The 57671-nt window shown below is 43.6% G+C and carries 57 protein-coding genes (2 of these 57 cut by a window edge); 40 read left to right on the top strand and 17 right to left on the bottom strand.

The features are described from left to right. The 4 genes in view from DN068_RS02050 to DN068_RS02065 are tightly spaced (at most 16 nt apart) and all read right to left on the bottom strand, a layout consistent with a single transcriptional unit that may run on beyond the window. Positions 1 to 258, bottom strand: the 5' end (the start) of a protein-coding gene (locus DN068_RS02050) for a catalase family protein (protein ID WP_110997222.1). 732 nt of this gene lie to the left of the window's left edge; the window shows 258 of its 990 coding nt (coding positions 1-258); the start codon lies at positions 256 to 258; its stop codon lies beyond the left edge, outside the window. Positions 259 to 261: 3 nt separating this feature from the next. Further along, positions 262 to 1683 carry a Dyp-type peroxidase gene (locus DN068_RS02055; protein ID WP_110997223.1) on the bottom strand — a complete coding sequence of 474 codons (1422 nt, stop codon included), beginning with the start codon at positions 1681 to 1683 and terminating at the stop codon, positions 262 to 264. A gap of 11 nt (positions 1684 to 1694) precedes the next feature. Continuing rightward, entirely contained in the window at positions 1695 to 2972 is a 1278-nt protein-coding gene (locus tag DN068_RS02060; RefSeq protein ID WP_110997224.1) for a hypothetical protein, read from the bottom strand. Between the two features lie 16 nt (positions 2973 to 2988). Then, complete coding sequence (locus DN068_RS02065; RefSeq protein WP_110997225.1) at positions 2989 to 5334, bottom strand: GMC family oxidoreductase N-terminal domain-containing protein; 2346 nt, start codon at positions 5332 to 5334, stop codon at positions 2989 to 2991. 443 nt (positions 5335 to 5777) lie between these two features. On the opposite strand from DN068_RS02065, the gene DN068_RS02070 reads away from it, so the two are divergent. Next, on the top strand, positions 5778 to 6677 hold the full coding sequence (locus tag DN068_RS02070; RefSeq protein WP_110997226.1) for a DUF4349 domain-containing protein: 900 nt from the start codon (positions 5778 to 5780) through the stop codon (positions 6675 to 6677). A gap of 88 nt (positions 6678 to 6765) precedes the next feature. Here the strand turns inward: DN068_RS02070 and DN068_RS02075 are convergent, their stop codons facing one another. Beyond that, positions 6766 to 10278 (bottom strand): hypothetical protein, encoded by a 3513-nt coding sequence (locus DN068_RS02075; protein WP_110997227.1) that lies wholly within the window; start codon positions 10276 to 10278, stop codon positions 6766 to 6768. Between the two features lie 151 nt (positions 10279 to 10429). Here DN068_RS02075 and DN068_RS02080 point away from each other — a divergent pair, with 151 nt between their 5' ends. From DN068_RS02080 to DN068_RS02100, 5 genes are all read left to right on the top strand, one after another. Further along, entirely contained in the window at positions 10430 to 10939 is a 510-nt protein-coding gene (locus tag DN068_RS02080) for a hypothetical protein (RefSeq protein ID WP_110997228.1), read from the top strand. A 19-nt stretch (positions 10940 to 10958) separates the two neighbouring features. Continuing rightward, complete coding sequence (locus DN068_RS02085) at positions 10959 to 11558, top strand: hypothetical protein (protein WP_110997229.1); 600 nt, start codon at positions 10959 to 10961, stop codon at positions 11556 to 11558. Between the two features lie 25 nt (positions 11559 to 11583). After that, positions 11584 to 12165: an RNA polymerase sigma factor gene (locus DN068_RS02090; RefSeq protein ID WP_110997230.1), complete on the top strand. Its 582-nt coding sequence runs from the start codon at positions 11584 to 11586 to the stop codon at positions 12163 to 12165. Then, the gene (locus tag DN068_RS02095; RefSeq protein ID WP_110997231.1) at positions 12146 to 13300 is read left to right on the top strand and encodes a hypothetical protein; all 1155 of its coding nucleotides are present in this window, start codon (positions 12146 to 12148) and stop codon (positions 13298 to 13300) included. The genes DN068_RS02090 and DN068_RS02095 overlap by 20 nt, the downstream gene beginning before the upstream one ends. Before the next feature lie 204 nt (positions 13301 to 13504). Next, complete coding sequence (locus tag DN068_RS02100) at positions 13505 to 14170, top strand: hypothetical protein (protein WP_110997232.1); 666 nt, start codon at positions 13505 to 13507, stop codon at positions 14168 to 14170. A 125-nt stretch (positions 14171 to 14295) separates the two neighbouring features. Here DN068_RS02100 and DN068_RS02105 read toward each other — a convergent pair whose 3' ends face one another. Next, positions 14296 to 15924: an acyl-CoA carboxylase subunit beta gene (locus tag DN068_RS02105; RefSeq protein WP_110997233.1), complete on the bottom strand. Its 1629-nt coding sequence runs from the start codon at positions 15922 to 15924 to the stop codon at positions 14296 to 14298. A gap of 98 nt (positions 15925 to 16022) precedes the next feature. Here DN068_RS02105 and DN068_RS02110 point away from each other — a divergent pair, with 98 nt between their 5' ends. Beyond that, on the top strand, positions 16023 to 17174 hold the full coding sequence (locus tag DN068_RS02110) for a BamA/TamA family outer membrane protein (RefSeq protein ID WP_123985204.1): 1152 nt from the start codon (positions 16023 to 16025) through the stop codon (positions 17172 to 17174). A 165-nt stretch (positions 17175 to 17339) separates the two neighbouring features. Here the strand turns inward: DN068_RS02110 and DN068_RS02115 are convergent, their stop codons facing one another. The 6 genes from DN068_RS02115 to DN068_RS02145 form a co-directional block, all read right to left on the bottom strand. Next, on the bottom strand, positions 17340 to 18284 hold the full coding sequence (locus tag DN068_RS02115) for a T9SS type A sorting domain-containing protein (RefSeq protein ID WP_165836253.1): 945 nt from the start codon (positions 18282 to 18284) through the stop codon (positions 17340 to 17342). A 437-nt stretch (positions 18285 to 18721) separates the two neighbouring features. Further along, a complete protein-coding gene (locus tag DN068_RS02125; protein ID WP_123985205.1) occupies positions 18722 to 19108 on the bottom strand; it encodes a hypothetical protein in 387 nt (128 codons plus the stop codon). Between the two features lie 231 nt (positions 19109 to 19339). Next, positions 19340 to 19735, bottom strand: a complete 396-nt coding sequence (locus DN068_RS02130) for a T9SS type A sorting domain-containing protein (protein WP_110997238.1) — start codon at positions 19733 to 19735, stop codon at positions 19340 to 19342. A gap of 208 nt (positions 19736 to 19943) precedes the next feature. Continuing rightward, a complete protein-coding gene (locus DN068_RS02135) occupies positions 19944 to 20612 on the bottom strand; it encodes a lipoprotein (protein ID WP_110997239.1) in 669 nt (222 codons plus the stop codon). A 159-nt stretch (positions 20613 to 20771) separates the two neighbouring features. After that, on the bottom strand, positions 20772 to 21053 hold the full coding sequence (locus tag DN068_RS02140; protein WP_110997240.1) for a hypothetical protein: 282 nt from the start codon (positions 21051 to 21053) through the stop codon (positions 20772 to 20774). A gap of 61 nt (positions 21054 to 21114) precedes the next feature. Then, a complete protein-coding gene (locus tag DN068_RS02145; RefSeq protein ID WP_110997241.1) occupies positions 21115 to 21594 on the bottom strand; it encodes a hypothetical protein in 480 nt (159 codons plus the stop codon). 162 nt (positions 21595 to 21756) lie between these two features. Here DN068_RS02145 and DN068_RS02150 point away from each other — a divergent pair, with 162 nt between their 5' ends. From DN068_RS02150 to DN068_RS02185, 8 genes are all read left to right on the top strand, one after another. Then, complete coding sequence (locus DN068_RS02150; protein WP_110997242.1) at positions 21757 to 22149, top strand: VOC family protein; 393 nt, start codon at positions 21757 to 21759, stop codon at positions 22147 to 22149. Between the two features lie 168 nt (positions 22150 to 22317). Continuing rightward, a complete protein-coding gene (locus tag DN068_RS02155; RefSeq protein WP_110997243.1) occupies positions 22318 to 25044 on the top strand; it encodes a gliding motility-associated C-terminal domain-containing protein in 2727 nt (908 codons plus the stop codon). Between the two features lie 88 nt (positions 25045 to 25132). Further along, positions 25133 to 25603, top strand: a complete 471-nt coding sequence (locus tag DN068_RS02160; protein WP_110997499.1) for an OsmC family protein — start codon at positions 25133 to 25135, stop codon at positions 25601 to 25603. A gap of 131 nt (positions 25604 to 25734) precedes the next feature. After that, positions 25735 to 26520, top strand: a complete 786-nt coding sequence (locus DN068_RS02165) for an ABC transporter ATP-binding protein (RefSeq protein WP_110997244.1) — start codon at positions 25735 to 25737, stop codon at positions 26518 to 26520. Positions 26521 to 26549: 29 nt separating this feature from the next. Further along, positions 26550 to 26765 carry a hypothetical protein gene (locus DN068_RS02170; RefSeq protein WP_110997245.1) on the top strand — a complete coding sequence of 72 codons (216 nt, stop codon included), beginning with the start codon at positions 26550 to 26552 and terminating at the stop codon, positions 26763 to 26765. Between the two features lie 226 nt (positions 26766 to 26991). Next, complete coding sequence (locus tag DN068_RS02175; protein WP_110997246.1) at positions 26992 to 27570, top strand: DUF1579 domain-containing protein; 579 nt, start codon at positions 26992 to 26994, stop codon at positions 27568 to 27570. 463 nt (positions 27571 to 28033) lie between these two features. Then, the gene (gene sucD / locus DN068_RS02180; protein ID WP_110997500.1) at positions 28034 to 28921 is read left to right on the top strand and encodes a succinate--CoA ligase subunit alpha; all 888 of its coding nucleotides are present in this window, start codon (positions 28034 to 28036) and stop codon (positions 28919 to 28921) included. 250 nt (positions 28922 to 29171) lie between these two features. Continuing rightward, positions 29172 to 30260, top strand: coding sequence for an anhydro-N-acetylmuramic acid kinase (locus DN068_RS02185; protein ID WP_110997247.1), 1089 nt, complete (start codon positions 29172 to 29174; stop codon positions 30258 to 30260). Between the two features lie 205 nt (positions 30261 to 30465). On the opposite strand, the gene DN068_RS02190 is transcribed toward DN068_RS02185, so the two are convergent. From DN068_RS02190 to DN068_RS02200, 3 genes are read right to left on the bottom strand one after another with little or no spacing between them, the layout of a single operon-like run. Continuing rightward, positions 30466 to 31203 (bottom strand): hypothetical protein, encoded by a 738-nt coding sequence (locus DN068_RS02190; RefSeq protein ID WP_110997248.1) that lies wholly within the window; start codon positions 31201 to 31203, stop codon positions 30466 to 30468. Positions 31204 to 31208: 5 nt separating this feature from the next. Continuing rightward, positions 31209 to 31631, bottom strand: coding sequence for a transthyretin-like family protein (locus DN068_RS02195; RefSeq protein WP_110997249.1), 423 nt, complete (start codon positions 31629 to 31631; stop codon positions 31209 to 31211). Further along, positions 31632 to 32393, bottom strand: a complete 762-nt coding sequence (locus DN068_RS02200) for a carboxypeptidase-like regulatory domain-containing protein (RefSeq protein ID WP_123985206.1) — start codon at positions 32391 to 32393, stop codon at positions 31632 to 31634. Between the two features lie 401 nt (positions 32394 to 32794). On the opposite strand from DN068_RS02200, the gene DN068_RS02205 reads away from it, so the two are divergent. From DN068_RS02205 to DN068_RS02215, 3 genes are read left to right on the top strand one after another with little or no spacing between them, the layout of a single operon-like run. Then, complete coding sequence (locus tag DN068_RS02205; RefSeq protein WP_110997251.1) at positions 32795 to 33001, top strand: hypothetical protein; 207 nt, start codon at positions 32795 to 32797, stop codon at positions 32999 to 33001. Between the two features lie 29 nt (positions 33002 to 33030). Continuing rightward, positions 33031 to 33414, top strand: coding sequence for a GreA/GreB family elongation factor (locus tag DN068_RS02210; protein ID WP_110997252.1), 384 nt, complete (start codon positions 33031 to 33033; stop codon positions 33412 to 33414). Positions 33415 to 33432: 18 nt separating this feature from the next. Next, positions 33433 to 33900, top strand: a complete 468-nt coding sequence (locus tag DN068_RS02215; protein ID WP_123985207.1) for a hypothetical protein — start codon at positions 33433 to 33435, stop codon at positions 33898 to 33900. A 190-nt stretch (positions 33901 to 34090) separates the two neighbouring features. On the opposite strand, the gene DN068_RS02220 is transcribed toward DN068_RS02215, so the two are convergent. Next, positions 34091 to 34456: a CoA-binding protein gene (locus DN068_RS02220; protein WP_110997254.1), complete on the bottom strand. Its 366-nt coding sequence runs from the start codon at positions 34454 to 34456 to the stop codon at positions 34091 to 34093. A 155-nt stretch (positions 34457 to 34611) separates the two neighbouring features. Here DN068_RS02220 and DN068_RS02225 point away from each other — a divergent pair, with 155 nt between their 5' ends. Next, a complete protein-coding gene (locus DN068_RS02225; protein ID WP_110997255.1) occupies positions 34612 to 35790 on the top strand; it encodes a thiolase family protein in 1179 nt (392 codons plus the stop codon). Positions 35791 to 36028: 238 nt separating this feature from the next. Here the strand turns inward: DN068_RS02225 and DN068_RS02230 are convergent, their stop codons facing one another. Then, positions 36029 to 36796, bottom strand: a complete 768-nt coding sequence (locus tag DN068_RS02230; protein WP_165836254.1) for a DUF2490 domain-containing protein — start codon at positions 36794 to 36796, stop codon at positions 36029 to 36031. 34 nt (positions 36797 to 36830) lie between these two features. Between DN068_RS02230 and DN068_RS02235 the strand changes: the two genes are divergently transcribed. From DN068_RS02235 to DN068_RS02335, 21 genes are all read left to right on the top strand, one after another. After that, the gene (locus DN068_RS02235) at positions 36831 to 37184 is read left to right on the top strand and encodes a hypothetical protein (protein WP_165836255.1); all 354 of its coding nucleotides are present in this window, start codon (positions 36831 to 36833) and stop codon (positions 37182 to 37184) included. 77 nt (positions 37185 to 37261) lie between these two features. Continuing rightward, positions 37262 to 39712 (top strand): TonB-dependent receptor, encoded by a 2451-nt coding sequence (locus DN068_RS02240; RefSeq protein ID WP_207798833.1) that lies wholly within the window; start codon positions 37262 to 37264, stop codon positions 39710 to 39712. 122 nt (positions 39713 to 39834) lie between these two features. Then, positions 39835 to 40098: a hypothetical protein gene (locus DN068_RS02245; protein ID WP_207798834.1), complete on the top strand. Its 264-nt coding sequence runs from the start codon at positions 39835 to 39837 to the stop codon at positions 40096 to 40098. Positions 40099 to 40338: 240 nt separating this feature from the next. Continuing rightward, positions 40339 to 41016 (top strand): sensor histidine kinase, encoded by a 678-nt coding sequence (locus tag DN068_RS02250; protein WP_110997259.1) that lies wholly within the window; start codon positions 40339 to 40341, stop codon positions 41014 to 41016. Between the two features lie 4 nt (positions 41017 to 41020). Further along, a complete protein-coding gene (locus DN068_RS02255) occupies positions 41021 to 41740 on the top strand; it encodes a LytR/AlgR family response regulator transcription factor (protein WP_110997260.1) in 720 nt (239 codons plus the stop codon). 307 nt (positions 41741 to 42047) lie between these two features. Then, a complete protein-coding gene (locus tag DN068_RS02260) occupies positions 42048 to 42257 on the top strand; it encodes a class I lanthipeptide (protein WP_110997261.1) in 210 nt (69 codons plus the stop codon). Positions 42258 to 42388: 131 nt separating this feature from the next. Beyond that, complete coding sequence (locus DN068_RS02265; RefSeq protein WP_110997262.1) at positions 42389 to 42757, top strand: class I lanthipeptide; 369 nt, start codon at positions 42389 to 42391, stop codon at positions 42755 to 42757. 121 nt (positions 42758 to 42878) lie between these two features. Beyond that, entirely contained in the window at positions 42879 to 44132 is a 1254-nt protein-coding gene (locus tag DN068_RS02270) for an erythromycin esterase family protein (RefSeq protein ID WP_110997263.1), read from the top strand. A 64-nt stretch (positions 44133 to 44196) separates the two neighbouring features. Beyond that, positions 44197 to 45501 carry an erythromycin esterase family protein gene (locus DN068_RS02275; protein WP_165836256.1) on the top strand — a complete coding sequence of 435 codons (1305 nt, stop codon included), beginning with the start codon at positions 44197 to 44199 and terminating at the stop codon, positions 45499 to 45501. Between the two features lie 254 nt (positions 45502 to 45755). Beyond that, positions 45756 to 46043 carry a class I lanthipeptide gene (locus DN068_RS02280; protein WP_110997265.1) on the top strand — a complete coding sequence of 96 codons (288 nt, stop codon included), beginning with the start codon at positions 45756 to 45758 and terminating at the stop codon, positions 46041 to 46043. Between the two features lie 101 nt (positions 46044 to 46144). Continuing rightward, a complete protein-coding gene (locus DN068_RS02285) occupies positions 46145 to 47305 on the top strand; it encodes a lanthionine synthetase LanC family protein (protein WP_110997266.1) in 1161 nt (386 codons plus the stop codon). Positions 47306 to 47318: 13 nt separating this feature from the next. Then, entirely contained in the window at positions 47319 to 50408 is a 3090-nt protein-coding gene (locus tag DN068_RS02290) for a lantibiotic dehydratase (protein WP_165836257.1), read from the top strand. A 26-nt stretch (positions 50409 to 50434) separates the two neighbouring features. Continuing rightward, positions 50435 to 52696 carry a peptidase domain-containing ABC transporter gene (locus DN068_RS02295; RefSeq protein ID WP_110997268.1) on the top strand — a complete coding sequence of 754 codons (2262 nt, stop codon included), beginning with the start codon at positions 50435 to 50437 and terminating at the stop codon, positions 52694 to 52696. A 6-nt stretch (positions 52697 to 52702) separates the two neighbouring features. Next, the gene (locus DN068_RS02300) at positions 52703 to 54067 is read left to right on the top strand and encodes an HlyD family secretion protein (protein ID WP_110997269.1); all 1365 of its coding nucleotides are present in this window, start codon (positions 52703 to 52705) and stop codon (positions 54065 to 54067) included. A 237-nt stretch (positions 54068 to 54304) separates the two neighbouring features. Next, complete coding sequence (locus DN068_RS02305; RefSeq protein ID WP_110997270.1) at positions 54305 to 54559, top strand: acyl carrier protein; 255 nt, start codon at positions 54305 to 54307, stop codon at positions 54557 to 54559. Continuing rightward, positions 54552 to 55451 carry an LpxL/LpxP family acyltransferase gene (locus DN068_RS02310; protein ID WP_110997271.1) on the top strand — a complete coding sequence of 300 codons (900 nt, stop codon included), beginning with the start codon at positions 54552 to 54554 and terminating at the stop codon, positions 55449 to 55451. The genes DN068_RS02305 and DN068_RS02310 overlap by 8 nt, the downstream gene beginning before the upstream one ends. Continuing rightward, positions 55438 to 55851, top strand: coding sequence for a 3-hydroxyacyl-ACP dehydratase (locus DN068_RS02315; protein WP_110997272.1), 414 nt, complete (start codon positions 55438 to 55440; stop codon positions 55849 to 55851). Before DN068_RS02310 ends, DN068_RS02315 begins: the two co-directional genes overlap by 14 nt. 14 nt (positions 55852 to 55865) lie before the next feature. Next, on the top strand, positions 55866 to 56498 hold the full coding sequence (locus tag DN068_RS02320) for a hypothetical protein (protein ID WP_110997273.1): 633 nt from the start codon (positions 55866 to 55868) through the stop codon (positions 56496 to 56498). 73 nt (positions 56499 to 56571) lie between these two features. Further along, the gene (locus DN068_RS02325; RefSeq protein WP_110997274.1) at positions 56572 to 56991 is read left to right on the top strand and encodes a hypothetical protein; all 420 of its coding nucleotides are present in this window, start codon (positions 56572 to 56574) and stop codon (positions 56989 to 56991) included. Positions 56992 to 57158: 167 nt separating this feature from the next. Continuing rightward, positions 57159 to 57587: an acyl-CoA thioesterase gene (locus tag DN068_RS02330; RefSeq protein ID WP_110997275.1), complete on the top strand. Its 429-nt coding sequence runs from the start codon at positions 57159 to 57161 to the stop codon at positions 57585 to 57587. Further along, positions 57569 to 57671 carry the 5' portion of a beta-ketoacyl-[acyl-carrier-protein] synthase family protein gene (locus DN068_RS02335; protein WP_165836258.1) on the top strand. Its footprint extends 1046 nt past the window's final position, so only the first 103 of its 1149 coding nucleotides appear in the window; it begins with the start codon at positions 57569 to 57571; the stop codon falls past the right edge of the window. Before DN068_RS02330 ends, DN068_RS02335 begins: the two co-directional genes overlap by 19 nt.

Raw genomic sequence — 57671 nt, forward strand, 5'->3', positions numbered from 1 at the left:
GCCGTTAGAAAAACGGATCCATGCTTTATAACTTTTGCCCGGTTGTAGTATGCCATATTGCAAGTGCTGCGGCAAGTCTGCGTTTACGGTAAACGTTGCTTCCACTAGTCCGTGCGCTTTAGCATGAAACTGACGCTTTGTTTTTCCCGGAGCGTACACACGTTTCAGATGATTAATGATGGTGTCGATAATTTCCTGTGTGTCGCGTGCTTCGTTGGGCTGCGGATATTCAGTACCTAATGTGGGTTTTGGAGCCATCGTCTACAAACTTGATAAATACTGAAGTGCTTTTATGCCCGGCATAAAGAAATAAGCTCCGCCACGTATGGTTACAAATTCCGGAATGTCGGTATGTCGTACACGAAGACCCGGGTGTTGCACTGCGAAAACGCCTGTGGTACGTGGATCCTGCGGATTGTGATGATTGCCGGTAATGGCATCACGTTCTTCATACAGACCGTTGAATTTTGGATTATTGATCCAGGCATTCTGCACAAATTCAAACTGGCGGCCGATATCGGCACCCAGGCAAATAAAGTGCAGACCACGATCATCATCGCATTTCGTGGCGTTGAGACAATCGACCGGTTTTAATGTCTCGGCCAGCGGAGGCCCATAAGAGCGGCCTCTGCGAAGAATGCGATGTTTATTGGAAACAGAGATTGATGTTTTTCGATCTGTATCTAAAGAATCTTTTGGATTGGAACGGCGTATATGCGAAGCAAACGGACATTTCAATCCGTGTGGATCACTGTTGCGGAAATCGAAATTATTATCTTCCTGCATATGCGGCATTTCACCATCCGGACAAACTACAATCGGTGTGCCGTTTGGCCAGCGGCCCACCATCTGCGCAGCGAGTTTTATCATCGCCGGTTCATTGTTGGTACCGTCTGTATTTTGGGTGGCCTTGTCCATATATTTCCAGAAAAGAGAAACATCTTGTTTCATTTGGCGGAACACCAGGTATGTGCCGTTTTTGCCCAGGTCATGCATGCCGTTTACAGAAGATTGCGGCAGCAGGTTTTTATGATCCATTGCGGCGGCAACATACGGACTTGGTGTAAACTGATTATAACCATTTGGATAGCCAAGAATAAATTCACCCGGTTCAATACAGTTTTCATTGGTATCTGTGCGGCTCAAACCTTTGATGGTTGGTTGTGAAATGCCGTCACGAAATCCGAAATGTTCTTTGCGTTCATACAAAACGGTGGTGCCTAGATGTTGCAATAGTTTTAATCCGTTTTGAGAAAAGCCCGCCATATACGTTTGGGTGCATGCGTTCAGCGTTTCGGCATCTTTGGCATAGATCATGAGTAGCATATGCACCGGTTCGTTTGCACGGCCGCCCCATTCCCAGTTATCGGGTGCGCTGTTGCCAAAGTCGCCGAGGAATTGTTGCTTGTGCCTTGTCGTCATGCCGTCTTCCAGCTCCATCGGGAAGCTGTCGAGTGCTTTGCGATCGAGGCCCAGCTGTTTCAGGCCTTCAAAGCTAAATGCGATATGTATCGCGGTTTCTTTTGGTTTGTGATGACCTGGGGTAATATCTTTCTGAATATCAGCCAGCCATTTTTTTGCAGCGGCTCCGTCTGTAATGGACAGTATGAGAAAGTCTGCCGCAGGCAGATTGGAATATCCACGAATGACCAGACCTTGTATATCGTTTATTTCGAGTTGCATGGTGTGCTATTTTAAATACTGCGGAGCCATTCGCTCGCTTCTGTTTCCGACATAGTGCCGTAAAGGCCGTTGCGGATTTTACTGTTGGAGTAAACGTTGTCGACTGAAACTTCTTTATTTGCCGAATACCAGACGTTCGTAATAATCTGTTTGGCACGTGCCCATTCCATAAAACCTTCTGCATCCTTAGCGCCGCCAAACATCATCAGTCTTGTTTTCGGATAACCTTCAGTATGGCAAAACATCAGTGTTAATTGCTTCGCTGCAATATGAATGAAATCGCGCAGGTAGTTTTCTGAATTACCATCGTAGTTGCTCAGGAATAACATCTGACGACCTTCATTGATAATGAGCCAACGCGCGAAATGCACTGTAGGTATGCCGGAGAGCTTGCCTTTGCTGAACAGATATGGTGCCAGGAAATTGGTCATGCGCAGCAAAAACATCATAGTAGCCAGACGAACTTTGCCGGGCTTTACATTGCCCAAAGCAGAGAACTGCGCCTGTACGAGTTGCGTCTCGCGGTTAACCAGTTCGCGGATATGATCTTTGGTAAGATCGTTGGGTACTTGCTTTTCCCGGATCTCAATGGATAGAACGATGAGCATCCATACAATTACAAACGGAATAATGATCGGGAGCAAAACGATGAATAAGATTGCAAGGCCAATCAGTTTGCCATAAAAGGAGACATTCCATTTTTCTGAGGCATTAGGTACTGGTGTTCTGGCGAATGCTAAATCGGCATTACTATGAACGTAGTCAATGATCTGCTGTCGTGTAGTATTTGCCGGCTGTTGCTGAATGCTTTGTCTGTTGCGGTCTGCGAAATCATTGATGGCATTGCGTAATACATGTTCCTCATGAATTTGTTGCACCGAACGGTAACCGACACCGACGTAAAATGTATCAGCCTCTAAGCTTTGATTTTGAAGATAAAGTTCCAGCATGGAAGCGTTATAAGCACCTTGCGGAAATTTTTCACACATCGAAAATATCTGCCACAAGCCTCTACCCGCAACAGAAATCATCTGTTGCATATGGTTATTGAGCGGCAGATCATAGTTGGTGGTAAATGCCAGTTGCGCCGGAATATCCTTTCCATAAGCGTCTTTGCACGCATCGAGAATAACGAAGCGTGCAAAGTGTATGGTAGTTATTTTCTTAAACGGAATAATATCGTTGTCTTCGACACCACTGTCGTCGATTTTTTGCAACAGGTCATACAGCGGTTGCTGCATGCCGCTTTTTATATCGACAACAATAGAATAAGCTCCGTGTTGCGTCATAATTGGTGGTGATAGATTAAAAATGTGGTTTGATATAGATATCGTACAATGAGCCGGAGAAGTATTTTCCGAAATCTGTCATCACACGCAGCTCCTGCATTTTAGATGCGGCATTGAGCACCTTCATCGTGGTAAGCTGTTTCGCGAAGTCTGCTGTCTCAATCACCAGAATACCTTTTCCGAGTACCGGACTGGCTTCGTCGGTGCCTTCGTGTACGGTGATGTACAGTGTGCAGGTATCTTTCCAGAGATCAAAACCTTTATCATCACGTATTTGTTTGAAGCCGTAGAAATAATAATCCTTGCCTTCTTCTGAATGAATGTTCATACGGTAATTCATCAGTTTGGTTGGGATTTCGGTATCAGCGTTGACAAACAAATTGAAGATGCCGTTGGTAATCGTCAGCGGGCTTTGCGATAATACCGGCGCCTTTACAATGCCAGCCAACGTAGCCTGATGCTGGGGATCTTTCAACATTGTCTCCACATCATTGGATGTTACCGTCAATGTAAAATCAAACAGGGAACCAGCGCTTCTGCCAAGATCTTTACCTTTTTCGAAATCACTTTTCTCTGCGGTAGAGAAATAGCCCTTCATGGTTTCGGTAAACTGAATGCCCGGTTTCAATGTTTCGCCCTGAACCGCAAAATCTTTATAATCGTAGTTGATCGTCAGTCCATAATCCTGAGCGATAATTTCGCAGCAACGTTCTGCCAACGCAGAAATTGTAATCAATGGATTTACGCCCAGAGGAAGCGGTACAATAGAGCCATCACATACATACAGGCCTTTGTGGACATCAGTTCCGGTAGTGCCGGAGAATACCTCGCCTTTGTGATTGACAGCTCCTTTGGTTGCATCATCACCCATAATACAGCCGCCCAGCGGGTGTACGGTAATGAGATCATAGTCCATCACTTTGGTCCAGGTCGGATTGACTACATATTCACCACCGATTGCTTCTGTGGCAGCGCGCAGATTTTTATCCACTTTCTGGAAGATGCCTTCTTTACCAACGCCCGGCCAGAGGATTTTTAAACGGTCTTTTTCCAGTACCATTTTACCTTTACCGTCGTCATGTGTCATTACCAGGAAAGCCTGCGTGTTATTCATTGCGCCATGATATGGGCCCCGGATAAGACTTTCGGCTTCGCGCAGTTTGCGCTGCATTTTTTCGGATAATGATTCTGCCGGTTCGGAGCCAAAGATCTTGGATATCGTGGCCATCGATGCAGTGATGGTACTCGCCAGTGGTCCCGGAACATTACCATCTTCAATCACCATGCCGTCTTCCAGCGTTGGTTGCTCGCGCAGATCAATTACAGAAGTGATGCATGGACCAACCGGGGGAATTTCACCTACTTTATGATGACCGAAACCGACTGTGTTTACTTGTACATCGCAGTTGTAACCAAAGCCGAGTACGTCTCCGTTGCCTGTAAAACGTTCGCCCACCATATCAGAAGCCGTCAGACCTTTTTCTTTGGAGCGCAGCATGATTTCGGTACTGCCGAGTGCACCTGCGCCTATTATGACCATATCCGCAGTTACGAAAAGGTCAGGAGCATCGAATTTGTTACTTTCTGCATTCTCAATGAGATAATGCACTACCCATTTTCCATCTGCGTTTTTGCTGATGTATTGTATGCCGACGCCTGTATAAATTTCCGCGCCGTGGTTGCGGGCGTCGGGCAGGTAGTTCATCAGCGTTGTATTTTTTGCTCCGTAATTGCAGCCGGTCATACAGTCGCCGCAGAGCTCACATTTATATTGGTCAACGCCGGCGTTATTGCGGCGGTTTTCAAACGTTACATTGATATCGAGATAGCGGAAATCTTTGCCCATGCCCTTTGCAGACAGCTTCATCGCTTCCGATTTCGGCAGTTTCGGGTAGCCGTTTTTGCCTTCCGGATACTGGTTGGGCTGTAGCATATGTCTTGCACGGTCTACGTTTCTCCAGTAAGAATCCGGGTCTTTGCGTATCGCTTCGGGCCAGTTGTCTTTTTCGAGTACGCGTGGTTCGGGAATGAGCGATACATTGGCATTTACCAGAGAAGTGCCGCCGAGGCCGCAACCTTTGTAAACGCTCATATCGTTGTTGAGATGGAATTCAAACAGGCCGTTATTCGGTCCGATACGGCCGTCTGGGGTGTTAAACTGCATTTCTTTCATGGCGTCGCCCGTGGTGCTGGGGTATTCGCCGGGCAGAAACTCTTTTCCTTTTTCCAGGAGACATACTTTTTTGCCTGCGCGTGAAAGGCGTGATGCCGCAATGCCGGCTCCATATCCTGAACCAATAACGATGACTTCGTAATGGTTTTGCATATTGGCGACTGGTGACGATAATCGCTGGAAATTCATAAGAAATGATTGATGGTGAGCAAGAATCTTTTGTTGGTGAAATTGAGTCGTTATTAATATTGCCTTAAAGATAATTTTTGATTTTTAAAATGTAAACTGTTTTCATAATGATTTTTATACACGTTAATTTCTTGGTTAAGTGGCGGAAATGTTAAAAGCTGAAATGGGTAATGTGGTGAATGCGATTAATGTAGAAAATGTGTTTGGTCCACGGAATGGAAATTGTTTTCGGCGGAACCGAAATTATTACGCGCGTCACTTGTAAAGAATGAAGTAGCCGCACAAAATATGAGTCACAGAATAAGTGCAGTTTGCTTCGTGCAAAGATGCGAGCGTGCCACGCCTTATTTAACCCTTTAACTAGTTAACGTTTTAACGAATCTCCAACATTTGGAGATGGGTTACTTTCTTTGGATTCGAGGATCAATAAAAAACTCCCTTTTATGAAATCCTTTCGTCTTCTCTTTCCAGTTCTATTGTTGACTATTATAATTGCTTCTTGTGGCCGGAGTGAATCTCATCGTGAAGCAGCGGAGGTTGTGAGCACTGATACCACTTCGGTTGCCGGTACTGATGTAGCGTCTGCAGCGCTGGCAGGTAATCTTACTGATCCATCACGGAAAATTGTACATACTGCCGATTTTAATTGCCGCGTAAAAGATGTTTTTCAGACCACGGATAAGCTGGAAAAAATGGTGCGTTCTGTTGGTGGTATCGTTAGTGAAAGCACGCTGGAGAATCAGAAATCTGAATTACACACGCAGCCTTATACGGAAGATTCATTGAGACAAGTGCAGGAATACAGAACTGTAGCACATTTGACGTTGCGCGTGCCTGTAAAAATGGTGGATAGTCTGCTGGATGCGATTCCGCAATATGTGGATTTTATGGAACGCAGACAACTTCGTTTGCAGGATGTTACCTATCAGTATATGGCCAATCAATGGCAGCAGGAAGGGCGCGGAAGCTGGGATGATAAGGCGCTTCAGCATGCGAAAAGTACGAAGGATGTAATAGCAGCAGCGGATCGTTCGCAATCGGATAAAATGCAGGATATCAGCAACCGGATTGATAACATGCATATTGATGATAACACTCGATTTGCCACGATCACACTCGATATTTTTCAGCCGTCAAAAGTGGATGTATTGATTGTGCCTAATGGAAATTATATTGCCCGCACACCGTTGTCTAAACGTCTGATGTCTGGTCTGCGCAATGGCGTCGAAATGATAGAATCTGTTTTTGTTTTCTTCATGTATATCTGGCCGTTGCTTGTGCTCGCCGGCGTTGCTTATTTTGTTTTTAGAATAATGAAGAAAAGAAGACTGGCCGTTAATTAGTTCTCACATAGAGGGTAACAGGTTAACTCGTTAAAGAGTTAAATCGGTCGGTTAATCACCCCCTCAACCATTTAGCCAATTGCCTGTCTTAAAGTACCGCTTTCAATGTCATTCGTCCGGTATGTACCACATTGCCGCTGCCCGGCTTACGGCCTTCGTATTCCAGAGAAATTTCAATGCCTTTACTTACGCGACGGTCCCAGTTTACGTACCAGAGGAAGTTATCACCGCTTTGCAGACCATCCAACATAACAAATGTTACCGGAGCTGTTTGCTGGCCGCTGTAGTAAATCGCAGAATAAGTACCGCGGATCTGAATGGCGCCTGTGGCGGGTTGTGTCCAGCGGAATTCCAGATTGGCGCTGGCAATATTGGCAAGTTCGCCGCCATAATCAGGTGAGTTTACCCGCTGTTCATATTTCAGACTGGTAGTGACCCGCCAGATGGCTCTGTGCAGCCATACCAGAGACGGTTCGGCACTATACATTGCCACTTTATAACTGCGGCCGTCATCGAGTGCGGAAGAATATGATTTGGTGCCGTCTTTGCCGGTGATATTAAGTGTGAACGAACGATTGAGATTCCAGCGGATTTTGCCGAGATGCTGACTGCTGTTGCCGCCTTCTACGCCGTATGTGAGCAGCTGTTTATTTTCATTGCTGAGGTAGTTATAATCGATGCCCCATTTAGCATTGGTGCGGTTGAAATAAAGACTATTGCTCAGTGAGGTAGTAGCAGTAATGATCGATGTTTTATCTGATGGATTGTAGAATGGATTATAGGCAAGATTCCCCACGTCAGAAAGCAGGCGGTTACTGATCTGCAGCGAAGCCTGATCGGAGAATCGGGAAACAAACTTCTGCCATTTGCGCGTCGTTTTCTGGTTGCGCCAGATAGAAGCAGGCTCAAAGCTGAGGCTCTGGTTAAAGTTTACATAATGCACCTTCACATACTCATTCGTAGGCGTGAATACTTTGATGAATTTTTTCTGGTCGGGATAGATGGCTATTTCAAATTCATTAGTTTGCTGCACGCCGTCACCGTTATAGTCGATCCACATATACACACCTTGTCCGGCCGGTACTTCCAGATAAGTATAGGACCGTTTTTGTTCCTGCCCGGAACCAAATTCATAAAGCGTATTAAGGGAGATCGCCTGTCGCCAGAGATTGCCGTTGTAGGTAAATCTTCCGAGCAGACTTTCTTCTGATTTCTGATTGGAGAATAAAGTGTCGTCTACAGTGAGCTTACGATATGTGCCCGTAAAATTGATCTGGTGATCTTTCCATTTCGCGATGCCAGCGCGTACATCCACATTGTCACTATGACTTTGCTGCAGAAATTGATTGTCGCGGGGCAGCTGATCGCGGCGCCGGTTGTAGTCGATGGCAAAATTTACTTTCTGCTGTCCGGGTGAGTGCAGATAAACCGACGTGATGTCGAAGGCAAAAGCATTATTGCGCAGCGTGTCGGTAAACTTATCCCTGATGGCGTTGTTTTCCGCGTCATAGCGTGCCCCCAGCGCGGTATTGCCCAAGGGTTTTATTTTATATTCTCCGAAAATAGAAGGCCGGAAGTACACTGATTTCTGAAAGGTATCTGTTGCGTTCAGCAGATTGAAGGTAAAGCCTGTATTGAAATGCTTATCGGTATAGCCATAGGTAACCACATTCCGATAGCCTTTGTAATCACTGCCGCGTTGGTAAAAACCAAAATTATACCCCAGCTGTCCGAATTTCCGGTCCATTAATTTAGTGCCTAATCCTACAAGCTGCTCGTCTGGTTTGTTGGTACTGGTTTGCGGTACGTTCCAGTCGCGGCCGAATTCCACATTCCGGTAGGGCGCAATGGCCTGAAAACGATCTTGTACATATTCGTAAGAAACGGTGTTTTGTAAGGAAAGCCTGCTGTGTTTCATCGAGTCTTTATCGCCGAGAAAACGTTGTTCATTATAAAGCAGGCGGCTGGCCATCCCGATATGTGTATTGTTGTCGATCGGTGAGAAGAGGTTCGGATCAGTGTTACTCGCGGCCACTTCCACATTCAAGGTTTTCAGACTATCGATATGATAAGTAGTCCCCAATGTAAAAACCTGCATTTTCTTCGGTGTCACCAGCAATTGTACCGGGGAGTAATTACCGGTATGCGCACCGTTCACCGGCGGAATCCAGTCGTACACGCGACCATTGGCATTGGAGGTGGAAATGATATAATCACCTTTTCCATCGCCCACGTAGGAAAAAGAGACGTTGTATAAAGTCTGCGTAGGATCTATGGAATAGACCAATACGGAATCGTAGTGTATACCGTTTGCGCTGGTATCTATAAGTCTGTACAATATTTTGCTGGCGGCGAACGTATCCAGATTGATCACAGGGTAGTACGCGTTCTGAATAGAGTCACCGATGGTGGTAAGGAAATCTTTTTGCTGGCCGGTAAGATTCTGCAGATAAGGTTGGTTTTTGGCATCCTGGTTGGAGTATGCGTTAAACCGTACATTCCATTTTTTGCCGATCTGCATTTCGTCATACGCATAGATCAGGGAATTGAGGTAGTTTTTGTCCTGATACTCAAACTCCACCTGGATACGTGAATCTTTAGTGATCATCTGCCTCGCCATGAAGCTTACCTCGCCGGTATTGTAATTGATGATGTAATCTGCATTTTCGCCGCGCTCCATGATTTTATCGTTGATAAAAACCTTTTCGGTACCGGCGAGTACAATAAAGAATTGTTCGCCGTTGTTGCCCGTAAGTTTATATGGTCCCTGGTTTCCTTCCAGCCCCTGAAAGATGTTCCGGGCAAACTGACCTTTCGCTATGGAGCCGCTGAGGCCCATTTTATTGGTTATATTTTTATTGAGTTTAAATTCATCCTGATAATAAATCCCCTGTACGCGTTTGTAGTAATTCAGAAAATATCCCGGTGGTTTTTCCAGACTGAAATCTCCCAATAAGAGATCATGTTTCTTTTTGCTGAGGCGGATGTAGATCTGGTCAAATTCCTGTAACCGTTGCGTATTTCCTTCTGGCTGAAAAGGAATAGAATTATCGGTAAGGGCCGCTTCTATTTTAATACTGTCGAGCAGATAGCCGTTTACCTGCAGGTTGAAATGGGAATTGAGCGCCACATCCTGGTTGTTACCCAGAGAAATGCTTCGCCCGTAACTACCGTTATAGTCGATCTGGTTAAAATCAACAAAGTTTTTACTGCCGGGGCCATTGTAATCGTTTTCATGATACAGCAGGAATACGAAATTGGAATCCATTGCATGAGCCGTCTTGTGGACGTATTCGTGCGAAAAGGAAATCGGCAGTACGCGGTAGGTTATATAAATACTGTCTGCCGAAGGTTTTTTCTTCCAGACCAGTAAAGAACGTTCTGAAAGTATCTGGTAATCTTCATGGGGTACACCGGTAATGTGCAAGGTGCCCGGAACCAGCGAAAGAGAATCAATTTGAAGCGTATCCCGTTTGCCGACTGCTATTTTTCTGAGCCGGATATTAGACATGCCATTGTCTTGCTTATTCTGCGCAGACAGAATAAACGGAAAAAAGACAATGAATATAATCCAGACAATCCGGAACAGCAGTTGCTGCAAATTATAGTATGCTTTATTGGTTGATAATCTGTGGAAAGATACTGCATAAAAAAAATTTTGAACTAAATCCCAAGGTTCTCTCTTCCTGACTCGTCTTTTAAAGAAGATACGTTTTCAAATAAGCACATTTACGCATTTTCAAATTGAGATTATGAAGTTTGCTATCTGGATTTTTGCTGTTATACTCTTGTTTGCTGCCTGCAAAAAGAAAGCTAGCTCTGTAGAGCAGCCGATATTGTTTGGGGATGGAAACATGCTGCTGATGGACGCAACCGGTTATTTCTCCTTCGGAAAATATTACGGTATGTGCGGCGGACCCAATTGCGCAAGGTTCTATAAGATTAGTAATGGATCTGTTTATCCGGATAATATGGTCCAATTCAGAAAGCCGCTTCTATTCGCCGGGGTGCCGCTTAGTTCACCCAATGCCTGGGTAGCAGCATCAGCAGTGCTGTACAATTTTCCGCAGGAAATGACAAATCAACCGGATACAGCAGTCGGTTGTCCGGATTGTCATGACCAGGGAGCTTATTATATAGAATACAAGGCCAGTAGCACTGCGCCCGTAAAATACTGGTCTGTAGACCCCGATACCGCTTATCTCAGTAATGCCATCAGAGCATATCTCAGTCGAATTGATACCGCATTAGCACACTTATAACCTTTAAAAAGGACTATTTATGAAACCATTACTGCTCATTGCAGCCTGCGGATTACTGCTTGGCTCTTGCAAAAAAAGCTCAGACACCAAGCCTGCATCTTCAGATGGCGCCAAACTCGTAATGCTGAAGGTCGACTATCAGACCGGTAAATTCGAAGGCGGAAAAATCTTTACTTATCCTGCGGGCTCTTATGTTGCCGATTCCATCCCGATTCAGGAAATTGTAAAACCGGCCGGTGATTTTGGCAACGTCACGCTAAAGTATATCCCTACGGGCGATACGGTGTTTTTTGGAACGGTGATCTGGATGGGCGGAGGGCAAAGAATACTGCCACAACAACTGGACAGTTCCAATAAGTTTGCACCTTTTCAGTTGAGCGTCCTGAAACCGGATTCTACCAAAGTGAAGTATTTCGGGGGTGCCAATCGAATTGAGTTTGATCCGTCCCAGAATTTTGCCTCTATCTGGTATAGCATTGCCGGACTAAGTGTTACCGCAAATGCGATTGGCGTGGATCATGCAAAAGTGGGGCTTTTCTTGTATACCCCGAGCGTGGGTATAGGTGACCCGGCCGAATGGGATTATTATTGGTTACTATACATCCGTAATTCTTTATAATCTTGTAGACCCTTTTACTGCTTTTATGCAGGCATACACAGAGACCGAGATCATAAACGGATGCCGGAATAATATCCGCGCTTTTCAGGAGCAGCTGTACAAAAATTACTACAGCTTGTTCCTGAAAATCTGTGCACGTTATGCAAAAGACATGGAAGATGCAGAGCAACTGCTGAATGATAGCTTTCTCAAGATTTTTACACGTATCGGCGATTATAAAAATGAAGGTTCTTTCGAAGGCTGGATGAAACGGATCACGATCAACACTTGTCTGGATTATCTGAAAAGCCGTTATCTGAAAACATCCATGCAGATGCAGGTGAATGCTTCGATGGTTACTGAAAATGTGATCACTTCAGATCATGACACGATGCGGCAGATGGCGTTTAAGGAACTGGTGAAAATGATACAGACGCTGCCGCCGCTCACACGTACTGTTTTTAACCTTTTTGTGTTTGATGGTTTTTCACACAAGGAGATTGCGGCATTATTAGACATTAGCAAAGGCACTTCTTACTGGCATGTACACCAGGCGAGGAATCTTTTGCAGGAATTAATTAAAAAAACAAACACTCAAAATTCGTTGTATGAACACAAGCGAATTTGACAATCTGCTACGGGATCAATTTGACGATGGCGAGTTTGAATATAAACCCGCCCAGTGGGAGCGTATGGTTATTGATCTGAACGCTGCAGGTAATGTTCATAAGAAGAAGAGCAGGGTTTTACCTGCGGTGGGAATGGCCGCTGCGCTGGCTGTGGCATTAATTACATCAGGTCTGTGGTTGTTGCGTAAGCCGGCAACACATTTGGCTTTTTCAAAAAGGCAATCAAATCAGCAGATCAATCCGGTTGGGAATGATAACGGAAATAACGCAGGCGGAAATAGTAACGTAAGTGCTGCTCTGGCAGCCAATACTGCACCGACGGTACATTTCGGGCCGCCGGTTCCGATAAGATGTGTGCAATATGTAAGGAATAAACCTGCCAGCGTAGCTGCGGATACGACAACACCGCTTATCGCTGCGAATACCCCCACTGAAAAACAAACTGAGGAGCAACAGAAAAAAAACTACGATAAGGTAGACTTGTCAATGCCCGCTGGCGATTATCCCGACGAAGTAAAAAGAACGAAAAAATTAAGTGTGGGTATAACCGGTGGTGTCAATTACGGTTCTGCGTCTTCTGGTTATATGGCGGGGGTAAATGCACATCAGCCACTGGGGCGTAAATTTTTTGTGGACGGTGATCTTGCAGTGATCAGCAGTAAAAATCTGCAGAATACGGCAAACTATTCATCAACGGATTATAATACGCTAAGTAGTTACGGAGGTACTGATCATACGGGGACAAACACCGGTACCGGAGCAGGCCAGCCTTTGGGCAATATGAAACCGCCACCAAAGGGGCAAACGATAACCAATTTATATTACCTGCAATTTGCTCCGACAATAGGTTACCAGCTGATCAGGAAAGTTTCGGTTGGTGTGGGCGCTGATGTACAACGTAAACTGCAGGATGATGATATGAAAACGGTAGTTTCAGACAATCCGCAAGTCGACGACATCAAACTGATACCGAACATGGATGTTGGTTTGACAGGTAAAGCAGAGTACAATATCACAAAAAAATTAAAGGCAGGGGTGCTGTATCGCGGTGGTATCAATAGCTGGATCGACCCGAAATATGTGAACAGAAATTACATGCAGGTGCAGATGAAGTTTATGATCTTCGGAAAATAAAACCCCTAACCCCTAAATGGGAATTCCGGCGCGATTCAGTGGTGTTTTACAATACTAATGAGGCAGGTTGTTTCGTAATAAACACGAGTAGCTGTCAACTGTCCATTGTCAATTGATTAGCTTTTTCTTATGTTAATCTTATTGTAAGGCATTACCATGGCTTGATTGCAAAATATAGATTTGCCGTCAACCAAATCAAACCTTATGAGCATTCCTACAAAAGAGCTATTGACCCTTCTGATTGCGCTCGGTTGTAACACCGCATTTGCGCAGCAACAAGTTCCTGATCAAGACCCGGAATCAAACACGACCAGCACAGCTCTTGTTTTCTCTCAGAAAACGCCTGTTCACAAAAACACACTTTCGTACAGCCACACCGACATGAATGGTTATTCGGGCCCAGGACTTAATTATGACCGCATTATTGATCGCAGCGGTAAATGGGCTATCAACGCCACTGTAGGTATCGGCTACCGTAATAATGACGCCAGTAAAAATTTTCAGGTAGCACCGTTCAAGGGCGTGTGCTTTCTCATTGCTGGTGTGCGTTATGAACTGACAAAACCAACGTCACGCTGGCACTATTCTGTCATGGCTGCGCTCGCCGCGGGAAAAGGGCAACCAATGAGCAGCTGGTCGCATGATACGCAGTCGGAAGCCAATGGCATTGAAAGTACGACGTACACGTTTCATCCTTATTCCATGTTTGGCGCCATGTTTACGCAGTCTGTTAGTTTTGACATTACCAAACGACTACAGGTGGGCGGAGATCTCGGTATCGGACATTTTTTCAGTGAGCAATCATACAACCAGCCAACACACAGTAAAATTATGCTGCAAGGCAGTTTCCGTATCGGATTTAAATTTTAACCAGCCCCTTTAACCCGCATGTTAGATGCCAGCGGTCAGATGCTGGTTTTATTACTAAATTCAATAACAATAAAAAACGGAGTGCAGATTGCACTCCGTTTTCTGTATAACGAGAATCGTATTTATTAAACCTGAAATACGCCTTCTTTCCATTCTTTCACCACAGGAGCATGGTTGGCGGCGTTGATACCTTCAGAGATGACACGACGCGTTTCCCCCGGATCAATGATTTCATCCACCCACAAGCGTGCCGCCGCGTAGTAAGAAGAAGTCTGGCTCGCATAACGGTCCGTGATTTCTTTCAGCATTGCTTTTTCTTTCTCTGGGTCGATGGTTTCGCCTTTTGCTTTCAGCGAAGCTACCTGAATCTGCAACAACGTTTTTGCAGCTTGTTCACCGCCCATTACCGCAATCTTCGCATTTGGCCATGCGTAGATAAAACGTGGATCATAAGCTTTACCACACATTGCATAGTTGCCTGCGCCGTATGAGTTACCAATTACGATAGTGATTTTTGGAACCACAGAGTTCGCAACAGCGTTCACCAGTTTCGCACCATCTTTGATGATGCCTGCATGTTCACTGCGACTACCCACCATAAAGCCGGTTACGTCCTGCAGGAATACCAGTGGAATTTTTTTCTGGTTACAATTCTGAATAAAGCGAGCTGCTTTGTCAGCGCTGTCGTTGTATATAACGCCACCCAATTGCATTTCGCCTTTACCACTTTTAATGATCTTACGTTGGTTTGCTACGATACCAACTGCCCAGCCGTCAATGCGCGCATAACCGCACACAATGGTCTTGCCGTAGTCTTCTTTAAATTGATCCAGCTCAGAATTGTCCACGATGCATTTGATCACCTCTACAACATCGTAAGGTTTGTTGTTTTCAATACTTACAATGCCATAAATATCTTTCGGGTCTTTGCTTGGTTCTTTCGGTTTTGCACGATCAAAACCAGCGCGTGGTTGTTCACCGATTTTATCAATGATGCGGCGCACCTGATCCAGGCATTCCGCTTCTGTGTCAAATTTATAATCAGCAATACCACTGATCTCTGTATGTGTTTTCGCACCACCGAGCGTCTGAATATCCACATCTTCACCGATCGCCGCTTTTACAAGGTAAGGGCCGGCAAGGAAGATAGAACCGTTACCCTCTACCATCAGCGTCTCATCACTCATGATCGGAAGGTATGCACCGCCTGCTACACAACTGCCCATTACGGCTGCAATCTGCGTAATGCCCATTGCGCTCATCACTGCATTGTTGCGGAAGATGCGACCGAAGTGTTCTTTGTCAGGGAAAATTTCATCTTGCATTGGCAGGAAAACGCCTGCGCTGTCTACGAGGTAGATTACAGGTAAATGGTTTTCCATCGCGATCTCTTGCAGGCGAAGATTTTTCTTTCCGCTGATCGGGAACCATGCACCGGCTTTTACTGTATTGTCATTGGCAATGATCATACACTGGCGGCCGCTCACGTAGCCTAACCCGCCAACGGTACCACCTGCAGGACATCCGCCTTGCTCGGCGTACATTTCCCAGCCAGCGAATGAACCGATCTCGGTAAATTCAGTGCCCTTGTCTATCAAATATTGAATGCGCTCACGCGGCGTCATTTTCCCTTTTTCACGAGCTTTCTCAATGGCTTTTTTTCCGCCACCGAGGCTGATCTGAGCATGTCTCTGTTTCATCTGGCTAGTGGCCAGGCGCATTGCGTCTTCGTTTTTGTTGAATTCCAGGTCCATCTGGGTAAAAAATTTGCCTGACAAAAGTAGCCATCAATTGCCAATTGTCAATTTTCGCTTAGTATTTATCAAACTTGAATTATTATATTTATGTATATATGCCGAAATCACTAGTCCTTACCACCTTTTTTCTGTTCACTGCTTTGCTGTCTTTTGCCCAGATAGACAGCGCTAAAACCTCCGTGCAGGCAGACACCGCTAAAAAGAAGGTGTCGAAGTTCGATAGCTTTAACCAGAAAGCGGAAAACCTGTTCAAGTATATCCCTGTTCCGTTATATTCTTATTCGAGTGAGGCTGGCAATATTTTTGGTCTGGCAAAATTTAACCTGATTCATTTATCGAAAAAAGATACGCTGTCCAAACCTTCGAAAATTTCGGAAGTAGTAAGCTGGTCAACAAAAGGAAGAATCAATGCATCGGTTTCGACAGAGCTAAGCATGCATCATGATAATATTCTGGTGAATGGGTATGTCAATTACAAAAAGCAACCAGAATATATATTGGGTATTGGTAACGATGTATCGCTTGATAGTGCGCATCAGGTGCAGTATGATCGTTTTCAGTTTGTGGCCAATCCGATGTTTAAAGTGAAGCCGCATTTATACGTTGGCGTTGCATTTCAACTGGCAGATTATTTCTCCATTAAACCAGATAGCAATAGCTTTCTCATACGTGATAATGTAACGGGTGTAAACGGTGGTTTTGAAATTGGTTTGGGTATTGCGGCCGCGTATGATACACGCGATAACCGTTATAATCCCTCAAAAGGTGTATTTGTATTTACCAACTTTCTCGGTTTTCCCAGCTTTCTCGGCAGTCATTATCAATTCTCTAAATTCCAGCTCGACTGCCGTAAATATTTTAATCCATGGCTGAAACATGTAATCGCGATACAAGCCTATACTAGTGCATCAGGTGGGGATGTGCCGTTTTATGAATTATCGCTGCTCGGCGGTGATAGCAGAATGCGTGGTTACTATCAGGGGGCAATCCGTGATAAAGTACTGGTGGACGGACAAGTGGAATACCGTATGCCGGTGTGGAATATTTTCGGTGTTACCGGATTCATCGGTACGGGTAGAGTAGCAGACATGTATTCGCATCTTTCACTCGATGGTTTTTATCTTTCTTATGGTGGCGGTATCCGCATCAGGGTTGATTCAAAAAACAATACTAATCTTCGTTTTGATATGGGCTTTGGACCACACGGCGTAAGTGGTTTCTACATCAACTTTGCAGAAGCATTCTAGTATCGGCGATTTAGAATTTGAGATTTGCGAGCTAAAATCAAAGATGAGAAAATAGCCTTCGGCGATTTTAGCGGATCACAACTTTTTGTTTTTGACTTTTACATTTGATAAAAAAGAGAAGCTCCTACAGCTTCGTGGAGCTTCTCTTTGTGTGAAAGAAATGGACTAGTACTTCATCAGTTTTACCACTTCATGATCGCCAGTTGAAGATTGGATGTTTAGCAAATACATACCGGCAGCGAGTGAAGACATGTCTGCAATTTTAACCGTGCCTTCATCATCTATCGGTACCTGTACAATCTGGCCGAGCATAGAGGTTATCGAGCAAGTACTTTTTACATCGGAGGTTTGAATGGTCACACTGCCTGTTGTTACGGTCGGGTAGACAGTTGCATGGCCGTCGGCATCAGTGGTGATATTCAACGTTGCTACTTTAGAATCAGTTAAGTAGCCATTGTAATCTGTGGTGACGATCCTGTAATAAACCTTGGCTTGCGTTGGCAACGCCTGATCTATGTAGTCGTAAGTGTGCGTAGTAGTGCTGTTGTCATTTTGCGGATTGTATTTTGAAAGTTCCTGCCAGTCGATAGCGTTAAGACTGCGTTGTACGGAGAAATAATTGATGTTTTCTTCCTGGGCGGTTATCCATTGTATATCGGCCGTAGTTGCAGATCTCCGATACACATTGAAGGACACCATTTGTACTGGCAAAGGCGATGCAATCAAACATTGAATCGTGTCATTGCCGATGAGAAATTTGATAATAGCTCCGGCCAGCGAATTCAGTGAAATATTGTTCGTATTGGCATTGCAAGAGCCGCCACCACCTTGACCGGAGGTATCTTTAAATACGTCGATAAGTGTATTGTTGGTGGCTATCTGCTGGAATGCATATTTGCTTACTTTATTTCCGCCAAGACCTGGAACGTAGACAATTTTTGTCGAGTCGAGAAGAGTCGTTGAGATTGGACTCGCCCATTGGATGTAGATACAAAAGTTATTACTGGTAATAGATGCTCCGGTTGGGCAAGGAATTTGTGCCCATGCTGCATTCATATAGATGCAGAGTAGTATTGTCAGCAAGGCTGACAACTGGATGCTGCGTTTCATTTTGAAGAAATTTTCGGGGTACTGCTCGAATGAAAATTTTTTAAAATAGATAGTTATCGGTACGCCAAAGCGAACGATCATAGACAAACATTGGTGATCATACGATAATGTCCGAGAAGGTGCTTTCGTAATCGGAACAAGACATGAATGAAAACGGTTGCAGGCGCAACAAGGCTTCAAGCATCAGCGGTGCTGTGTGCGGTCTCAATAACTGGTCGGGGTAACACAATATTTTCTTCCTTGAAAAATATTGTTGCTTTCGTTCATGTAGCATTGCGGCTTTCTACGCAATCCAACTGTAATTTGACTGCAATATATACACATGTATTGTTTTTTGATGCAAATGAGATGTTAACATCGGTAAAAAACGATAAGGCCGCTGCGATCCGCAGCGGCCTTATCGTTCACGACCAACTTCCCCTTATGGTTTCTTGATTTTAGACATCATTATTTGGCGTGTAGTCGTCGTCTTTTTTAGATTCGTCTTCTTCAGTTTTCTTAGATTTTGTTCTCATGTGAGCATAGTCAGATTCGTTGCGCAATTTTTCGTCCAGTGCATCTTTACCAGATGCATAACCTGTACCTACGCAGCCACCTGAACCTGGTGCTGTAGCGCCTTCGTAAGAGATGTTGGTGCCGGTATTGGCATAACCTGAAGAGTGACGATTGTGTGGGTCCGCATGGGCTGTAGGACTCCTCCACAGAGAAGCAGCGTATAATGCACCACTTCTTTTTTTCTTTTCTTTCGCAGAATTATCGCCTGGTACGGGAGGGATGTTATTGCCTTCCAGAGGTATATTTCCGCTATCAAAATGCAAATCCATAAATGACTGTTTACGCATTATCTGGAAAAGTGAATTGAATTAGATCCGATAGATAAAAATGAAATGCTGAGGGTCTGGCAAGATGCATAAGAGACTTGCTCTTTAAAGGTACGAAAAATATATATCTCCCATTCTTTATGCAGTAGGAAAACAGGCTGCCGTTGCAATCAAACAAGAGCGCCGCCAGCGATGTTGATGACAGCCTGTTATTATGTTAGAAGCAACAGGGCATTACAAGTTCAGGGTAAATGCCTTGCGGCTGTCGGTATTTTCATTGATTAAAGTCACAAAATAGAGGCCTTTGGCTAAGCGGCTGATATCAAAAGCATTGTATTTAGTGCTTATAGTCTGGTTTACCACTTCCTTACCGTCAGCATTAGTTACGTGTACTTTCAGCGCATTAAAATCGCCGAGATTGTCAAAAAAAGCAAGGTTGTCTTTTACATGAAGATTAACGTAGGAGAGCGCGTTGGTGTTATTTACATACACCAGTTTTTTGTCGTTTGCAGAAGCCGGGTCGATGGTGGCTGCATTTACTTTTACGTTTACAGACTGGGCCGTTGCTGACATTGCGAGCATCGTTGCGCAGAGAACGGCGATCAGACTGAAGAAGAATAGCTTTTTCATAACGGTGATTTTTTCTATCACAAAGCTATTTCTATGGTTGTTCTCCACCTTACCCCCTCTTGAGGGATTTGGATTATTTTAATACAAATCCCCCTCTTCGGGTTAGCAGCCGCTCTGGGCCTAACGTTTAAAGCTCAAAGCCGAAAGCCTAACGCTTGGTTTTAAGTTTTAAATTCTAAGTTCTAAGCTTTGTGCTTTCAGCCCAAGTTTATTTTTTAGTGGAGATGAATCCTTCCGCGCGCATCTGGTAAGAGATAACGCCGGCAATATCGTGAATCATTTTGTCGAGATTGTCTGGGTTGGATGAAGAAGTAGTACCGGCCCATATTAGCTTATTATCCTTTAAAGAAAAAACGCTGGTCTCTACATAATAGGTTTTACTTTCCTGATAATAACCCGGACTGGAATACGAGGCATAGCTCATGCCGTAATAGCCGTAAAATCCGCCGTTATACGTATATGGGTTAACGCCGTACGGAGCGGCACCGTAAGGCATCGCGTAGGCAGCCGAAACGCTTGTGGACCCGGGCACGTATTCTACCTTTTTGTTTACGTCAACCAATCGCATAACGATGGCGCCGTCTATTCCTTTTTCGGTGAATTTTTGTTTTAGTTTCTCCTCATTTTCGGGCGTCATATCTTTTACCATGAGCATCATGTAAGATGGATATCCTTTCCCTTTAAGCCTTTCTGTCAGCTGTTCTTCAACAGATCGTCGTGTACTTTCATTTTTCAATAAAGCAGCGATCATTATTTTGTTGAACGTAGTAGAATTAATCGTCACTGCAGGATCGCGCCAGCTGTTTTCTAATTTTGTAGATGGACTACAACCAGCCACTAGTGCGGCGGCGCACAGAATGAGTATTGATTTTTTCATGCAGTTATGTTGCGGGAAAGGTTATGAAATTAACGGGTTAGTACACACATGCTGTCATTTAGTGAACCGGAATTGCCGCTCAGTGCATGTGCTGTGGCTTTGTCTTTCTCTCCTGGAGCCGTTTTGAAACAGGCTCCCGTAAATTAGATTGGCTCGTTGCTAGTAGTAAGTTTTCAGCAGATAAGACTGGATATGGTCGACGTACGGATCCTTCACTGGTTCAAAACGATGGTCATTTTCATAGTTGCCATTTACCCACTGTCCATCTACCCTGCGTAAAAAATAGCGCGTCGGTATGTACGGTTCAGCAGGGTTGGCAGCATCATCCACATGGTAACTGATCACAAAACAATCGGCATCTTTGTCCAGATTGTAATGGCCCACGAGATTTAGATTTTCACTTACCTGGAGGTGAAGATCATTAATGATGTTCGTACCCATAAATTAGTATTTCTGCTAATTTAACGATTCGGGCATCATTGTCAAAATAAAAAAATGTGAATTATTCGGACTTGATAAACTCCTCTTTATCGTCCTGATTATAAAAACTTTGGAGGTTGAGGTGCTTCTCTACATAAGTGCGGAGCGCTTCTGAGCTGCCAAAATGTTCGCTCAGTTTTTCTGAAATTGGCATCAATGTAAACCGATTACCACCCGGATCGAGATTGATACGGTATAGATAGTAAGTCTGTGTGCTGTCGGAGAAAAGATTCATGAACGTAGCACCTTTCACATCGGTAAGATAACCTGTGAAGTGAGCCGTATTGCCGGTAACGGAACGTTGAATGATTTTGTATTCTGTGGCGTTTTTTACCTCGACGGTATATTTATTGTACGTCTCATCTTCGCTGCCCCATTTGCCCACAAAGCGGTTATCCACAGGAATGGTAGGCAAACCAATCGGTACATGTGACTCATACGGACAACCCATTAACACAACAGAACAAAAAGCCAGAATACCTAACGGCAGCAGATGTTTCATGAAAAAACTAAAAAATAATAAAGTAAATCGCTCTAATCAACAAATTTAGGCTTTTTAGCGCGCTCTTTTCTTAAAGAAATGTAAAGACTGTGTAATTAAAACAAATGTGTACATTTTTTATGGTTTGTTTTCCATTATTTTACTGTACTAAAAGTAGATTTCATGCAGACGCCTAATCATGCGATCAACTGGTTTGAAATTCCTGTAAGTGATTTTGACCGGGCAAAGAAATTCTATGAATCCATTCTTGAATATGAGATGCCGGCGCGCGAAGTAAACGGCGTGCGGATGGCGTTTTTTTTATACGATGCCAGTCACGAAGGTCGTGGTGGAGCTATTGTCTATGATCCTTCATTTTATTTACCATCGGAAAATGGTGCACTGATCTATCTCAATTGTGAATCTGATTTGCAGCCTGTGCTTGATCAGGTTGAAAAAGCAGGCGGGGACATACTGCGGGGCAAAATTGCTGTTTCTGCAGATGCTGGTCTCGGTTACTGGGCGCTGATCCGTGATTCTGAAGGCAACAGGGTTGCCCTGCATTCAATGGCTTAACACATTCGACACACAATCGCTCTTTTACTATTTCTGTTTTACCAGACTTCGCAAAATGGCTGTACGTATCAATTTTAGATAAGTACATCGATTCCTGAAAAAACCACACAAGTACTTCCCTAAATTCAAATAAGACGAACGTATCAATACATTTTTACATTACCTTTTATGCGTAATAAAGTTGCCATTTTCTTGCTGGCAGTACTTTTCAGTTTTTCCATAACCGCGTCCGCCACGCATATTTACGGTGGTGAGCTGCTCTATCAGTATCTTTCCGGTAATTCCTACAAAATTTCGCTCACGCTTTACGGTGACTGCAGTGCCAATCCCACTACTTTTAATCAGCTTTATTCTGCAACTCCTTCTATTGATATCAGCAACGATGCCGGCCATTATCAGACAACCACTCTGGCACTCGAGTCAAACGGCGGTTATGAAGTAACGCCGATCTGTAGCTCTGAAATAAGCAATTCTGCCTGTAACGGCGGGATTTTACCGGGCATCAAAAAGTTTGTTTACAATGCAACGGTGCAGCTGAATGGTAGTTTCGCCAATTGGAAATTTGTGTTTGCGGGTGGACTTGGTACTCAGACGAGCGCAGGTCGCAGCAGTAATATCACCAATATCGTGAACGGTGGCAACTCGCTGATGTATCTGGAAGCAACACTGAATAACACAACCGGTGCCAATTCATCGCCACAATATACCAGTCTGCCAACTCCGTTTTATTGCATCAATACGGCGGAACAATATAATCAGGGTGCTGTTGATCCCAATAATGATTCATTGAGTTTTAGTCTTACGCCGGCACTGGTCGCAAACGGTACAGTAACATACATAGCCCCTTATTCTGCCACGCAGCCGCTAGCCACAACGCCGGGCAGTTTTTCTTTCAACGGTATCAACGGGCAAATGTCTTTTACACCCAGCCAGCAGCAGGATGCACTGGTGGTCAATAAGGTGTTTGAGTATAAAAATGGCGTGCTGGTAGGTACTTCCATGCGCGAAATGACCTTTATCGTTTTCGCAACATGTAATAATCATCCGCCTGTCGGCAATGTTAATTCGAGCTCTATTTCAGGTGGTGTACCATTGGGAAATAATATCGTCGGCGTGTGTCAGGGCGGCACTACAGTGTCCTTCAATATTCAGCCGACAGATCCGGACGGGGATACTATCAACATGAGCTGGACGGGCGTTCCGCCGGGTGCGACGGTAACCGCACAAAACAATAATACACCCGCGCCTACCTTAAATTTTTCATGGAACACAGCTGGCGTTCCGGTCGGTATTTATAACTTTTTCGTTACGTATAAAGATAATGGCTGTCCGTTGTCGAGCCAGCAAACACTAGCGTATACGTTGCAGGTGGTAAATCATCCTGATTATACGATGCAGATTCTGGCGCCTACAGGCTGTGCGCATCCTGCGTATGTGAAACTGAATGTTACTGATGGGTTGTTGCCAAGAACGGTAACGCTTTCGCAAAATGGGAATACAGTAAAAAGTTATGTTGACAGCACGGGTACAATCATTGATAGTATCGCGGCCGGTACTTATACTATTGTGCTGAATTCGCTGAACATGCCTTGCGCTACGGTGAAAACGCTTACTATCGCGGACTCTGGTATCTATCCTTATTCGCCGGAGATGACTAATCCGGTTTATTACTGTAAGAATGATACCCCCGTGATGCTGGTGGCCACACCTGCGCCTGGCGCCACGGTGCATTGGTATGATATGAACGATAATGCGCTGAGTGCTGCGCCGGTTCCATCTACTGCAACGCCCGGTATTTTTAGCTGGCTGGTCAATCAAACCTACAATGTCTGCGAATCTATAAAAGACACGGTTCAGGTTTACGTTACGGAAAAGCCAATCGCGGATTTTTCCATGCCGCCATTTATCTGCACGGTGGACACTGCTTTGGTCACGTTTACGGGAAGCGCCGGTGCTCCCGCTTTATATTACTGGACCTGGGATAATGCCGATTCTATTATTGGTTCCGGTGCGGGACCTTTCAATGTGCATTGGGATACGGCGGGCGTAAAAACAGTTTCGCTGCAGGTAATCGAAAATCAATGTCCGAGTCTGGTGAAAATGGAAACGATCACTGTAAAGGCAACGCCAAAGGCGATGTTTACTTATCAGAATGTCTGCCTTTATGATTCTTCACTGATTCAATTTGACACTACTGCATTTACCGGTTCTCAGTTTCTCTGGAATTATGATGGCGGTACTTCGGATGCAACTACCGGAGTAGGACCACATCTCGTGCATTGGCCAACATCGGGAACAAAGAATGTATGGCTGCAGGTGAGTCTGGACGGCTGTTCTGATTCAACCAGTCATCTGGTGACTGTATGGCCGCAGCCGCAGGTGAGCATTTTAAATAAACCGGAGACACTTTGTTACGGAGATAAAATTTATCTGCAAGCCCAGGCTACTGGCGGCAGCGAGATTAAATATCAGTGGGAGCCCGCAATCAATCTTTCTTACGATCCGGACGGAGCGCTCTATACCAGAGTGTTGGTGCCAACTGCCTATTCTGTAGTGGCCACCAATGAATACAACTGTATAGGAACAGATACCTTGCGCTACACCGATATCCAGCCTTGCTGTAATTTTATGTATCCCGATGCGTTTACGCCGAATGGTGATAATCGTAATGATCGTTTTCATGTGCTTACCTATGGCAATGATCTTTGGTACGAGTTGGATATTTACAACCGCTGGGGACAAAAAATATTTACCTCTTCCAATCAATACGATGAATGGGATGGTACGCAGAATGGTAAACCGTGTGAGATGGGCGTTTATTACTACTATTTCAAAGGTAAATGTATGACTGGCCATGAGGAGGAACATAAAGGTGAAGTGACGCTTATTCGATAGCTTAAAATCCTTAAGCTTTTAGGCCCCGAGTTTTTAAACGTAATATTGGGAAGCTTTAAGCATTATGCTTGGAGCTTTCCTCGTTTTTATGAAGCAACATCAATATCAAACCTCACTAGTCTGGACTGGCAACATAGGTGAGGGGACCCAAAGCTACAGGTCTTATAATCGTGCCTACACTATTTCTGTAAAAGGAAAATCAGATATCTTGGGTTCTTCTGATCCTGCTTTTCTGGGTGACGCTTCCAGGCATAATCCAGAAGAGATGCTGGTGATGTCTTTATCGTCCTGCCATATGCTCTGGTATCTGCATTTATGTGCGGAAGCAGGTGTTATAGTGATCGATTATCAAGACAATGCGGTTGGCTTTATGCAGGAAAATGCTGATGGCAGCGGACAGTTCACAAAAGTTGTTTTACATCCTGCGGTAAAAGTAAAGGACCCGGCGATGATGGAAATGGCCAATGAGCTTCATGAAAAAGCCCACGAAATGTGTTTCATCGCCCGGTCTTGTAATTTCCCCGTTTTCATCGCTCAAAGCTCAACGCCCGAAGCCTGACGCTTTCCTTTGTTTTGCCATTGTAGGTTAATAGGAGGAGCTTTCAGCTTTCAGCGCTGAACTAAATGAGTGTTTTAGGTCTTAAGCTTTGAGCTTTAAGCTTTATCTTTGGTTACTCATAAATCAGTGGAATGATCGAAGTAAAGAATCTCCGGAAGAGTTTTGGCGATAAATTGGTGATAAATGATGTGTCGGCAGTAATGCAGTCGGGCAAAACAAATCTGATCATCGGCACGAGTGGTAGTGGAAAAACAGTATTGATGAAAATCATGGTTGGTCTCATGACGCCGGATGTGGGTGAAGTGCTGTACGAAGGGAAGAATATCGTTGATATGGAAGAGAAAGAACTGAAGGAGATACGTACGCAGATCGGAATGTTGTTTCAGGGCTCGGCGCTGTTTGACAGTAAAACAGTGGAAGAAAATGTGATGTTCCCACTAGATATGTTTACCAAACAATCGAAAGCTGACAAGCGTAAACGCGTGACCGAAGTGCTGAGCCGTGTAAACCTTGATGGTTCCAACAAAAAATTTCCCTCAGAGATCAGTGGCGGTATGAAAAAGCGCGTAGCGCTGGCACGGGCTATTGTACTTAATCCAAAATATCTTTTCTGTGATGAACCGAACTCGGGTCTTGATCCGCAGACTTCACTCGTGATAGATAAATTGATCAAGGAAATCACGCTGGAATATAATATCACTACGGTGATCAATACGCATGATATGAATACGGTAATGGAAAGCGGTGACCATATTGTGTACATGCATAAAGGCAACAAACGTTGGGAGGGTTCCAATAAGGAGATCGTTTTCAGCGATGATCAGGAACTTAATAATTTTATTTTCGCTTCAGACTTTCTCAAAAAAGCAAAAGAAATGAGTATGATTGAGGCGCAGGGGCAGTCACCAAAGCGTTAACGGATTTAAACAATCAAAATTTGAAGCTAATGATGAACACAGATATTTTAATGCTCTATAAACAATTGGAACAAATGGAGCCCACCAAGGAAATAATTCAATTGAAGAGCCAGATAAAAGAACGCCTGTATCAGAATCTGCGTATGCACTTTTTGGAATTGTCAAGCATCGGACGTGTAATTGGTTACGATGAATTGCAGGAAGAATTGAAAAAAGCGATTGAACTAATAGAATTACAGAAATAGGAAGGCGCTCACGATGGGCGTTAGAAATTGCATAAGTCGCAATTAAAATAGAAAGTTTATTTTTTATATATTTACGCAAAAGGCTGAAGGCTTTTTGCGTTTTTTATTTAGTCGTAAATATAATTTACGGTAGTAAATCGACGATCATATTAACCTATTTTCCTGTCTTCCTTGTCCCAAATACGCGTTAGTATTTTTCTTTAAATCAAATTTAAATAGCAAAATCATGAAAAAACTCGTACTTCTTCTTTTAGCGGTGGCCGGCCTTTCCGTGACAAAAACACTGGCTCAGATGGACGATGCCTCGATGAAGGCAATGCAGGCTTATATGACACCGGGCGATATGCAAAAAATGCTGGCGAAATCGGATGGTAACTGGAATGCGGATATTACGATGTGGATGGATCCTACGGGTGCGCCTACCAAAACGAAGGGTACCTGTGTTAATCGTATGATATTGGGTGGTCGCTATCAGGAATCGATCAACAAAAGTACATTTAATGGTATGCCGTTTGAGGGCCGCTCGCTGGTAGGCTACGACAATGCCAAGAAAGTATTTGTCTACAACTGGATTGATAATATGGGCACCGGAATGATGACGATGGAAGGGAAGTGGAATGCTGCAACCAAAACAGTTGAATTTATGGGCACAATGGTAGACCCGAGCAGCGGCAATGATATGAAAGTGCGGGAAACATTTCAGCTGATCGATAATGACCATCAGAAAATGGAAATGTATATGGTAATGCCTGGCGGCCAGGATATGAAAACGATGGAGATCACTTTTACACGTGCTAAAAAATAGAGTAGTAACCTGTTGATATTCAGATATTGTAAAAATATTGTCAGAATAATTCAGGGAAACAATAAAATAATACTAAATTTAAATAGTTAAGGCCGGAGGAATCCGGCCTTCTTTTCCCAATTCGAAAAGTGTATACCCATTACAACTTCTCTGTACTTTATTTTTTTATGATAAAAGAGCAGGCCAACGGCGCTGCTCTTTTTCTATTAAGATTGAGTCGCTTGTGTGGCTTATAAGTATGTTTGTAGGGTTTAAAGGGTTTACAGGGGCCCTTTGATATATAAGACGACGTAAAGTGTCAATTCGTTGGCGCGCAATTAAAAAAAGTTTTTCGGCATTCGTTTTTCGTGCTTTCAAATTTGCTTTTGACCTTATTTCCCTTAATTTTGCCCGCGTTAAGCTATGTCTTGAAAAAGACAGAGAATATCCGCAAACAAATAATCAACAACTAACAACTGATAAGATGGCTGTTTTAGTTAATAAAGGTTCCAAAGTCATTGTACAGGGCTTTACAGGTACGGAAGGTTCATTCCATGCTACTCAGATGATCGAATACGGTACCAACGTAGTTGGTGGTGTAACGCCGGGTAAAGGCGGCCAGACGCACCTCGATCGTCCGGTGTTCAACACAGTAAATGATGCTGTAAAAAACACAGGTGCTGACGTTTCTATCATCTTCGTACCGCCGGCATTTGCTGCTGATTCTATCATGGAAGCTGCTGACGCAGGTATTAAAGTAATCATCTGTATCACTGAAGGTATTCCGGTACAAGACATGGTAAAAGCGAAAGCTTACACTGCTGGCAGAGATTGTCGCCTGATCGGACCAAACTGTCCGGGTGTTATCACTGCGGGTGAAGCGAAAGTTGGTATCATGCCAGGTTTCGTTTTCAAACCAGGTCGCATCGGTATCGTTTCCAAATCAGGAACGTTGACTTACGAAGCTGCTGATCAGACTGTGAAAGCTGGTATGGGAATCTCTACAGCGATCGGTATCGGTGGTGATCCAATCATCGGTACAACTACTAAAGAAGCAGTAGAAATGCTGATGAACGATCCTGAAACTGACGGTATCATCATGATCGGTGAAATCGGCGGTACTATGGAAGCTGAAGCTGCAAAATGGCTGAAAGATAACATGCGTAAACCAGTAGTTGGTTTCATCGCTGGTCAGACTGCGCCTGCAGGCCGTCGTATGGGCCACGCCGGTGCCATCATCGGTGGTGCTGACGATACAGCTGCTGCTAAAATGAAAATCATGGAAGAATGCGGTATCCACGTTGTTGCAAGCCCTGCTAACATCGGCAAAACAATGGCTGAAGCACTGAAAGGCGCTGCAGTTACTGCATAAGAAATAACGGTTAGTAAATACAATATAAAATCCCGGAAGTAATCGCTTCCGGGATTTTTTTTGCTTTTCGTGAAAGTTTGGCACAAAGATTGCGGTACACTAATTAGAAAATAGCAAACCTGCATAAAGATGTTTTCATGGTGATAGATTTAAGATGCCCGGAATTCTTTCCGGGCTTTTTTATGTTTGCAATCGCTGTGTCGCTAATTTTCATTTGACATCGTGCTAATAACAGGTACTTTTGCAGCCTATGATTTATAAAGTGATCGGCCTGATGTCCGGAAGCTCGCTGGACGGCCTCGATATCGTTTATACACATCTTGAAGAAGTTCGCGGACAATGGTCTTTTGAAATAAAAAATGTTGCTTGCCTGCCGTACAGTACGGATTGGAATAACCATCTGCGTGGCGCATTAAAACTGAACATTGCAGATTTCCTGAAATTACATACCCGCTATGGACATTATCTCGGCGAACAGGTAAATACGTTTATTACCGAAAACGCACTGGATCATAAAGTAGATTTTATTGCGTCTCATGGTCATACCATTTTTCATCAGCCTAAAGAAAAAACAACTTTTCAGTTGGGCGATGGTGCGGCTATTGCTGCTGTTACAGATCTTCCCGTAATCAGTGACCTGCGCGCGCTGGACGTTGCGCTCGGCGGCCAGGGTGCGCCAATTGTGCCTGTGGGGGATAAACTGCTTTTTGCGGGTTATGATTATCTGCTTAATATCGGTGGTATCGCAAACCTGACCGTGAAAAACGGTGAAGAGCTCATGGCATTCGATGTTTGTCCGGCTAACCAGGTACTAAATGCATTGGCACAACGACTAGGGAAAGACTTTGACGAATACGGTAACCTTGCGGCTTCTGGCAGTTTATTGATGGATGTAATAGGTGACTTAAATGAGCAACCTTATTATAAACAAACTGGTCCGAAATCGCTGAGCAATGAAATGGCAATGGAGCTGGTTTTTCCGTCATTGATGGAAAGTGGCCATAGCACGGAAGATATGTTACATACCATGGTACAGCATATTGCTGATCAGGTGGCAGCTGCGGTAGCACAAAATCGGGTAGCAACATCACCTGCGAAAATGCTGGTAACCGGCGGCGGCGCTTTCAATCCGTTTTTGGTACACAAAATCCAGGAAGCGTTGGGTGAGCATGTGAATGTGATTGTGCCTGATGAAAATGTGATCAAGTTTAAAGAAGCAGTTGTAATGGCGCTGATTGGCACTTTGCGCTGGCGCGAAGAAAATAATGTGTACAGCAGCGTAACAGGTGCTTCGAGAGATAGCATTGGCGGCGCGTTGTGGATGGGGCATTCTTACTAAGTCAAAAATCAAAAGTCAAAACCTCAGATTTGTGTGAGTAGTCAGTTGTGAGTATTGCATGCGTTTGTTGTGTCGACATCAGGGGGCATATTGCGAATTGGAGTGAATTTTAATAAATGGAAAACATCTGATGTTTGACTAGAATAATTATGAAAGGCGCGCAAGCGCCTTTTTGCGTTTAGGGGAAAATTGCATGGCTTAAAATTCAGTAAGGCATGTTTTTGATTTGCTCGCGCGTGAAAGTGCTGTTGGGACCAGGATGTTGATTGTTTACAAGAGGTCTCATATAAAATACTCCCATGATCGGTCGTTTACCCATTTCCAGCGATATGCTCAGTTTAGTTTTTGATTGATCAAATGGGACGGTGACAGGAAGATGACCCATGTATTGAACTTGCAACAGGATGTTTGTCGTGTCGCTGATATGCGGAAATAAAATTTCAAAGTTTCCGTCAATGTCGGTGACGTTATTGCCGATGATTTTGTCGTACTGTTTGACATTTACTACGGCATTGATAGCGGGCTGTTTTGTCGCGTCTAAAACAGTTCCTTTAATAATAAAGCTGTCAATTCCTGTTGTGTCATTTTGTTGTGTAAATACATTCTGCTCCATCAGTGGCGGCTTTGGTCTTGCGTGTGTTGTAGACAATTGCGTAAAAATCAATCCAAGCCCCAATGCAATTGCGATGCGATATAATCTTGTCGGTTTTTGTGTCGGTAATTGAATCGCACGATTCAATTGGTCTGCTTGAAATCTCCCGCAAACAGATTGGATGTTTTTTGAGAGGAAAGCATATAAATCCGCATCGCTCCATGTCGTAAAATCAATCACTGACTTCTGGCAATGCGCGCAGAAGTGGCCTTTAGCATCTGGTGTCATTGCGTCCCAGTCTTGTGTGCAAGGTTCCGGAACCGAAAGTCGGAAGTTTGTTTGGCGCTTCATAAAATTCAGTAAGGCATGTTTTTGATTTGCTCGCGATAAAGCCTGGTTACGTTTGGAGGAAGAATCCAGCCGCAGTATAGGATATGCCAGTAATAGGGATCAATGTCCATGCGTATATAGTGCCGCCAGCTTACGTCGGCATAAACGTAGGATTCGTTATTCAGATAAAACCTGGATGTGGTGCGTACCCAGAAACGTTTGTCATCATCATCGGCGACCAGAAATTGAAAGTGACCATTTGAGTCTGTAAACTGAGTAGCGATTTTTGTCTTTTTATAAAACAGTTCCACTTTTGCATTTTGCAATGCTCCCGGAGCGCCCATTACTTTTCCTCTGATAGTATCAACGCCACATTTGTCCTGAGCTTTGCAAAACAAATGGCAAAGAATCAGTGGCAAAAGCAGAGAATAACGTTTTCGGGCTTTCATCTAATATGCTGTGTGGTTGATTTGCTCGCGGGAAAATATTGAGTTGGTACCGGGACGTGCTGGATCGGCTACTGGACGTACATATTTCATGATTACTTCTCCTGTCAATACATTGCTAGATTTTTCTAGCGAAAAATTTAGTAAGATATTGTTTTGATTGAGGCTGTCGATAGTAATAGTTGTTCTGTGACATCCTGCATATTGAGCCGTTACCGTAAATTTTCCCTTCGGTTTATTATGAAATATGATTGTGTAGTTCCCATCGATATCAGTGAATTGGCCACCAATGGAAATGTCATTTTGCTGTACGTTAATGATTGCGCCTATTGCGGGCTGTTTCGTGGCATCCAATACTATCCCTCTGATCACCAGACTGTCACTTCCTGTCGTATCATTTTGTGGTACTTCTTGTACAAACATATTCTGCTCCATCAGCGGTGGCTTCGGTCTGGCATGCATTTCCGGTAATTGAGAAAACATCAAACTTAGCCCCAATGCAATTGCAATACGATACAAATTTGTTGGTTTTTGCACCGGTAGCTGAATGTTACGATCTAGTTGACGCGAAAGAAATCTTCCACAAACAGAATGATTATTCTTCAAAAAGAAGGCATGCAAATCTGCATCGTTCCATGCAGTAAAATCAATTACTGATTTCTGGCAATGCACACAAAGGCGACCTTGCGTGTCGGGCGTCATCTCATCCCAGTCTTGTGAGCAAGGTTCGGGAATGGAGAGTTGTATAGGATTGTTTTTCTTCAAAAGAGAATAATTTCTGGTACTAAAATAATATAGTTTTATTGCGCTGCAATGCTTGTTCCGTCAGGCTTCTGTAAGATTTTAGAACGTGTTTAAAAATAAGTAGAAATACGTTTTAACTTTTTTGTTACATTTAATAGTCCATCTTCGTAAGAATCGTGCAGACGAGAAACGCACATATTAACAAGCGATGTTTTGCTCCTTGCAATCATGAAGCCACCCTGGTGGTCAATGCTTCTGTGCTTCCTTTTTTATGTTTCTGCAAAAAACTGTATTACTGCTCCAATTTTAAGGACTTCAATACACAAGCCCCGGCCTGCTAACAACCAACAATTATCTCATTAGGTCCGGGGAGTTCGTCATTCAACGCAATTCCATTTTCGTTTTACGCTAACAGGAAAATTATGTTCCGAAAACTGTCAAAAGTTTCGGCGCGCAGTATTGTACTCTGGGCATTATTCAGCCTGGATGTCATGATACTTACCGGCGCATTATTAAGCAGTCATGAGGAGCTCTGGCTGTTATCTGCCGTGCTCTCGCTGGGCATCCTGTCGTTATTTGCTGCGTGGAAAGAAGAGGAATGTCAGAATCTCAATGACGAAGACGAATAAGTTTTTCTTTTTTCCTAAAACCATAAATTATGATGGACAGACAAAATCCGGTAGTACTTACCGAAGCAGATTATCAGCTGCTGCGCCCGTATATGAGCCGGCTGAGCGAAAATGATGAAATGTCACTGGCGCACGAACTCAAACGCGCAATCATTGTTCAGAAAGATGCATTTCCAGCACATGGGATTGGTATTAATTCAAAAGTAGTAGTGGAAGATTTGGATACGCACCGGACTTCCGAGTTGATCATTGTGATGCCGGAATATGCAGATATTAAGCAGCGGAAAGTATCGGTATTAGCGCCTTTAGCTACCGCATTAATCGGCTTCAGGAAAGGCGAAGAAGTTATCTGGAAAATGCCAGGTGGCCTGCGCCATTTTTTTATCAAAGACGTTATTAATCAATCCGCTTAAAACTAAAAATCAAACCACATGAATAATCATCTCCTAATTGTCGCAGGTACCTGCGCTGCTTTGTTATTGCCTGTTGTGCTCATTATTTTCCGAGGACGCCGAATGCACAAACGGAAACAGGAACTGCTGATAAACGCAATCGAGGCACTGGCTACCCGTGAAAAGCTCTTCATTACAGAACGGCAGCAGTGGCGTAATCGCATCCTGGGTATGGATCGTATTAATAAAATGCTCGTGCTTGTATGGATGAACGAGGGCGTTATGGAAGAGCATCTGATTCCGATTAATGAAATCAACTACTGCAATGTATTTCAGAAGACGAGTGGTAAATCGCATATACAAGCCATCCTGCTTGAACTGACGTTTCGCAGTAAGCAATTATCGCCACTTCAAATTCCTTTTTACGAAGAAATTCACGATGGCATTTTTGAAATGAAGCGATTGGCAGAAAGGGCTGAGTATTGGAAGAAGGCACTTAATAATTGATGATTTGTGATTGGTTGAGTAGGGAATGGGCATGGTGAATGGTCAAATGTTAAAACGTGAAACGTCAGATGTGAAACGTCAGATGTTTGAGCGGTCGCACATCTGTAATGCATTTGTCATGCTGAGCGGAGCCGAAGCATTGCGGATGGGGCAAGTCAGACATCAGCGATTTTTGGTTTTGACTCTTTGATTAATACTGCCCCGTTCCCAACAACACCAGGGTACACGCTTCCATCGTCTGAATGCCCTCTTTTTCGGCGAGATGCTCTAATTCTTCGTTTTCAGTCCCCGGATTGAAAATGATGCGTTTGGGTTTCACCGAAAGGATATAATCGTAATAAGCTTTCTGGTTTTGTGGATTCAGGTATAAGGTAATGGTATCTATATCGTGCACATCCGGATGTTCCGTGATGATGTCAACATCTTCCACCTTTCCCTTTCGGTTGCCGATGGCAACGACAGAGTGGTTGTGCTGGCGAAGGCGGTGAATGGCCATATTGCTGTAACGTTCTCTGTTTTCTGAAGCCCCGATTACCATTGTTTTTTTCTCTGACATAATTCTTTTTAAATTAACTATACAAAGTTATGCCATGAAGATACAAGGGAAAAATGAGCTATATATTTTGACTATGCACACTGCGAAAACAATCGAAATCAGCTTTCGATATTTGATTGCATTTCCTAACTTTAGAGAGTAATCAAACTTATACCATGCAGGCCGCTTATATAATTGCAGGATACCGTACAGCTGTCGGAAAATCAAAACGCGGAGGCTTTCGCTTTTATCGCCCGGATGATCTGGCTGTAGACGTTATCAAAGGATTGCTGGCATCTTTGCCACAGCTGGACCCCAAACAGGTCGACGATGTGATTGTGGGCACGGCAGTGCCGGAGGCGGAACAGGGATTACAGGTTGGCCGTATTATCGCAAATAAAGCGGTAGGGCAACATGCAGCCGGTGTAACCATTAACCGTTACTGCGCTTCTGGTTTTGATGCAATTGCGATTGCCTCAGCGAGAATCCAGGCAGGCCAGGCAGATTGTATTATCGCAGGCGGTACCGAAAGTATGAGTCTGGTGCCAACTGCGGGCTGGCGTACGATGCCTAATTATCAGTTCCAGCAGGATAACGGCGATTATTACCTCAGCATGGGGCTTACAGCAGAGCAAGTTGCCGGTGATTTTAAAGTATCGCGGGAAGATCAGGATGCATTTGCTTATCGTTCGCACCAGCGCGCTTTAAACGCAATTAAAGAAGGTTATTTTAAATCAGGGATCATGCCCATCACCGTAAAGGAAATTTACGTGGATGAAAAAGGCAAAAGAAAAGAACGTGCGTTTGTTGTGGATACAGATGAAGGGCCGCGTGCAGATACTTCTGTAGAAGCATTGGCGAAATTACCTGCGGTATTTGCTGCAGGTGGTTCGGTAACGGCGGGTAATTCTTCACAAACATCAGACGGCGCCGCTTTTGCAATTGTTATGAGTGAACGTCTGATGAATCAGCTCGGATTAAAACCATGGGGCAGAGTAGTAGGTTGCGCCAGTGCCGGAGTGGATCCGCGCATTATGGGTGTTGGTCCGATAGCGGCCGTGCCGAAAGTACTGAAGCAAACTGGTATGAACCTGAGCGATATTGATCTGATTGAACTCAATGAAGCTTTCGCCTCACAATCTTTAGCTGTGATTCGCGAACTGGGTATCGATATGGAAAAAGTAAACATCAACGGTGGCGCTATTTCTTTGGGTCATCCGTTAGGGTGTACCGGCGCCAAATTGACTATTCAGAATCTTCATGACCTCGAACGCCTTAATAAACGTTATGGCATGATTACTGCCTGCGTTGGTGGCGGACAGGGAATTGCGGGGATTATCGAATTAATACGGTAATTAATGTAGGGAATGTGCTTTTTGAATGTGGTGAATGTGATAAATCTGTCGGACGCATTTCTGAACAGCTCAAATTTTAGAATTAGGAATTTGGAAATAGAAAAGGGTCGATTAGCGTCGACCCTTTTCCTCTATTATAATGTTGGTAACATTTATCACATTACTTACATTTTTTCATCGGTATAATTATAATACTGGCAACACATTAACCACATTTAATCACATTCGTCACATTCTCTTACTTAGTAACATAAAGATTCACAATCGGACCCTGATTATACTGATATACCGGATGGCCGTTTACGGGTGCCGGTTGTTGTACGATCTGATTCAGATAACCCGCTTCGAAGCGGAAATTTTTATTCATCCGGTAGCCTGCCAACAAACCAAGACGGTTTTGGTCAAACACGTTCTGATTTACATTTTTTCCGAAGCCTATTAATATCTCATCAAAGGCCGCTACATAAAATGTCTTATCCTCGATTTTCTTGCGATTGATTGCCACATCGGTGCGTAGTTGGTAACGTGCACGGTTCAGATACATCCAGCTTTCCACTTTTCCACTTTCGCCTTTCTGGTTGATTTGTCCCAGCCAGCGCTGTTCCAGACGAAGTCTGTGACTGAAATTGAAAATGCCTGTGGTGCCGGTAAATCCAACTTGCTCCGTAATGCGGTGTTCCGGAAACGGATATGGTCCCCAGGGATAATCACCGATTGGATAAGACATGGTAAAGCAATACAAAATTGCTGCGGTGCCACCTTTATCGAAATGGTATTGCACACCAGCGCGTGCCAGTAATTGTTGCCAGTCTGTAATGATATTGTTGCGGCGCCACTGAAATTCCGGGATAATCGAAATATGTTTACTGATATTGAAGGTGCCAAATACATTGTACCAACCAATGTCGTTATAAGTGCTAAGCCTTTGTGCGGAAGCATTTTGCGCTAAAGCAAAAGACAAACAGATAGTAGTGGTTAGTTTTAACTTTTTGTAAAATCCCCCCATTCTCACGTTTTTTAATTGATTGACAATAATATCTTTGCAAAAACTCAGACCGCAATATAAGGTGGGTAAACGAATTGCACATATTGTATTTTCTACATGGCTGGCGATCATCCTGATGTTCGGGACGACGCCCATGGAGTTCGTGCACTCGTTCGCGCATCACCAGGATACGGTTGATCACAAACATCCGCATGGATTGGCGTTCGAAAACAAACACCATCACTGTGATTTCCTGAGTTTTCAGTTAATGCCTTTTGACGGTGCCATTCATATTCCACGGATTTCTTTTATAGCACCGGTTTTTATCACACAACAAGACGCCGTGCAAGTACATTTTGTACAGCGCAAAATTGTACGGACCTCACTCCGGGGGCCACCGGTAGTATAGCCTTTTGCTGAAATAATACTTTTCACAGGTATCAATGGATACGTGTGCTTTATCGTACAACATTTTCAAAACAGACTATGCTATATCAATTGAGAAGCCTGCTGCTTTTATGCGGCCTGCTTTGCCTTACTATATTTACAGCCAGTGCAGGTAATATTAATGCCGGAAAATTAAAGGGAAAAATTACTGACGAACAGAATGTACCGCTCACGGGCGCTGTTATTTCTATTCCGGATCTGCATGTTGGTGCTACCGCTGACAGTAATGGAGATTATGTTATCTCAAATATTCCGCAGGGAAAATATCTGGTGGAAGTGCGCATGCTGAGTTATGCGAATATCACCGAAGCGGTGACTATAAGCGGTGTTACAACTCATGATTTTAAACTGAAAGAAACCGTATTAGAACGCAATGAAGTTGTGATTACAGGAACTAGTCTGGCGACGGAAGAACGCAAAAGCGTGACGCCGATCCAGAGCATCCGTATGAAACAATTGCAGGAAAACATCTCTACGAATATCATCGATGCCATCACCAAATTGCCCGGTGTCAGCCAGTTAACGACAGGTCCTGCGGTTTCTAAACCAATTATTCGCGGTCTGGGATACAACCGTATTATAACACTCAATGACGGCGTTCGTCAGGAAGGGCAACAGTGGGGAGATGAACATGGTATTGAGATCGATGATTATAATGTTTCGCGTATTGAAGTGCTGAAAGGTCCGGCTTCCCTGGCCTATGGATCAGACGCGTTGGCTGGTGTGATTAATATCATTTCTGATGATCCATTACCTGAAGGGAAAATTCGTGGCAATGTAACTGCAAATTATCAGACCAATAACGGACAAGAAGCGATTCACGCACAGCTCGGCGGCAACAATAATGGCATCGTCTGGAATGGTTACTACACAGGTAAACGGGCGCATGATTATAAAAATCCTTACGACGGTTATGTGTTTGATTCACGTTATCACAATAACAACTTTGGTGCAACGATTGGGATGAATAAAAAATGGGGTTCATCGAAATTGAGCTTTACCTCATTTAATCAGATTCTGGGTATTTCAGAAGGTGAGCGTGATAGTGCAACAGGGAAATTTATCAAAGCAGTAGACGATAACGGCGTGCCGGGAGAAGCAATTGTTACAGACGATGACGGTCGCTCTTACAGTCGTGCTACGCCATCGCAGCAGATCAACCACCAGAAATTAGTCTGGGCAAATAATTTGTATTTCAACAACGGCGGCCGTATTGGTTTGACATTGGGTTATCAACAGAATTCACGCAAAGAATTTGAAGACGTTTTAAATCCGACAACACCGGGTTTATCATTTTTGTTGAAAACTTACAGTTATGACCTCAAATATTTCTTTCCCGTTTGGAAAGGCTGGCAGGTTACTTCAGGTATAAATGGCATGGTGCAGCATAACGAAAACAAAGGCAACGAGTTTTTAATTCCAGACTATAATTTGTTTGATATCGGTGGGTATGCAATTGCAAAAAAAGATTGGAAACGCTGGTCTGTGTCTGGTGGTTTACGTTACAATTACCGCAAGATTACCAGCGATGCACTGTATACTGATTCTAGTGGTGAAAGAACTAGTGGTCCTGTAGCTGGCGGTGAACAACGTTTTCAGCAGTTCAACACAAGTTTTTCCAACATCTCCGGAAGTCTCGGCGCAAGTTATGCATTGACCGAAAAAACAATTTTGAAATTCAATTTCGCGAGCGGTTTCCGTGCACCAAATATTGCAGAGCTTTCAGCAAATGGTGTGCATGAGGGAACCATCCGCTATGAATACGGTAATCTTGGGCTGAAGCCTGAAACCAGCTTTCAGGGCGATATCGGGATCAACTGGAGCTCTGATCACGTGCAAATAAACGGCGCAGTGTTTTATAACCATATCCAGAATTTTATTTACATCCGCAAACTGCTGAATGCATCGGGTAAAGATTCTATTCCGGAACAAAACAATGATCAGGGTTATCCCGCATTCATCTACGATCAAACCAATGCAACGCTTTATGGTGGCGAATTGTACGTAGATCTGCATCCGCATCCGTTTGACTGGCTGCATCTGGAAAATACGTTTTCTTATGTACGCGGTGTAACCAGCAACAACACCGACAGTACTCATAATCTGCCATACATTCCGGCCGCGAGATGGCTGATAGAGCTGCGCGCGCAGCAAAAGAAAATGGGTAGCTTCCTGCGCAATGTGTATGCTAAAGTGGGCGTCGATATCAACTTTGCACAGAATAATGTGTTCACCGCTTACAATACAGAGACCGCTTCGCCGGGTTATACATTGCTGAATGCTGGTGTTGGAATGGATTTCGTAGGTAAAAAACAAAACACTTTGTTTACACTCACGCTGGCTGCGCAAAACCTGACCGACGTGGCTTATCAGAATCATTTAAGCCGTTTGCGCTACGCAGATATTAACTATGTAACAGGCCGTCAAGGCATCTTTAATATGGGGCGAAGCTTCAGTATAACGGTTTCGGTACCGCTAGATATAAAATAATGACAATTTATAGGTCTCTGATCTATTTTTCACAACTGCCTGTCATGAAAATTGATAGGCAGTTTTTTGTTTAGAACCTCCTATTTTGGTAAATTCAGTGTGCTCTTAAAATGTTTTTTACGATGGCAACACTCATTTCAAAAGAAGAAATTCCTACCTATAAATTAGTACCTGCTTTTATTGATAAAACTCAAACCTGGTTAAGAGAACTTGGGTATGCAGTGCGGTTGGGAAATTCCTTCAAAGGAAAAACAGCGATTACTTTTGAAACCACCAACGGGCCACGCACCGTTGAAACGACAGTTTGGTATGTAGACGAAAGATTCATGCAATTGAAAGGCGGAACAGTGATTCCGTTGCAAAGTGTAATTGATATGCACTTCTGACAGAGGGGAATAATAACAGATTATAGGTTGTAGCGATTCACGTCCTTCGGGGCGAGGGTGATGTTTGCCTTGTGCGTACGCTGTAGGGCTGAATTTGTATGTGGCAATTTGAAGCCTTTAATTTGAGGCCGGAAAGGGAATGGCACAACGAATTAATTTTGCTCTATATTTGCTCCCTGCGGAACACCAACCCTGATTTTCGCAGAACTAGTTTAGACCCTCAATTTTTCGCTATACCTTATGCAACAAAGACCTTTTGAATCGTTACGGCAGTTACCCAACAAATCATTAAATGAGCATGTCTCAGAACTGCCAGGGAGAAAACGAAGACAATCAGAATCAGAAAGCGCGCTACTCCGGAGTCAGATAACGCCGCATTTCCTGTACAACACTCTCAATTTTTTCTATGCAAAATCATTACGGTTATCCGATGAATTAGCTGACGGCATCATGAAGCTATCGGAAATCATGCATTATTCTTTGCGAAAGCATGATGCTGAAGGATTAGCTATTTTGAATGAAGAGTTAGATCACATTCACAATGTTCTTGACTTAGCCCGATTCCGGTTTAGCGACAAGCTTTATCTGGAAACCGATTTTGACATATTTGACAACAATCTCAAAACAATTCCATTTCTCTTTATTACACTGGTGGAGAATATCCTGAAACATGGAGATCTCTCAGATGGTAATTATCCGGCAAAGGTGTCTATTAAACAATCTGACGACAACACTATCTGTTATGCATCTACCAATAAAAAGCGGCGTAGCATAGCGGAAAAAACTACGAGTGTTGGCCTTGCCTATGTGGCGTCTCAGCTCAAAGATACCTTTGGAAATAACGGCTACCGGATGACCGTTGTCGAAGATGAACAGCAATATTTTATTACGGTTTCATTGCCTGTTGTAAAACGATAGCTATATGATCCGCTGCGTCATCTTAGATGATGAGGAGCATGCATTGGATGTGTTGACACAACATATCCAACGGCATGGTCAATTCTCATTAATAGCTGCAACGACTAGCATCACGGAGGTTTTAAAACTTGCGTCTGATGGTGCTATGGATTTGTTGTTCCTCGATATTGACATGCCTGGTATTTCCGGGCTTGAACTGGCGAAATTAGTTGTCGATCAATGCGAGATAATATTTACCACCGGTTGTCCTGATTGTGCGCTGAATAGCTATGAAATTGGTGCGATCGACTATTTGCTGAAGCCGATATCGTATACGCGATTTTTAAAGGCAGCGTTAAAAGCGCGTGGGTTTATAAAAAGAACAAAAAGTGAAGCGTCGTCTGTAACAGGTTTTTTTTATGTCAAGACCGGTATAAAGAACAGTGTGGTGAAAATTGCCATCGACAAGATCACGCACGTCGAAGGGCTTCAGAACTACGTTGGCATTTATCATGAAGGGAAAAAGACGATGGCTTACTTAACGCTAAAAGAGCTGGAAGCTGCATTGCCAAACGATCGTTTTGTGCGGGTGCATAGATCCTTTATCGTTTCCATTGCAGCAATCGTGAAAATAGAAAACAACTGTATAGAGTTAAACGATGTTAAGGATGTAATAAATGTCGGAGAAAGCTATAAAACAAAACTCTGGGAGATGGTTCGCAAACATACGCTCGGTGGTAGCTAAACTAGTGATTAATCCCTGTTAAAAGCAGATTGACATAAAACGTCTGGGGAAATTGAAAATGCCTGCTACATTCGGAAAAACGTTATGAGCGGGTGGTCTAAGATCAAACCGGGCAGGATATATATGCTGATATGCCTTTGCAGCGTGTAACTATATTGTGATGGACGTTGATGCAGATGTCGAATGCCAGTCGCCGGCTGCAATGGGCGGCGCTCAAAAATGCAAACAGCAACCGTGCCTGTACACGGCGTAAATGACAGCGTAGCCTCTGACGATTATCGGGGCACAATTGCTAAAAAATAGAGCAATGAAGAAAACAAAAATTGATGCGGCGAAATTGAAGCTGCACAAAGAAAAAATTTTAAATCTGACAAGTGAACAGATGAATGAGGTTAAAGGTGGTGGCACTTTGTGGAGTCTTATTGGCTGCTGTAAAAGCACAGTAGAGCCTGATCCTACGCCTGATCCAAGTCCGTCTACTATTAGAAGAGATAGTTATTGTATCTGTACCGTTTAGTTGCAGCGGTTTAAATCTTTAGGATGCCGGAGTAGTACATTTATAACAACTGTACTACCGACCGGAAATCCTAAAACTGCGGTTTAGTCTTGCGGCCAAACCGGGTATGAAGTGGTTACTGACATACCTTTTTGCAGCATGTAACTATCGGTGAAGGTACTAAAGTAACTGCGAAATGCCAGTCGCCGGCTGTAATGGGCGACTTACAAGTGCAAACAGCAGACGTGCCTGTACACGGTATAAATGACAGCGCGGTTTTATTGCGACAGGAAAACAGAATCGCTTTAAGTGAATCAGCAATGAAAAAAGTAGAACTGAATGTAGCCAAACTGCAATTGCACAAGGACAAAGTTTCCAATTTGACAAATGAACAAATGAATGAAATTAAAGGCGGTGGTATTTTATGGAGTTTAATTGGTTGTTGCCAAAGTGTAGTGGAACCACCTCAAACATCTCGAACGTACGACGATAGCCAATGTATTTGTACACCGAAGAATTAGATTGTGGATGAACTGTAGCGTAAATAAATAAGCTATAATTTTTACCATATTTCAGAGTCAACATGCAACGGCTATCATTTAGTTATAGCCGTTGTTTTTTGTTTTTTATTAATTGCCTGTTATGCTGTTTCGGTATTTTACTGCATTATTAGCCTTTGTTTCGTTCGCTTATATTTCTTCTGGAAAAGAGTCTGACAGCGCTTTTCAGGAAAAGAGTTTCGATATGCGCAGCGTCAAGAATCTTGAGTATTTTTATGAGATTGCTGATGGTAAACGGATTATTTTTTTAGGGGAGGAAGACCACAAAATCTCGGAATTTAATCAGTTGAAAACCCAGATCGTCAGTTCCTATAAAGAAAAGAACGAGCGGGTGGTTTTACTTTTTGAATCTTATATAGACGCAGCATTTTTAGGTTTCAGAAATGGCGCCGCAAATTTTCAATGGGCCGACAGTACGCCCAAGATTATGCCAATCTGGGATAATACAGAAAACCTGGATCTTTTGAAGGAACCGGCCGAAGGACATTCTTTTTTAATTGGCGGAATAGATCCCCAGGATAACAGTTCCGTTTTTTACAAGACCTATCAGCAAACGCCTTTCTACAAGCATTTTAAAACAAACCATTTTTGGAATGACAGCTTAAACAATCGGTTGTTGTACCTCGATTCTATACGTTTTGTATTGCAGCGCCAGCGATCCATAGTTTTGGACGAAAATTGGAAAGCGAAGGACTCAAGCTCCAGTGCATTTCAAAACTTTATTTCCGATTGCAACAGATTGCTGCTCGATTATGGCCAGCTAGTCAAGCGCCTTCCGCAAGGACATACCGCAAATGAGCAGATTGACAGGGTGCTTGTTCAAAACCTTCCTTGGGACATCGAGGTCTCACTCAATCCGCTTATTTATGATGCACTTAGAAATAAGATGATGGCGGCTAACCTGAACTATCTGGCCGATAGCGTATTTGCTGGCTGGAAAATTATCGTCTGGGCCCATGATCTACATGTAATGAAAAGAGATCAGGATGAGCGGGTGAAGCAGTCCATATGCGTTTACTTGCCTAAATCGGTTATGGACCAGTCTACAGTATTTCTTTTTAATACCAATTGCCATATTAAAAACAATGGCGAAAGGATAGAAAAAATGGGCATTGCCAGCTCTGCTACAATTCATCAGTATCTGGCGGCGGGCAACGAGAGCTGTTTTTTTTCTTACCTGACAGATAAATCGCTGTGGTCAAAACAATTTAAACGCTATTACTGGGAACGATACACACACGCGTGTCATTATAGGCCAGCGGAACTTTGCGATGGTATTTTTTATATCAAGGACACGCATACTTCCCATTTTCTGGATAAGTATATGCACGAATAAAAATTAAGCAGTGCGGACTTAATTAGACTGTTCAACGATCGCAAATACCATGAATTTGAAAACTATGTCAATTAAACATTTTACTGTATTGCTGCTGTTGCTTGCCGGTGCTGGTTATTCTTTTGGAAACACAATAGACAGCAGTACCACACAAACAGAACAGATGGATATCGGGCAGATCAAAAACAGCAACTATTTTTATCAGATAGCAGACCAAAAGCGAGTTGTTTTTTTGGGCGAAGAAGATCACAAGGTTGCAGAGTTTAACCAGCTGAAAACCCAGATTATTAATAACTACCGGGCCAGAGAACCACGGGTGCTATTATTGTTCGAATCGGCTGTGGATGCCGCATTCTACGGTTTTAGAGATAATATGAATAGTTTTTTATGGCCTGATAGCAGCACCAAAATTTTTCCACTTTGGATAAATGCGGAGACTGAGGATTTGCTGATACCTTCCCAGCCCGGACATTCTTTTCTGATTGGGGGAATAGACCCGCAGCATCTGGATGATTTTTATGAAGACTATCAGAAGACCTCGTTTTTTCGTCATTTTCAATCAAGTCATTTTTGGAGCGATAGTTTTAATAATCGATTGTTGCAGTTGGATGCGATCCGCTTTAGTCTAATTAAGAAGAGGGGGTCCTTGTACACACTTACGAAAAAGGCGACGATAGCGCCCAAAGAAGATAGCCTGGCCGCTTTCAAAAACTATACATCGGATTGTAAACAGCTATTGGCTGACTACAAACGGCTTTTAGAAAACCTTCCGGTTGCAAATACCGTAAACGAAAAAATTGATCGACTGGTTGTACTAAACCGGCCGTGGGAAATAGAAGTTTCGATAGCGATGGCGGACTATTCCCGGTCAAGAAATGAAATGATGGCGCGCAATCTGACTTATCTGGCTGATAGTGTATTCGCTGACTGGAAAATTATTGTGTGGGCGCATGACGGGCACGTTTTAAAGCAGACATTGCATGATCCGATAACGGAAGTAAAAGCTACTATCGGAACTTATTTGTCTAAATCATTTATGGATGAATCTGCCGTATTTCTGCTGAAGACAAACCGGCATATACTGAACGATGGAACAGCGCTGAATAAGACAAAAATTGCATCGTCTGAAACGGTGCATCAATATATGGCTGCGGGTAACGAAAATCAATTCTTTTCCCCAATTATAGATGCATCGTTGTGGTCAAAACAATTTAAACGCTGTTATTGGGATACGAATATCTATAAATGCAATTACCGGTTAAGCGATGTCTGCGATGGCATCTTCTATCTCAAAGACACTCATACACCGCATTTTCAGAGCCGTTATATGCGGGAGCGAAGACCTGCCGACGGTAAAAAAGCTGATTAGTCCCTGCAAAAAGGCGATTCACATAAATCTGGCAACTGAGAAAAAAGAGTCGGCTACATTGCCAAAATATTTGCGGGTGCAGTTGCCAACGACGGAAAGCTTATGCTCGATCGACGTTCAATTGCGAAATGGTCTCATGATCAAACCGGGCATGAAGTGTTCCTGAATTTCCTTTGCAGCATGTAACGATTTGCAGTGGAATGTAAGCGCGCGCAATAATGCCAGCCGCCAGCTGTAATGGGCGACGCTTATAAATGCAAACAGCAACCGTGCCTGTACACGAAACAAATGGCAGCGCAGTTATGGCGACAAATAACATAATTGCTAAAAAAATAAAAGCAATGAAAAAAGTGAAAGTAGATGCGGCTAAGCTGCAATTGCACAAAGAGAAAATTTCAAATCTGACGAGTCAACAGATGGATGAAATTAAAGGTGGTGGTATCTTATGGAGCCTGATCGGCTGCTGCAAAAGCGTACCGCCGCCAGTACAATATAGCGATAAACCAGTAGTTGACAGCGATTGCATCTGCATTGGTCAATAAAATGGAACGGCTATAATTATTCAATTATAGCCGTTATTTCTCTTTTCAGACGTTGGTGCAGACACAGACATATTTTTTGAAACAGTTGCTATAAAACTCTTATGACTGAAAATATCCGGCAAATTCTTGCGCATATAAACGCTGATCTGGATGCTCATCCACTCACTGGTGCGGCTCTGATCGGGGACGGTGGCGGCATGGTCTTGTTTAAAACCCTGTACGCTACGCATTTTAATACCGAATACGAAAAGTTCGAGCAGGATATTAATGACCTGGTTCAGTATTCTTTTGACAGTCCAAGTCCCAATTTCTGTTATGGTAAAGCCGGTGTTCACTGGTTATTTCACTTCCTTTGTCACCGCCTGGACTTGATCGACGAAGCGCAGCTGGCCGATATTTGTATCGATCATGAAGCACTGGCCGGTTTATGTCTTTATGAAATGGCCAGAGGAAATTATGATGCGCTTTTTGGCGCCATCGGCGTAGCCAGAGGTCTTGTTTTTCCTTCTGTTGAGGGAAAAGAAACCCTGAATGAAAAAATCCTTACCACGCTGCTTGCTAACAACGATGGTGTTTCCAATATGAGCTGTTCATTTGATTTTAAAACTTATGTTCAGGAACCTGATATCGTTGATCTTGGCCTGGCTCACGGCCTGGCTTCTATTTTAAAATACAGCCTGGAATGTTATACCGCAAATATCGCCACAGATAAGGCGCGTATGCTGGCTGCCAACATCGTAACTTTTTTAAAATCTCAGGTAAATACAGCAGGTAAATATACGTTCGGATACGAAGTCGTCGCCGGGGAACCTCTCAAAAATGGTGGCCGGCTGGCCTGGTGTTACAGCGATCTTAGCACCGCCTACATTCTGTTGCAATACGGTCGGCTGTTTCACGATGAAGAAATCACCAACTGGGCCGTAACGATTATCAGACAGTGCAGCGAAATGACTGCTTCCGACGATACTACGCTCAAAGACGCTTGTTTTTGCCATGGCTCTGCAGGAATTGCTTATTTATTTATGAAAGCAAATCAGATTCATCCTTGCACCGAATTTAAAAATGCTGCCGACTACTGGATAGGCCAGACAGTTGCTGCAGCGGTTCCGGGTGAAGGCCTGGGCGGATACACCATGTATACCAAAGAAGATGGCTTTATCGCCAAGCCAAGCTTGCTGGAAGGTTCTACAGGCGTAGGACTGGTATTGCTTTCTTATCTCACAGGCGATTATTCCTGGGATTACTGTGTGATGCTCCAATAGTAAAAATACAATGATGACTGAGAAGATTATTTTCCGTACGCCACTCCATCCTTTCACCAAAGCATACGAAACAACTGAAAGTTTAAAGAGCTCATTTAATTCAGGCCTTTATCTTTCGTCTAAAGCGCTGTATGGTGAATATCTGCGAATAGACAGTCTGCCGAAGGTACAACAGCAGAAACTCCGGCAGAGTATAGCCAAATATCAACTGCGCGCCTGTGCACGAGCTACGCCTTATGCAAGTTTTGCGGGATTGTCGCTCGCGGAAGTTCAGGCAGGAGATACTAGCCTTGTTTTAGCATCAGAAGAAAATCATTTTACTGCATTGCGAATGGATATGAATCTGGTTTCGCATATTATTGGCGCTTTACAAAGCCTGCCAGAGATATTGGTGCAGCTTTCTTTTACGGTCAATAACAGTCTTTATGCAGTAGCCGGCGGTTATCGTTATGCAGAGTACAACTTGCAGCGTAGTACCAGGAAATATCAACTCATTAATCTGAATGCGACACCTTATTTAGATGCGATTATTCAGGCTGCCGCAACGCCGCAGTCTTTCCAATCGCTCACCTGGATCCTCCAGGAGCTTACAGGCGTGGATGAGACAGATGCACGGGAATACCTGCAACAGCTCATTGCTTCACAGGTTCTGATCTCAGCGCTGGAACCGGAGATCACCGGAGAAGATCCGTTTTCGCGGTTGTTGTTTAAACTGGAAAATATCAACGGTGTGGAGGGGCTTCTGGCAAAATTAAAGCAGCTACAATTGCTTTTTCAGGTCCGGTCGGTTGATGTAACTCACCTGGAAAATATCAACGCAGCGGTGGCCGATTTAGGGTTGAACTTGTCTGGCCTCGACGATATTGTTCAGGCTGATGTTTTTTTATCAACTCGATCCGCACAATTTAGCAAAGAACTTTACGACGCAATTGTGCAGCAGGTAGAGGCATTATCGCCAATGGCGAATCTGGGAAAACACCCCGAGCTCGAAGATTTTAAAACACAGTTTTTATCACGTTACGAAGACCAGCTTATTCCACTAGCTATCGCTTTGGATGCAGATCTCGGCATAGGTTATAGTGCAGTAAAGGATGAGCTTTCAGCCGGTACGCCGCTTATAGATGAATTACCAGTGAGCAGGCCAGCTGGCGCCCAAACAGTAGAGTTGAATCTGCTGACTGCTTTTTCGCTTCGTAAATACGAAGATTGGCAAAAGAACGGAGCTGCAGCGATTGAAATCACAGATGAAGATCTAAAACTTTTTACAGACAGTAATAAACACATCCGCATTGCGCAAAGCCGCGCGATTCTTGGTAGCCTGTATAAAAAAGAGGACCAACTGAATGGGCAGCATTTTATGCTCGATTTGGTAACCGCCGCCGGCCCATCTGCGGGCAACTTATTAGGGCGGTTTGCTTATGCCGATTCGGAGATTTGCGACTTCACCCGCAGTCTGCTTTTGGCGGAGGAGCAACAAGACCCTGATGTGATTTTTGCAGAAATAGCGCATTTGCCACAGGCCCGCATTGGCAATATTATTTTGCGACCGTTGTTGAGGGCATTTGAAATTCCTTATGTTGGTCTGAGCAGTGCCAGCGAAGAGAACCAGATTAAACTGGGAGATCTATGGGTGAAAGTGGAAGGCGGCGAAATTGTTTTATGGAGCAAAAAAAATAACAAGCGGGTGATACCGCGACTTACTACCGCACATAATTATAACTTTCAAAGTCTGCCGGTATATAAATTTCTCTGCGATCTGCAGATGCAGGGGTTCGCATTTCCTGCGGCGTGGAGCTGGGGCTTGCTTGATTCTAAGAAATATCTGCCCAGGGTTATGTATAAAAACATAATACTGCGCAAAGCCCGTTGGATTGCAGATAGCGCCGATCTGAAAAATCTGCCGGGAGACCCGGTTGTACTAACTGCAACAGTATTGCAATGGCAAAAAGAACAGAACATTCCCGATAAAGTAGTTTTCGCGGAAGGGGATAATGAACTGCTAATTGATTTTCGTGAACCGCTGGGGCGTGAATTGTTCTTACACTATCTCGCAAAATACAAACGTATTAAACTCGGAGAGTTTTTATTTACAGAGGAAAACGCCGTGGTGCATGATGAGCAGGGCGCACCTTATGTGAATGAAATTATTATCCCGCTGAGTAGGCCTTCTGCAGCCAACTATAAGACAAACATCCGTCAGGATAAAGTGTCTGTAAAGCGAACCTTTTTGCCCGGCAGTGAATGGGTGTACTATAAAATATACAGCGGTACCAAAACCGCGGAGCTATTGCTAAAAGAATACATTTTGCCTTTTGTGGAAGAAGGCGTTGAAAACAATTGGTTCGAACAATTTTTCTTTATTCGCTATCGTGATGAATCGGCGCATATCAGGCTCCGGTTTTTAGTAGTGGATGCAACAAAAAGACAGGCGTTACAAGAAGCGTTATTCAACATTGTTGCACCATTGCAGGACGAAGGGCTGATACAAAAAATAGTGTGCGATACTTATGTTCGGGAGTTGGAGCGGTATGGTGGCGACTACATAGTGCAGGCAGAACAATTATTTCATAATGACAGCCTGTGTGTTTTAAGGTTTTTAGCACTTCTCGATGGCGAAGATGCAGAGCGATATCGGATGCTTTTTGGGCTGAGGGGAATCGACATGTTCCTGAATGATTTTGGTCTTTCAGTTTTTGAAAAACAGCAGCTGCTTTCCAATATGCAGAAGGCTTTCTATGAAGAGCACGGCGGTCATGCCTCGTTGCAAAAAGTTCTGAATGAAAAGTATCGCCAGCATCAGAAGGATATATTTGCGCATATGAACAACGAACTGGATGTTTTCAATCAAGTAGACGACGCGGTAGCCGTTTTTCAAATGCGGTCCGAAATGAATGCGCCCATTATCGAAACACTTATAGGCAATGTTGTCAAGAAGCAATGGTTAAGTTGGTTGCCCAGCTATATTCATATGTACATGAATCGGCTGTTTGTGGCGCAACAACGAAAGTATGAACTGGCGGTATACCATTTCCTCGAAAAATATTATTCGTCGCAGTTGGCGATTCAAAAATCGAAATCACAAATTGCCGCCGCAACAGTTTAATTATCTAATTATAACCTATAGCTAAGATGTCTTTTCCTTTTTTCAAGCAACATGATGCAATGGATTGCGGGCCTACGTGCCTGCGCATGATTGCGAAGTACTATGGTAAAGACATCAGTATTACCAAACTCCGTGAATCGGCCAATATTAGCCGGGAAGGGGTTTCCTTGCTGGGGATTAGTCAGGCAGCAGAAAAATTTGGCTTTAATACAATCGGTTCCCGCGTCAGTTTTGATCAATTGGACGACGATGCTTTATTGCCTTGTATTTTGCATTGGCGGCAGAATCATTTTGTGGTGCTCCCACCACAGAATTACAGCAGAAAAAACAAAGGTGAAAAAATTCTGATTGCAGATCCGGCTGAGGGATTGGTACGGGTCGATAAGAGAACATTTCTTGAAGCCTGGCAGGGGCGCAATAATGAGGGGCTGATTCTGGAACTGGAACCTACAGAGGCCTTTTACGACCTGGAAGAAGAAAAGAGCAAAGGCATTTCCTGGAGCTTATTGTTTTTTCAGATCCGGAAACACCGTCAGTATTTTTTTCAGGTTTTTTTAGGGTTGCTGGTGGGCAGTCTGTTGCAGCTGATCTTTCCTTTTCTTACCCAGAGTATCGTTGATACTGGTATCAATACGCACAACCTGCAGTTTATCTATATTGTGCTGGCCGCACAGTTCATGCTTTTTATTGCAAAAAATGCGGTGGAGTTTATCCGTAGCCGTTTACTGCTTTTTATCAGCACAAGAGTCAATGCCTCGTTGCTGACCGGATTTTGGTATAAGCTCATGAAATTGCCGCTTTCTTATTTTGATACCAAACTGACCGGCGATATTCAGCAAAGATTGCAAGACCAGCAGCAGATTGAAAATTTCCTGACGGGCAGCAGTTTGTCGGTGCTTTTTTCGGTGATTAATCTCTTTGTGTTCTCCATCGTTTTATTCATATACAGTCTTCCTGTGTTCGGTATTTTTGTCGCGGGCAGCCTTTTGTACTTTTTATGGGTAAAGCTGTTTATGGTTCGCCGGCGAGAACTTAACTACAAGCGGTTTTCTATAGCTAGCAAAGAACATACCAGTACTACGCAGCTCATTTTGGGCATGCAGGAAATCAAGCTCAATAATGCCGAACGTTTTTTTCGCTGGGATTGGCAACATCTGCAGGCGAGGTTGTTTCAACTGAGTTTTAAAAATCTTTCGCTCAACCAGTATCAGCAGGCAGGTGCGTTATTTATTAACGAAGGGAAAAATATTCTAATTACGTTTTTTGTTGCCAAACTGGTGCTGGACGGGCAACTGACCCTCGGCACTATGCTGGCAATTCAGTACATTATAGGGCAACTGAACAGTCCAGTGGAACAGTTGATCGGCTTTACGCAGAATTACCAGGATGCGAAAATTGCCTTAGAGCGCTTAAGTGAAATTTATCAGGTACCGGATGAAGAACCTTCTGAAAGCGACCTGGTGAAAATCTTGCCGCAACAAAAAGCGATCCATTTGCAAAACCTCAATTTTGCTTACGCAGGCGCTTTGTCGGTTCCCGTTTTGAAAAATATTAATCTGACAATACCCGAGAAAAAAGTAACGGCAATTGTAGGTATGAGTGGCAGTGGCAAAACTACCTTGCTTAAATTATTGCTCAAATTTTATGATGAATATTCCGGCAATATTTCAATCGGAGGTAATAAATATCGCGAGATCAGCAGAGAAAATGGAAGTGTAAACGGCTTTGATAAAATTGAAAGTAGCGGCGCCGATCTGAAAACAATCAGTCATTCTTTCTGGCGTGACCATTGCGGATGTGTGATGCAGGACGGTTATATTTTTAATGATACCATTATGCGCAATATAGCCGTGGGGGAAGAAACACCCAATCGCGAACTATTGATATATGCCTGTCGCATCGCCAATATCCTTCCGTTTGTCGAATCACTTCCATTAGGGTTTAATACTAAAATAGGGATGGAGGGAAATGGCATCAGTCAGGGACAAAGACAACGGCTGCTGATTGCGCGGGCGGTTTATAAACAACCGGAATATATATTTTTCGACGAAGCTACTAATGCTTTGGACGCGAATAATGAACGTGTGATTATGGAAAATCTCAATCATTTTTTCAGCGGGAAAACTGTTGTGGTTGTAGCACATCGCTTGAGCACAGTAAAAAATGCAGACAGAATTGTGGTGTTACACGAAGGCGAAATTGTAGAGGAAGGAACGCACGAAACACTGGCCAACAACCGCGGTTATTATTATGAACTGGTAAAGAATCAACTGGAATTGGGAAATTAAAAGATTATGCCAGAGCAGATTTACAACCGTACGAACATAGATGAATTGCCTGCGGCGCATTTAATGAACGAGGAAGAAACCGCACCCGTCCTGGATGAGATTATTTCCAGCAAACCCGGATACCTGGTGCGCAAAGGAACAGCTATTATTATGGTGGTGCTTGGATTGCTGATTGCCGGCGCCGGTTTCATACATTATCCCGATGTGCTGGAAGGGGCAGTCATGGTTACTACCGATCCATTGCCTATCGAACTGAAAGCTCAGGCTAGTGGCAGAGTAGAGCGATTGTTTATTCATGAAAATGATCTTGTCGCGAAAAACACTGTTATAGCAGAGATAGAAAATAATACCGGGTTGCAGAATATTCAGATATTGGAAGAGCGAATTGACAGTATTCTTTCCGCATTACAACAAAATGATCTGATTGTACTGAATCGTTTTACAATAGAGAATCTGCAATCGCTCGGTGACGGACAGACCGCTTATAATCAGTTGCTGCAAAATCTTTCAGCGTATTTGTTGGTGAAACAACAACATGTTTTTGGCAAAAGGATGGACAACATTCAATTACAAAATAGTCAGTATCAAAAACTGGCAGTTATTAATAAAGAGGAGACAGAGCTTATCAATAGTGAATTAAAGCAAGCGGCCGAACAGTTTAAGGCTAATGAGAAATTATACAATGAGAAAGTAATCAGCAGGCAGGAGTATTTTGATGAAGCAGCAAAATTGCGCCAGAAACAATTAAGCCTGGAGCAGCAAAAGCGAGGTAGGGTACAAAACAGCATTAATATTTCCGACAACAGTAAGCAGCTTTTTGAAATGACTTATAACAAAGAGGAAAAAGAAAATACGCTGATACTGGGAATACGGGAACAAATACGCAATCTCCAGAATTTTACGACAACGTGGCGCCGGCAGTTTTTGATCACTGCGCCATATTCCGGGAATATTTATTGGTTGAGACCTTTGCAGTCTAATGAATTGGTAAATGCTGGTGAAGCGCTCTTTTCAATTGTCCCCGATAAATTTCATTACCTGGCCTATGTACAACTTTCTGCCAATGGGCTTGGTAAAATAAAAAAGGCGCAAACGACACATTTGTTGCTGGATCATTTTCCGTACAATGAGTATGGATATTTGAAAGGAACAGTAACGTCTGTAAGTATGATACCACAAAGCCCCGGAACTACCCAGGAAGCAGGTGCGGCCACTTATCGCGCTATAGTGGCATTGCCCGACTCACTGGTAACAAGCTATCATAAAAAAATTCCATTTTCTCCGGAGATGTCTGGTACTGCGCGTATTATTACCAAAGACAGAAATCTGTTAGAGCGTCTTCTTTCTTTTTTGGCAAAGGTAGAGAAGTAAAACAGCGTGCTGCTTTTCTCCTCGCTGCACTATGATCTCTTTTGGCAGTTTAATTGTTTTAGAATGAGTATTTTATATTTTATTTTAACGACTTCTGCTTTATAGCGGTTCCGATTTCATAACCACATCCGAATTTTTTACCTTTGCGGTCCAAACACTGTTTACCCAATAGTGTTTTATTTAATTTAAAACGAGATCAGATAAGGTCCTGTGCGTTGATCTGATTGAAATTGGATTATGAACCAGAAAGAAATTATTGAACGAATTAATGCCCTGATGGTAGAAGATTTTGAAGTGGACGAAGCTGCCATCACGCCAGAAGCCAGCCTCAAAGAAACTTTAGAATTGGACAGCCTCGATTATATTGACCTGGTTGTTGCTATTGAACAGAATTTCGGCTTTAAAGTAAAACCGGAAGATTTTCAACAAATGCACACCATCCAGGATTTCTATAATTATGTAGCTAATCGCCTGGAAGTGGCCAATGCCTGATAAAAAGCAGTGGGAAGGCCGGTCCCGGGCATCCACCACCGGCTACGCCATTTTTGTGTGGCTGCTGGAGCACGGCGGCATCAAACCTGCCTATGCTTTACTGCATTTTGTTACCATCTATTATCGTTTGTTTGTACCGGCGGCCATTCGTCCGCTCCGGTATCTTTATCGCGAACGGTTACAATTTACCAAGGCCGAAACTAATCGATTAATCCGCCGAAATCTGCTCATTTTCGGACAGACACTGATCGATAAAATCATTGTGCTCGCGGGCATCAAAAATCCGCTCACATTTAGTCATCCGGGTATCGAATATCTGGAAGATATGGTGAAAGAAGGAAAAGGTGGATTGCTGGTTAGTGCGCACCTGGGCAACTGGGAAGTGGCTGGTCATATGCTGAAACGCCTGGAGTCAACCATCAATATTCTGATGTATGACGGTGAGGCTGAGCAGATCAAGGATTTTATGGAGCGTTTTGATGCGAAGCGTTCTTTCAATATTATTTACATCCGCGAAGACCTTTCGCATATTTACGAGATCAGCGCCGCTTTGCAGCGTAATGAATTTGTGTGTTTGCATGCCGATCGTTTCCGTCCGGGAAATCGTACGGTAAAACATTCATTTTTAGGTGTGGAAACCGAATTTCCGGTCGGGCCATTTGTCCTTGCGTCTAAGCTGAAAGCGCCGGTTTGTTTTGTATTTGCCTTTAAAGAAACTAATTTTCATTACAGTTTTTATGCGCCTTACGCTGCCAGAACCTATGAGGGCCGCGGCATGGAAGGCGCCACACGCATGCTGGAAGATTATGTGCAGTTGCTGGAGCAGGGATTGAAAGATCATCCGGAGCAATGGTTTAACTACTTTGAATTCTGGCCTAATGGATCAGCCTAAAATATTTGCTTATATACCGCAGCGCCCGCCTTTTGTAATGGTGGATGAATTGCTGCGTGCCGATGAACAGCTTTCGCAAACATCGTTCACAATCCGGGAAGGACATCTGTTTGTAGAAAATGGTGTTTTTACCGAACCTGGTCTCGTGGAAAACATGGCGCAGACGGCCGCCGCAGGAACAGGTTTTAAAGCTGCGCAGAAAGATGAACCAGCGCCTGTTGGTTTTATCGGTGCGCTGAAAGGCCTAAACATTAAGGAACTGCCCAAAGTAGGTGATACCATTACAACTGATATTTCTTTCTTGCATCAGGTAATGAATGCACATGTGGTCATCGGAAGGATTTATTGCGGCAAGCGCGAAATCGCGAGCTGCGAATTCAAGATATTTATCCAAACCTAAACAGAAACACAATCATGAAAAAACTGCTTGCCCTCCTTGTCGCCTGCGTGTTTAGTTTAAATCTTCGCGCCGAAACTAAAGCTGATATTTTTAATCAGCAAGTCGCCATTACGTGGCTTGGTCTTGATTTTTCCCAATTAGTATTTATCGGTTCTGCTACCCAATATCATGACGCAGGAACTGTTACTAATGATGATCTGCGTAATAAATATTTTCCAGGCTGGAATGACCTTGTCATCAAAGAAAAAGACAAATATAATATAGCGGATGCGGTGCATCGTACCGACGTAAGCTATGCGACGGAAATAACAGCCAAGGCCAATGCTAAAATTCCCGATCATGATTTCTTTAGTACGAATGAAAGCGATTTTCAGAAGCTCAATGAACAAAAGATTGGCGATTTGGTGAAGAAATATGACTTTCAGGGAAAGACTGGAATTGGTCTGATGTTTTTCGTGGATGGTATGAATAAATCTGCAGCAAAGGCGTCTGTGTGGGTGACGTTTGTGGACATGAAAACAAAAAAAGTTCTGCTTACTGAGCATGAAATTGAAAAGAGTGGTGGTTTTGGTTTTCGCAATTATTGGGCAAAGTCATTTTACAATGTCCTGATCACGATAAAGTCCAATTTCAAAAGCTGGGAATAATTTTCAGGGGTTGTAGTGGCGACCAGCGCTAATAACGTATCACTTACAACTAATAACTTATAACTAATTAGCAATGCCTTGTGTACTCTGGATTTCAGGAGATTTTAATACCGATACTTTAGCGGAATCAATTCGCCTGAAGCCGTATAAAAAAATTGAGAAGGGGGAAGTAATAACCACTAAAGATGGCCCGAAGAAATACGAACATGCACTTTGTGGCTTCGATGTGAGCAACAAAGATTTTACGGATTTTCAGGCAATGGTTGGTGATGCGGTGTCTTTCCTCGAAACAAATTTCAATAATCTGCAGGCGCTTGCCGAAATGCAGGGTATCACCGCCAGACTTGATTTTGGTTATTTCTCCACTTTTATGGATACCAAGATTGTAGCGCAATATGATACGATTCCATTTCAGCTTTCCCGCCTTGCCGGCAACCTGAGAATAGATATCGAACTTTCGCAGTACTGGCACGCACAGCCGTCACAAGGTTAATCCGTTAAATCGTTAATTGGTTAAATCAGGTGTTACCTTTTTTTGAAGATGGTAAAGGGGTAGATTGATAATTTGTTAATCCGCATTGCACCCAATTTCCCCTTTAACATTTTAACCAATTACCCGAGGCAAAAACGTATCTTGCCGCCTCAAAACGGCAGTGCAGCGTGCGAAAGACGTTAACTCATATTACAGAACAGGAAGTAAAATTCAGTGAAGCCGATCCGCTGGGCATCGTCTGGCACGGACATTTCATTCGTTATTTCGAGGATGGACGTGAGGCATTCGGTGAAGCTTACGGCCTCCGATACCTGGATCTGTACCGTCAGAATATCGTAGTGCCGATTGTAAATATCAACTGCGATTACAAGCGCATTCTGCGTTATGGCCACCGCATCCGTTTAGAAACAACGTACCATGATTCTCCCGCGGCCAAGCTCATTTTTCATTACGCAATTTTTGATGCGGTAAAAAATGAAAAAGTAGCAACCGGTAGTTCTGTGCAAGTGTTCATGGCGAAAGAAGATATGGAGTTGATGCTGACGATTCCGCCGTTTATGCAGGAATGGAAAGAGAAATGGCTGCACACAAAATGATTCCCGTTTATGCTATAGCAACGCACGCAGTTTCTGCGCTGGGTATTAATACCGAAAGCCATTGGCATGCGGTAACCGGCAATC

Origin of the sequence: Taibaiella soli (assembly GCF_003236175.1) — a bacterium.
Classification (GTDB): Bacteria; Bacteroidota; Bacteroidia; order Chitinophagales; family Chitinophagaceae; genus QKTW01.

Coding starts and splice junctions, on each gene's coding strand:
- DN068_RS02055 (WP_110997223.1), bottom strand. CDS start 1,683: ATGCAACTCGAAATAAACGATATACAAGGTCTGGTCATTCGTGGATAT.
- DN068_RS02060 (WP_110997224.1), bottom strand. CDS start 2,972: ATGACGCAACACGGAGCTTATTCTATTGTTGTCGATATAAAAAGCGGC.
- DN068_RS02065 (WP_110997225.1), bottom strand. CDS start 5,334: ATGAATTTCCAGCGATTATCGTCACCAGTCGCCAATATGCAAAACCAT.
- DN068_RS02070 (WP_110997226.1), top strand. CDS start 5,778: ATGAAATCCTTTCGTCTTCTCTTTCCAGTTCTATTGTTGACTATTATA.
- DN068_RS02080 (WP_110997228.1), top strand. CDS start 10,430: ATGAAGTTTGCTATCTGGATTTTTGCTGTTATACTCTTGTTTGCTGCC.
- DN068_RS02085 (WP_110997229.1), top strand. CDS start 10,959: ATGAAACCATTACTGCTCATTGCAGCCTGCGGATTACTGCTTGGCTCT.
- DN068_RS02090 (WP_110997230.1), top strand. CDS start 11,584: ATGCAGGCATACACAGAGACCGAGATCATAAACGGATGCCGGAATAAT.
- DN068_RS02095 (WP_110997231.1), top strand. CDS start 12,146: ATGAACACAAGCGAATTTGACAATCTGCTACGGGATCAATTTGACGAT.
- DN068_RS02100 (WP_110997232.1), top strand. CDS start 13,505: ATGAGCATTCCTACAAAAGAGCTATTGACCCTTCTGATTGCGCTCGGT.
- DN068_RS02105 (WP_110997233.1), bottom strand. CDS start 15,924: ATGGACCTGGAATTCAACAAAAACGAAGACGCAATGCGCCTGGCCACT.
- DN068_RS02110 (WP_123985204.1), top strand. CDS start 16,023: ATGCCGAAATCACTAGTCCTTACCACCTTTTTTCTGTTCACTGCTTTG.
- DN068_RS02115 (WP_165836253.1), bottom strand. CDS start 18,284: ATGAAACGCAGCATCCAGTTGTCAGCCTTGCTGACAATACTACTCTGC.
- DN068_RS02125 (WP_123985205.1), bottom strand. CDS start 19,108: ATGGATTTGCATTTTGATAGCGGAAATATACCTCTGGAAGGCAATAAC.
- DN068_RS02130 (WP_110997238.1), bottom strand. CDS start 19,735: ATGAAAAAGCTATTCTTCTTCAGTCTGATCGCCGTTCTCTGCGCAACG.
- DN068_RS02135 (WP_110997239.1), bottom strand. CDS start 20,612: ATGAAAAAATCAATACTCATTCTGTGCGCCGCCGCACTAGTGGCTGGT.
- DN068_RS02140 (WP_110997240.1), bottom strand. CDS start 21,053: ATGGGTACGAACATCATTAATGATCTTCACCTCCAGGTAAGTGAAAAT.
- DN068_RS02145 (WP_110997241.1), bottom strand. CDS start 21,594: ATGAAACATCTGCTGCCGTTAGGTATTCTGGCTTTTTGTTCTGTTGTG.
- DN068_RS02150 (WP_110997242.1), top strand. CDS start 21,757: ATGCAGACGCCTAATCATGCGATCAACTGGTTTGAAATTCCTGTAAGT.
- DN068_RS02155 (WP_110997243.1), top strand. CDS start 22,318: ATGCGTAATAAAGTTGCCATTTTCTTGCTGGCAGTACTTTTCAGTTTT.
- DN068_RS02160 (WP_110997499.1), top strand. CDS start 25,133: ATGAAGCAACATCAATATCAAACCTCACTAGTCTGGACTGGCAACATA.
- DN068_RS02165 (WP_110997244.1), top strand. CDS start 25,735: ATGATCGAAGTAAAGAATCTCCGGAAGAGTTTTGGCGATAAATTGGTG.
- DN068_RS02170 (WP_110997245.1), top strand. CDS start 26,550: ATGATGAACACAGATATTTTAATGCTCTATAAACAATTGGAACAAATG.
- DN068_RS02175 (WP_110997246.1), top strand. CDS start 26,992: ATGAAAAAACTCGTACTTCTTCTTTTAGCGGTGGCCGGCCTTTCCGTG.
- sucD (WP_110997500.1), top strand. CDS start 28,034: ATGGCTGTTTTAGTTAATAAAGGTTCCAAAGTCATTGTACAGGGCTTT.
- DN068_RS02185 (WP_110997247.1), top strand. CDS start 29,172: ATGATTTATAAAGTGATCGGCCTGATGTCCGGAAGCTCGCTGGACGGC.
- DN068_RS02190 (WP_110997248.1), bottom strand. CDS start 31,203: ATGAAGCGCCAAACAAACTTCCGACTTTCGGTTCCGGAACCTTGCACA.
- DN068_RS02195 (WP_110997249.1), bottom strand. CDS start 31,631: ATGAAAGCCCGAAAACGTTATTCTCTGCTTTTGCCACTGATTCTTTGC.
- DN068_RS02205 (WP_110997251.1), top strand. CDS start 32,795: ATGTTCCGAAAACTGTCAAAAGTTTCGGCGCGCAGTATTGTACTCTGG.
- DN068_RS02210 (WP_110997252.1), top strand. CDS start 33,031: ATGATGGACAGACAAAATCCGGTAGTACTTACCGAAGCAGATTATCAG.
- DN068_RS02215 (WP_123985207.1), top strand. CDS start 33,433: ATGAATAATCATCTCCTAATTGTCGCAGGTACCTGCGCTGCTTTGTTA.
- DN068_RS02220 (WP_110997254.1), bottom strand. CDS start 34,456: ATGTCAGAGAAAAAAACAATGGTAATCGGGGCTTCAGAAAACAGAGAA.
- DN068_RS02225 (WP_110997255.1), top strand. CDS start 34,612: ATGCAGGCCGCTTATATAATTGCAGGATACCGTACAGCTGTCGGAAAA.
- DN068_RS02230 (WP_165836254.1), bottom strand. CDS start 36,796: ATGGGGGGATTTTACAAAAAGTTAAAACTAACCACTACTATCTGTTTG.
- DN068_RS02240 (WP_207798833.1), top strand. CDS start 37,262: ATGCTATATCAATTGAGAAGCCTGCTGCTTTTATGCGGCCTGCTTTGC.
- DN068_RS02245 (WP_207798834.1), top strand. CDS start 39,835: ATGGCAACACTCATTTCAAAAGAAGAAATTCCTACCTATAAATTAGTA.
- DN068_RS02250 (WP_110997259.1), top strand. CDS start 40,339: ATGCAACAAAGACCTTTTGAATCGTTACGGCAGTTACCCAACAAATCA.
- DN068_RS02255 (WP_110997260.1), top strand. CDS start 41,021: ATGATCCGCTGCGTCATCTTAGATGATGAGGAGCATGCATTGGATGTG.
- DN068_RS02260 (WP_110997261.1), top strand. CDS start 42,048: ATGAAGAAAACAAAAATTGATGCGGCGAAATTGAAGCTGCACAAAGAA.
- DN068_RS02270 (WP_110997263.1), top strand. CDS start 42,879: ATGCTGTTTCGGTATTTTACTGCATTATTAGCCTTTGTTTCGTTCGCT.
- DN068_RS02275 (WP_165836256.1), top strand. CDS start 44,197: ATGTCAATTAAACATTTTACTGTATTGCTGCTGTTGCTTGCCGGTGCT.
- DN068_RS02280 (WP_110997265.1), top strand. CDS start 45,756: ATGCAAACAGCAACCGTGCCTGTACACGAAACAAATGGCAGCGCAGTT.
- DN068_RS02285 (WP_110997266.1), top strand. CDS start 46,145: ATGACTGAAAATATCCGGCAAATTCTTGCGCATATAAACGCTGATCTG.
- DN068_RS02290 (WP_165836257.1), top strand. CDS start 47,319: ATGACTGAGAAGATTATTTTCCGTACGCCACTCCATCCTTTCACCAAA.
- DN068_RS02295 (WP_110997268.1), top strand. CDS start 50,435: ATGTCTTTTCCTTTTTTCAAGCAACATGATGCAATGGATTGCGGGCCT.
- DN068_RS02300 (WP_110997269.1), top strand. CDS start 52,703: ATGCCAGAGCAGATTTACAACCGTACGAACATAGATGAATTGCCTGCG.
- DN068_RS02305 (WP_110997270.1), top strand. CDS start 54,305: ATGAACCAGAAAGAAATTATTGAACGAATTAATGCCCTGATGGTAGAA.
- DN068_RS02310 (WP_110997271.1), top strand. CDS start 54,552: ATGCCTGATAAAAAGCAGTGGGAAGGCCGGTCCCGGGCATCCACCACC.
- DN068_RS02315 (WP_110997272.1), top strand. CDS start 55,438: ATGGATCAGCCTAAAATATTTGCTTATATACCGCAGCGCCCGCCTTTT.
- DN068_RS02320 (WP_110997273.1), top strand. CDS start 55,866: ATGAAAAAACTGCTTGCCCTCCTTGTCGCCTGCGTGTTTAGTTTAAAT.
- DN068_RS02325 (WP_110997274.1), top strand. CDS start 56,572: ATGCCTTGTGTACTCTGGATTTCAGGAGATTTTAATACCGATACTTTA.